Annotated in this window: 48 protein-coding genes (1 of these 48 running past the window's edge); 19 read left to right on the top strand and 29 right to left on the bottom strand. The window is 73.9% G+C overall.

Annotated features, from left to right (window positions below):
• The 3 genes in view from ACGF15_RS16185 to ACGF15_RS16175 are tightly spaced (at most 14 nt apart) and all read right to left on the bottom strand, a layout consistent with a single transcriptional unit that may run on beyond the window.
• Positions 1-157: the 5' portion of a teichoic acid transporter gene (locus ACGF15_RS16185; RefSeq protein WP_345616040.1), read on the bottom strand. The gene continues 1208 nt to the left of window position 1, outside the view; only the first 157 of its 1365 coding nucleotides appear in the window; it begins with the start codon at positions 155-157; its stop codon lies off the left edge, out of view.
• 14 nt (positions 158-171) lie between these two features.
• Positions 172-1566, bottom strand: coding sequence for a glycosyltransferase family 2 protein (locus ACGF15_RS16180; protein WP_392799549.1), 1395 nt, complete (start codon positions 1564-1566; stop codon positions 172-174).
• Complete coding sequence (locus ACGF15_RS16175; protein ID WP_345616038.1) at positions 1563-2393, bottom strand: glycosyltransferase family 2 protein; 831 nt, start codon at positions 2391-2393, stop codon at positions 1563-1565. The genes ACGF15_RS16180 and ACGF15_RS16175 overlap by 4 nt, the downstream gene beginning before the upstream one ends.
• A gap of 183 nt (positions 2394-2576) precedes the next feature.
• Here ACGF15_RS16175 and ACGF15_RS16170 point away from each other — a divergent pair, with 183 nt between their 5' ends.
• Positions 2577-3380 carry a TetR family transcriptional regulator gene (locus ACGF15_RS16170; protein WP_392799546.1) on the top strand — a complete coding sequence of 268 codons (804 nt, stop codon included), beginning with the start codon at positions 2577-2579 and terminating at the stop codon, positions 3378-3380.
• Between the two features lie 93 nt (positions 3381-3473).
• On the top strand, positions 3474-4073 hold the full coding sequence (locus ACGF15_RS16165) for a rhomboid family intramembrane serine protease (protein WP_392799543.1): 600 nt from the start codon (positions 3474-3476) through the stop codon (positions 4071-4073).
• 123 nt (positions 4074-4196) lie between these two features.
• On the opposite strand, the gene mqnP is transcribed toward ACGF15_RS16165, so the two are convergent.
• Both mqnP and ACGF15_RS16155 read right to left on the bottom strand, forming a co-directional pair.
• The gene (mqnP, locus tag ACGF15_RS16160) at positions 4197-5099 is read right to left on the bottom strand and encodes a menaquinone biosynthesis prenyltransferase MqnP (protein ID WP_256526806.1); all 903 of its coding nucleotides are present in this window, start codon (positions 5097-5099) and stop codon (positions 4197-4199) included.
• Complete coding sequence (locus tag ACGF15_RS16155; RefSeq protein ID WP_345616035.1) at positions 5096-6550, bottom strand: menaquinone biosynthesis decarboxylase; 1455 nt, start codon at positions 6548-6550, stop codon at positions 5096-5098. Before ACGF15_RS16155 ends, mqnP begins: the two co-directional genes overlap by 4 nt.
• 87 nt (positions 6551-6637) lie before the next feature.
• Between ACGF15_RS16155 and ACGF15_RS16150 the strand changes: the two genes are divergently transcribed.
• The 4 genes from ACGF15_RS16150 (at position 6638) to ACGF15_RS16135 (ending at position 11282) form a co-directional block, all read left to right on the top strand.
• Positions 6638-6988 carry a PLD nuclease N-terminal domain-containing protein gene (locus ACGF15_RS16150; RefSeq protein WP_392799538.1) on the top strand — a complete coding sequence of 117 codons (351 nt, stop codon included), beginning with the start codon at positions 6638-6640 and terminating at the stop codon, positions 6986-6988.
• 46 nt (positions 6989-7034) lie between these two features.
• Positions 7035-7478 carry a nucleoside deaminase gene (locus tag ACGF15_RS16145; protein ID WP_345616032.1) on the top strand — a complete coding sequence of 148 codons (444 nt, stop codon included), beginning with the start codon at positions 7035-7037 and terminating at the stop codon, positions 7476-7478.
• A gap of 259 nt (positions 7479-7737) precedes the next feature.
• A complete protein-coding gene (locus ACGF15_RS16140; protein WP_392799535.1) occupies positions 7738-9780 on the top strand; it encodes a hypothetical protein in 2043 nt (680 codons plus the stop codon).
• A complete protein-coding gene (locus tag ACGF15_RS16135) occupies positions 9777-11282 on the top strand; it encodes a hypothetical protein (RefSeq protein WP_392799532.1) in 1506 nt (501 codons plus the stop codon). Before ACGF15_RS16140 ends, ACGF15_RS16135 begins: the two co-directional genes overlap by 4 nt.
• Positions 11283-11357: 75 nt before the next feature.
• Here the strand turns inward: ACGF15_RS16135 and ACGF15_RS16130 are convergent, their stop codons facing one another.
• From ACGF15_RS16130 to hemL, 8 genes are all read right to left on the bottom strand, one after another.
• The gene (locus ACGF15_RS16130) at positions 11358-11870 is read right to left on the bottom strand and encodes an SRPBCC domain-containing protein (protein ID WP_345616028.1); all 513 of its coding nucleotides are present in this window, start codon (positions 11868-11870) and stop codon (positions 11358-11360) included.
• A gap of 136 nt (positions 11871-12006) precedes the next feature.
• Positions 12007-13098 (bottom strand): c-type cytochrome biogenesis protein CcsB, encoded by a 1092-nt coding sequence (gene ccsB / locus ACGF15_RS16125; RefSeq protein ID WP_345616027.1) that lies wholly within the window; start codon positions 13096-13098, stop codon positions 12007-12009.
• Positions 13095-14852, bottom strand: a complete 1758-nt coding sequence (locus ACGF15_RS16120) for a cytochrome c biogenesis protein ResB (protein ID WP_392799932.1) — start codon at positions 14850-14852, stop codon at positions 13095-13097. Before ACGF15_RS16120 ends, ccsB begins: the two co-directional genes overlap by 4 nt.
• A 19-nt stretch (positions 14853-14871) precedes the next feature.
• Positions 14872-15657, bottom strand: coding sequence for a cytochrome c biogenesis CcdA family protein (locus ACGF15_RS16115; RefSeq protein WP_376427350.1), 786 nt, complete (start codon positions 15655-15657; stop codon positions 14872-14874).
• 4 nt (positions 15658-15661) lie between these two features.
• On the bottom strand, positions 15662-16261 hold the full coding sequence (locus tag ACGF15_RS16110) for a TlpA disulfide reductase family protein (protein WP_362610460.1): 600 nt from the start codon (positions 16259-16261) through the stop codon (positions 15662-15664).
• 67 nt (positions 16262-16328) lie between these two features.
• Positions 16329-17567, bottom strand: coding sequence for a hypothetical protein (locus ACGF15_RS16105; protein ID WP_345616024.1), 1239 nt, complete (start codon positions 17565-17567; stop codon positions 16329-16331).
• A gap of 219 nt (positions 17568-17786) precedes the next feature.
• Positions 17787-18467 (bottom strand): histidine phosphatase family protein, encoded by a 681-nt coding sequence (locus tag ACGF15_RS16100; protein WP_345616023.1) that lies wholly within the window; start codon positions 18465-18467, stop codon positions 17787-17789.
• A complete protein-coding gene (hemL, locus tag ACGF15_RS16095) occupies positions 18464-19780 on the bottom strand; it encodes a glutamate-1-semialdehyde 2,1-aminomutase (RefSeq protein WP_345616022.1) in 1317 nt (438 codons plus the stop codon). The genes ACGF15_RS16100 and hemL overlap by 4 nt, the downstream gene beginning before the upstream one ends.
• 116 nt (positions 19781-19896) lie before the next feature.
• On the opposite strand from hemL, the gene ACGF15_RS16090 reads away from it, so the two are divergent.
• Positions 19897-20451, top strand: a complete 555-nt coding sequence (locus ACGF15_RS16090; protein ID WP_345616084.1) for a hypothetical protein — start codon at positions 19897-19899, stop codon at positions 20449-20451.
• 214 nt (positions 20452-20665) lie between these two features.
• Entirely contained in the window at positions 20666-21091 is a 426-nt protein-coding gene (locus ACGF15_RS16085; protein ID WP_392799524.1) for a hypothetical protein, read from the top strand.
• 18 nt (positions 21092-21109) lie between these two features.
• Here ACGF15_RS16085 and ACGF15_RS16080 read toward each other — a convergent pair whose 3' ends face one another.
• Complete coding sequence (locus ACGF15_RS16080) at positions 21110-21949, bottom strand: glycosyltransferase family 2 protein (RefSeq protein ID WP_376427365.1); 840 nt, start codon at positions 21947-21949, stop codon at positions 21110-21112.
• Positions 21950-22200: 251 nt separating this feature from the next.
• Between ACGF15_RS16080 and ACGF15_RS16075 the strand changes: the two genes are divergently transcribed.
• Positions 22201-22953, top strand: a complete 753-nt coding sequence (locus tag ACGF15_RS16075) for a Mut7-C RNAse domain-containing protein (protein WP_362610449.1) — start codon at positions 22201-22203, stop codon at positions 22951-22953.
• Positions 22954-22990: 37 nt separating this feature from the next.
• Here ACGF15_RS16075 and ACGF15_RS16070 read toward each other — a convergent pair whose 3' ends face one another.
• Positions 22991-23617 carry a hypothetical protein gene (locus ACGF15_RS16070; RefSeq protein WP_345616018.1) on the bottom strand — a complete coding sequence of 209 codons (627 nt, stop codon included), beginning with the start codon at positions 23615-23617 and terminating at the stop codon, positions 22991-22993.
• 180 nt (positions 23618-23797) lie between these two features.
• On the opposite strand from ACGF15_RS16070, the gene ACGF15_RS16065 reads away from it, so the two are divergent.
• The gene (locus tag ACGF15_RS16065; RefSeq protein WP_345616017.1) at positions 23798-24565 is read left to right on the top strand and encodes an SDR family oxidoreductase; all 768 of its coding nucleotides are present in this window, start codon (positions 23798-23800) and stop codon (positions 24563-24565) included.
• Positions 24562-25155: a GNAT family N-acetyltransferase gene (locus ACGF15_RS16060; protein ID WP_392799519.1), complete on the top strand. Its 594-nt coding sequence runs from the start codon at positions 24562-24564 to the stop codon at positions 25153-25155. The genes ACGF15_RS16065 and ACGF15_RS16060 overlap by 4 nt, the downstream gene beginning before the upstream one ends.
• On the opposite strand, the gene ACGF15_RS16055 is transcribed toward ACGF15_RS16060, so the two are convergent.
• Positions 25145-26338, bottom strand: a complete 1194-nt coding sequence (locus tag ACGF15_RS16055) for an RtcB family protein (RefSeq protein WP_345616016.1) — start codon at positions 26336-26338, stop codon at positions 25145-25147. The genes ACGF15_RS16060 and ACGF15_RS16055 overlap by 11 nt on opposite strands.
• Before the next feature lie 183 nt (positions 26339-26521).
• Here ACGF15_RS16055 and ACGF15_RS16050 point away from each other — a divergent pair, with 183 nt between their 5' ends.
• From ACGF15_RS16050 to ACGF15_RS16035, 4 genes are all read left to right on the top strand, one after another.
• The gene (locus ACGF15_RS16050) at positions 26522-27430 is read left to right on the top strand and encodes a DUF3558 domain-containing protein (RefSeq protein ID WP_392799515.1); all 909 of its coding nucleotides are present in this window, start codon (positions 26522-26524) and stop codon (positions 27428-27430) included.
• Between the two features lie 99 nt (positions 27431-27529).
• Complete coding sequence (locus ACGF15_RS16045) at positions 27530-28312, top strand: DUF3558 domain-containing protein (RefSeq protein WP_362610445.1); 783 nt, start codon at positions 27530-27532, stop codon at positions 28310-28312.
• 260 nt (positions 28313-28572) lie between these two features.
• Positions 28573-29382 carry an NshR/TsnR family 23S rRNA methyltransferase gene (gene nshR, locus ACGF15_RS16040; RefSeq protein WP_362610442.1) on the top strand — a complete coding sequence of 270 codons (810 nt, stop codon included), beginning with the start codon at positions 28573-28575 and terminating at the stop codon, positions 29380-29382.
• 106 nt (positions 29383-29488) lie between these two features.
• On the top strand, positions 29489-31204 hold the full coding sequence (locus ACGF15_RS16035; RefSeq protein WP_392799512.1) for a DUF2637 domain-containing protein: 1716 nt from the start codon (positions 29489-29491) through the stop codon (positions 31202-31204).
• Positions 31205-31315: 111 nt separating this feature from the next.
• Here ACGF15_RS16035 and lysS read toward each other — a convergent pair whose 3' ends face one another.
• Positions 31316-33043, bottom strand: a complete 1728-nt coding sequence (gene lysS, locus ACGF15_RS16030) for a lysine--tRNA ligase (RefSeq protein ID WP_345616365.1) — start codon at positions 33041-33043, stop codon at positions 31316-31318.
• Between the two features lie 222 nt (positions 33044-33265).
• On the opposite strand from lysS, the gene argS reads away from it, so the two are divergent.
• Positions 33266-35044 carry an arginine--tRNA ligase gene (gene argS / locus ACGF15_RS16025; protein WP_362610438.1) on the top strand — a complete coding sequence of 593 codons (1779 nt, stop codon included), beginning with the start codon at positions 33266-33268 and terminating at the stop codon, positions 35042-35044.
• 182 nt (positions 35045-35226) lie between these two features.
• On the opposite strand, the gene ACGF15_RS16020 is transcribed toward argS, so the two are convergent.
• The gene (locus ACGF15_RS16020; RefSeq protein WP_345616363.1) at positions 35227-35496 is read right to left on the bottom strand and encodes a DUF1876 domain-containing protein; all 270 of its coding nucleotides are present in this window, start codon (positions 35494-35496) and stop codon (positions 35227-35229) included.
• Between the two features lie 389 nt (positions 35497-35885).
• Here ACGF15_RS16020 and ACGF15_RS16015 point away from each other — a divergent pair, with 389 nt between their 5' ends.
• Both ACGF15_RS16015 and ACGF15_RS16010 read left to right on the top strand, forming a co-directional pair.
• On the top strand, positions 35886-36758 hold the full coding sequence (locus ACGF15_RS16015) for a glycoside hydrolase family 19 protein (protein ID WP_392799929.1): 873 nt from the start codon (positions 35886-35888) through the stop codon (positions 36756-36758).
• Positions 36759-37083: 325 nt separating this feature from the next.
• Entirely contained in the window at positions 37084-39894 is a 2811-nt protein-coding gene (locus tag ACGF15_RS16010) for a hypothetical protein (RefSeq protein WP_392799507.1), read from the top strand.
• Between the two features lie 86 nt (positions 39895-39980).
• Here the strand turns inward: ACGF15_RS16010 and ACGF15_RS16005 are convergent, their stop codons facing one another.
• Both ACGF15_RS16005 and ACGF15_RS16000 read right to left on the bottom strand, forming a co-directional pair.
• Positions 39981-40649, bottom strand: coding sequence for a response regulator transcription factor (locus ACGF15_RS16005; RefSeq protein ID WP_345616360.1), 669 nt, complete (start codon positions 40647-40649; stop codon positions 39981-39983).
• Positions 40639-41907: a sensor histidine kinase gene (locus ACGF15_RS16000; protein WP_392799503.1), complete on the bottom strand. Its 1269-nt coding sequence runs from the start codon at positions 41905-41907 to the stop codon at positions 40639-40641. Before ACGF15_RS16000 ends, ACGF15_RS16005 begins: the two co-directional genes overlap by 11 nt.
• 234 nt (positions 41908-42141) lie before the next feature.
• Between ACGF15_RS16000 and ACGF15_RS15995 the strand changes: the two genes are divergently transcribed.
• The gene (locus tag ACGF15_RS15995; protein ID WP_392799500.1) at positions 42142-43362 is read left to right on the top strand and encodes a DUF418 domain-containing protein; all 1221 of its coding nucleotides are present in this window, start codon (positions 42142-42144) and stop codon (positions 43360-43362) included.
• 80 nt (positions 43363-43442) lie between these two features.
• On the opposite strand, the gene ACGF15_RS15990 is transcribed toward ACGF15_RS15995, so the two are convergent.
• From ACGF15_RS15990 to ACGF15_RS15950, 9 genes are all read right to left on the bottom strand, one after another.
• Positions 43443-45899, bottom strand: a complete 2457-nt coding sequence (locus tag ACGF15_RS15990; RefSeq protein WP_392799497.1) for a penicillin acylase family protein — start codon at positions 45897-45899, stop codon at positions 43443-43445.
• A gap of 96 nt (positions 45900-45995) precedes the next feature.
• Entirely contained in the window at positions 45996-47810 is a 1815-nt protein-coding gene (locus ACGF15_RS15985; RefSeq protein WP_362608749.1) for an ABC transporter ATP-binding protein, read from the bottom strand.
• Positions 47807-49594 (bottom strand): thiamine pyrophosphate-binding protein, encoded by a 1788-nt coding sequence (locus ACGF15_RS15980; RefSeq protein WP_392799494.1) that lies wholly within the window; start codon positions 49592-49594, stop codon positions 47807-47809. The genes ACGF15_RS15985 and ACGF15_RS15980 overlap by 4 nt, the downstream gene beginning before the upstream one ends.
• Positions 49591-50529: a hypothetical protein gene (locus ACGF15_RS15975; RefSeq protein WP_392799491.1), complete on the bottom strand. Its 939-nt coding sequence runs from the start codon at positions 50527-50529 to the stop codon at positions 49591-49593. The genes ACGF15_RS15980 and ACGF15_RS15975 overlap by 4 nt, the downstream gene beginning before the upstream one ends.
• Positions 50530-51108 (bottom strand): isopentenyl-diphosphate Delta-isomerase, encoded by a 579-nt coding sequence (idi, locus tag ACGF15_RS15970; protein ID WP_392799488.1) that lies wholly within the window; start codon positions 51106-51108, stop codon positions 50530-50532.
• Between the two features lie 95 nt (positions 51109-51203).
• A complete protein-coding gene (fabI, locus tag ACGF15_RS15965; protein ID WP_345616368.1) occupies positions 51204-52004 on the bottom strand; it encodes an enoyl-ACP reductase FabI in 801 nt (266 codons plus the stop codon).
• A 19-nt stretch (positions 52005-52023) separates the two neighbouring features.
• The gene (locus ACGF15_RS15960; RefSeq protein WP_362608756.1) at positions 52024-52767 is read right to left on the bottom strand and encodes an SDR family NAD(P)-dependent oxidoreductase; all 744 of its coding nucleotides are present in this window, start codon (positions 52765-52767) and stop codon (positions 52024-52026) included.
• Entirely contained in the window at positions 52761-53990 is a 1230-nt protein-coding gene (locus ACGF15_RS15955; protein ID WP_345616351.1) for a beta-ketoacyl-[acyl-carrier-protein] synthase family protein, read from the bottom strand. Before ACGF15_RS15955 ends, ACGF15_RS15960 begins: the two co-directional genes overlap by 7 nt.
• Before the next feature lie 52 nt (positions 53991-54042).
• Complete coding sequence (locus tag ACGF15_RS15950) at positions 54043-56766, bottom strand: aldehyde dehydrogenase family protein (protein WP_392799483.1); 2724 nt, start codon at positions 56764-56766, stop codon at positions 54043-54045.
• Positions 56767-57160: the final 394 nt, after the last annotated feature.

Below are 57160 nucleotides of genomic sequence, written 5' to 3'. Positions count from 1 at the left end.
AGCTGACGGCGAGGAGATGGCCGTTGCGGAGCAGCGGGTCGCGGGAGAAGAGACCGCGGGCGCCCGCGCGGACCGCCGCGGCGAGCGGCCGCGCGGCGGGGGCGGACCGCCGGGGCCCGGACCGGCCGGTCGGGGGTGCTCCCGGGGTGGCGTACACGGTCCCGGCCCTCCTCAGCCCGTGCCGGGGCGGCGGTGGCCGCGGCGCAGGCGGGGGTCGTCGGCGCCGGGGGCGGCCGCGGCGGGGGGTGTGCGGTGGGCGGCGGGGGCCTGCCGGGGGGCGGCGCGGCGGGAGCGGCGGCGGCTGCGGAGGTAGCCGACGGGTCCGTAGGCCATGCCGCGCAGCTCCCGCAGGGCCAGCCGCCGGGAGGGCCCGCGGTCCGGCCCGGGGTGGCCGCCCGCCCGGGCGAGGGCGTGGCGCAGTCCGCCGGGGACGCGGCGCAGCAGGGCCGGGAGCATCCGCGGCTCGTGGGCCATCGCGGCCGCCAGGTAGGCGCCGAGGCCGGAGCCGTAGCCGAAGGCCTGGGCGGCGAGGGCCTCGGGGGTGCGCCGGTGGCGGTGCCAGACGATCGCGTCGGGGGTGTAGGCGAGGCTGCGTCCGCCGACCAGGACGCGGAAGAAGGCGAGGAGGTCGTCGCCGCCGTGCGCGGGTGTGCCCGTCCCGGTGGCGGGGTCGAACCCGCCCATGTCGCGGAGGAGTTCGGTGCGGAAGGCCATGTTGGTGCCGGAACCGAAGCGTCCGGCGGTGAACGGGAACAGGGGGTCGGCGGGCGGGTCGCGCAGGGACCAGATCCGGGGCGCGAAGCCCTTGCCGAAGGCCCCGTGCCGCTCCAGGGCCGCCTGGGCCGCGGTGCGCAGCTCGGCGGGGACGATCAGGCCGGTGACGCAGCCGGTCTCCGGGTCGGCGCGGAAGGCGGCGGCCAGGGCGGCGGGCCAGCCGGGGTCGACCAGGGTGTCGTCGTCGGTGAAGGCCGCCAGGGGCGTGCGGACCGCGGCCAGGCCGCGGTTGTGCGCACGGGCGAGGCCGGGGACGGGTTCGCGGAGGTAGCGGACGCGGGTGGCGTAGCGGGTGCGCACCAGGCGCTCGGTGCTGTCGTCGGACGGCGCGTTGTCGACCACGATCACCTCGGCGGGCGGCGGGTCGGCGGCCAGGAGCGAGTCCAGGCAGGAGCGCAGGAGTCCGGTGCGGTCGCGGGTGGCGACGACGACGCCGACCTGCGGGCGGGGCTCGCCCGCGCGGGGCGGGACGGGCGCCAGGACGGAGGCGGGGGTGCGGGCGGCTCCGGGCAGTTCGCGGCGGGCGCTGTCGGCGAGCGCCCGCCACAGGTCCCGGGGGCCCTCGGCGGTGGCGGTCACGGTGCCCAGGGGCCTGCCGTGGAGCCGGACGAGGGCGAGGGCGGGGCCGGTGGGGTCGCGGCGCGGGGGGCGGCCGCCGGGGGCGCGGAACTCGCCGGGCCGGGCGAGGTCGATGTCCACGACCGTGACGGCCCGGAAGGCGTCCCCGGCCCGGCCGGCGGGCGGCGCGGGGCGGGCACGGGAGGGGGGACCGGCAGGGGCGGGCGAGGTCACGGGGCGCTCCGGGCGGGGACGCGGGGGTGGGCGCCGGGGCGCTCGGAGAGCAGGGTGCGCAGGATGCGGGTGCCGTCGGAGACGGCGTGGAGGTTGGACGAGCCGCTGCGGCGGGGCAGTTCGAGGCTGGGGACCTCCGCGATCCGCAGTCCGCTGCGCAGCGCGTGCACGATCATCTCCGCCTCGATCTCGAAGCCGACGGCATGCAGGTCGAGTTGGTCGAGGAAGGGGCGCCGGAAGGCGCAGAAGCCGTAGCAGAGGTCGGTGAGCGAGGCGCCGTAGAGCCGGTTGACGACCGACAGCAGGCCGCGGTTGCCGAGCCTGCGGATCCGGGTGAGGTCCAGGGACCCGCCGCCCGCGACGAAGCGCGAGCCCTTGACGAAGTCGTAGCCGTGCTGGAGGAAGTGCAGGAAGTGGGGGATCTCGGCGGGCGACATGCTGCCGTCCGCGTCCATCATCACCACGTACTCCCCGCGTGCCGCGAGGAAGCCGGTGCGCAGGGCGTTGCCCTTGCCGGGGCCGGACTGGGGGAGGAGGCGGACGCCCGGCATGCACTCGGCCGCCATGCGGACGGTCGCGTCGCTGGAGTCCCCGTCGATCAGCAGGACCTCGTCAACGCAGTCGGGGATCTGCTCGAAGACCCAGGGGATGTTGCGCGCCTCGTTCCGCGCCGGGACGACCAGGCTCACCGTGCACGGTGGCGGGGTCCGGTCCTCGGCACGGCGCAGCGGGTGGGGGGCGGGGTCGGTGGATCGGCGCAGCGGGTGGCCGTCGGGGGACGGGGGCGCGTCGGCGGTGGCGGGGAGCCGGGTCGGGCGGGTGGTCATGATCTCTCCGGGATCGCATCGGTGCACGGGGTGTGGTGCCGTGCCACGGAGGTCGTCCGCTGGAGTCCAGGCACTGAGGCTCTGTACGTTTACGCTGTATACATACACTTTCGCCCCGATTGCCCCTAGGGTCAAGAGCTGCTCGTACCGTGACGGATCGGACACCCGATGAAGGCGGCCCCCATGCACCAGGACCCGGCCTCCGGCGCGCCGGAGCACGGCCCGCGCCCGGCGCGCAGACGGAGCGACCGGGGCCGCTACGGCCGCCTCAACCGCGAACGGGTGCTGGGCACCGCCCTGGAGCTGGTGGACCGCGAGGGGCTGTCGGCCCTGAGCATGCGGCGCCTGGGGGCGGAGCTGGGCGTGGAGGCCATGGCGCTGTACCGCTACGCGGAGGGGAAGGAAGGGCTGCTCGACGGCCTGGTGGAGGCCTTCTTCACGGAGCTGCACGCCCGTCTGGACGCGGCGGCGCCCGCCGCGGCGAGGGTCCCGGGGGCCGGCGGGGAGCAGGGCACGGCGCGGGCGGACGGCCCCGGGGACGGCGGGAGACCGCACTGGCGGGCCGAGCTGCACCGGATGGCCGCGGGCACCTACCGCCTGGCCCTGGACCACCCCCAGGTCGTGCCGCTGCTGGCCACCCGGATGCTCGCCGTGCCCCTGGCGCGGCGGCCCGCGGCGGTCCTGGAGCAGCACGAGCGGGTCCTGGCGCTGCTGCGGGAGGCGGGCCTCGACGGGGCGGGCTCGGCCGCGGCCTTCCGCGCCTACTCGGGCTGGGTGCTCGGCTACGTCCTCGTGGAGTTGCGGGCGGTGGTCGACGACCCGGACGAGCCCGATCCGGCGTTCCGCCTCGGCCTGCACCGGATCCCCGCCCGGGAGCTGCCGCTGCTGCGCGCCACCGCGCCGTCCCTCGCGGAGCGGGCGGGCCCCCGGGACCTGGCCGCGGGGCTGGACGCCCTGCTCGACCGGTTCACCCCTGCGGAGAAGTGAACCGGTTCACCCCTTCGAATGACCGAGACGCGGAACCGCGACCCCCCTGCGAACGTTCTTCCGGATATCGGCACAGAGGATCGGGGGGCCGTGATGACGAACGACCGGCCCGCCTGGGGCGGGAGCGACCGCGCCGGAGCGGCGGCCAAGCTCATGCTCGCCTGGGTCGCCCTGTTGTGGGCACTGGAGGCGGTGGACGCGATCACGGGCCACGCCCTGGATCCCTACGGCATCACGCCCCGGCAGAGCTCGGAGCTGGCGGACGTGGTGCCCGCGGCCTTCCTCCACTTCGGCTTCGCCCATGTCGCCGCCAACAGCATCCCGCTGCTGGTGATGGGCTTCCTCGCCGCGCTCGGGGGCATCCGCCGCTTCCTCGCCGTCGCCCTGCTGATCATCGTGGCGGACGGCCTGGCGGTCTGGCTGGTCTCCCCGGCGGGCACCAACACGGCGGGGGCCTCGGGCCTGGTGTTCGGCCTCTTCGGCTACCTCCTCGGGCGCGGCGTCGTGGAGCGCAAGCCCAGGGACATCGCCGTGGCGGTGCTGGTGGGCGCCGTGTGGGGAGGCGCCGTCCTGGCGGGGATATCCCCCACCGACACCCAGGTGAGCTGGCAGGCGCACCTCTTCGGGCTGCTGGCGGGGGTGGCGGCGGCCTTCGCCCTCCGCGACCGGGGGCGGGCGCCCGCGCGGGGCTGAGCGCGCCGGGCCCGGGGCGTCCCGGCGTGCGGGGCCCGTCGCCCGGGCCGGACCCGGGGGCGCCAGGCCCGGGGGTGGCGGGCCGCCCCGGAGGTGGCGGCAGGGCCCGGGGGTGGCGCCCGCTCACACCGTCAGGCCGCGCACCACCAGGTCCAGCAGGGCGCACACGAAGAGCGCGATACCGATGAAGCCGTTCACGGTGAAGAAGGCGCGGTTCAGCCGGGAGAGGTCGTGGGGCCGCACGATGGAGTGCTCGTAGACGAAGGCCGCGGCCACGATCGCCAGCCCCAGCCACAGGAAGGCGCCCGCCCCGGTGGCCAGCGCGTACCAGACGAACAGCCCCATGGTGACGGCGTGGCACCCGCGCGCGCCGTACAGCGCCGCCGGGATGCCGAAGCGGGCGGGCACGGACTGCACGCCGTGGGCGCGGTCCGCCTGGACGTCCTGGCAGGCGAAGATCAGGTCGAAGCCGCCGATCCAGACGCCCACCGCGAGGCCCAGCACGACCGCGTCCCAGGACCACGCCCCGGTGACCGCGATCCAGGCGCCGACCGGCCCCATGGCCTGCGCCAGCCCCAGGATCGCGTGCGGGAAGTCGGTGAACCGCTTGCCGTAGGGGTAGACCACCATCGGCACCACGGCGACCGGGGCGAGCGCCAGGCACAGCGGGTTGAGCAGCGCGGCGGCGCCCAGGAAGACCGCGAGCGCGATCAGTGCACCGGTCCACGCCGAGCGCACCGAGACCGCCCCGGTGACCAGCTCGCGGGAGGCGGTGCGCGGATTGCGGGCGTCGATCTCCCGGTCGATGATCCGGTTGCAGGCCATGGCGAAGGTCCGCAGCCCGACCATCGCCACCGTGACGAGGAGCAGCTCCCCCCAGTGCACGGTGCCGTCCGTCCGGAACATCGCGGTCAGCGCCGCGATGTAGGCGAAGGGCAGCGCGAAGACCGAGTGCTCGATCATCACCAGCCGGAGGAACGCCCGGGTGCGCCCGGGCTGCGGGACGGCCGCTGCGGCAGAGGTCACGAGAGTCCGTACTCCTTCCAGCGGCGGTCCACCAGCGCCGCCGTCGCCGGGTCGGAGACCACCATCTCGGGCCACCCGCCATCGCGGGTGTAGCCCTCCTCGGGGAGCTTGCGGGTCGCGTCGATACCGGCCTTGCCGCCCCAGAACTGCTGGTAGGAGGCGTGGTCCAGATGGTCGACCGGCCCCTCGACGACCGTGAGGTCGCGCGCGTAGTCGGTGTTCCCGAGGGCCCGCCAGGAGACCTCGTGGAGGTCGTGGACGTCGCAGTCCGCGTCCACGACGACGATCAGCTTGGTCAGCGACATCATGTGCGCGCCCCAGATGGCGTGCATCACCTTCTGCGCGTGCTTCGGGTACTTCTTGTCGATCGAGACGATCGCGCAGTTGTGGAAGCCGCCCGACTCCGGCAGGTGGTAGTCCACGATGTCCGGAACGATGATCTTGAGCAGCGGCAGGAAGAAGCGCTCGGTGGCGCGGCCCAGCGGCCCGTCCTCCGTCGGCGGCCGTCCCACCACGATGGACTGGAGCAGCGGCCGCCTGCGCATGGTGACGCAGTCGATGGTCAGCGCGGGGAACGGCTCCTGCGGCGTGTAGAAGCCGGTGTGGTCGCCGAAGGGGCCCTCGGGCAGCATCTTCCCGGGCTCCAGCCAGCCCTCCAGCACGACCTCCGCGTCGGCCGGGACCTGGAGGGGCACGGTCCGGCAGTCCACCATCTCGATCCGCCGGCCCGCGACGAACCCGGCGAACAGGTACTCGTCGATGTCCCCGGGCAGCGGAGCGGTGGAGGCGTAGGTCACGGCGGGCGGGCAGCCGAAGGCGATCGCGACCGGCAGCCGCTCGCCCCGCCGGGCGGCGACCTGGTAGTGGTTCCGGCTGTCCTTGTGGATCTGCCAGTGCATGCCGATGGTGCGCCGGTCGTGCCGCTGGAGGCGGTAGAGGCCCAGGTTGCGGATGCCGGTGCCGGGGTCCTTGGTGTGGGTGAGCCCCAGGTTGAAGAAGGAGCCGCCGTCCTGGGGCCAGGTGAACAGGGCGGGCAGGGCGTCGAGGTCGACGTCCTCGCCCGTGAGGACCACCTCCTGGACCGGCGCGTCCTTCACCTTCTTCGGCGGGACGTGCACCATCGAGCCCAGCTTGCCGAAGGCCTCGCGCACCCCGACGAAGCCGTGCGGCAGCTCGGGCTTGAGCAGCCCGCCGATCTTCTCCCCGATCTCGGCGTAGGAGGACAGGCCCAGGGCCTTCAGCAGGCGCCGGTCGGTACCGAAGACGTTCATCGCCAGCGGCATCGAGGAACCGCGGACGTTCTCGAACAGCAGCGCCGGTCCGCCCGCCTTGTTCACCCGGTCGACGATCTCCCCGACCTCCAGGTACGGATCGACCTCGGCCTTGATGCGCTTGAGGTCCCCCTCGCGCTCCAGGGCGCGGAGCAGGGAGCGAAGATCGTCGTAAGCCATGCCGTCCAGTATCCGGCACGCACTACCCTGGAGCTGTCACGGGGGCCGCCCGGCCGGTCCCGAGCTCTGTTGCGCAGGGGGTCGGCCATGCTTCGGGTCCTGATGTTTCTGGTGCCTCTGGCGCTCAGCATCTACGCCTTCATCGACTGCATCACCACGGACGAGAAGGACGTCAGGTACATCCCCAAGCCCCTGTGGGCCATTCTGGTGCTGCTGTTCCCGCTCGTGGGGTCCGTCTCCTGGCTGATCGTGGGCAAGGACCGCGCGGCGCTCCAGCGCTCCGCGGGCCGCCGCGGCTGGGTCGCCCCGGACGACAACCCCGAGTTCCTGAAGTCCCTGGGCGAGAAGCGCACTGGCGACGAGGAGCAGCCGGAGCCCCCGAAGAACAGGGAGGACGCGGTGGAGGGCGACGACCCGGACAACCGCCCCCGCCCCTGAGCCCGCCGCACCCGACGCCCCGCCACCGCCGACCGCGAGGAACTCCGTGACCCCCTACCGGCAGTGGCTCGCCACCGCGCTCGCCGAGGCCCGCACCGGCCTGGCGGAAGGCGGTCTGCCGATCGGCGCCGCGCTCTACACGGCCGACGGCACCCTGCTGGGCCGCGGCCGCAACCGGCGCGTCCAGGACGGCGACCCCTCGATGCACGCGGAGACCGCCGCCTTCCGCGCGGCGGGGCGGCAGCGCACCTACCGCGGCACCACGATGGTGACCACCCTGTCCCCCTGCTGGTACTGCAGCGGCCTGGTCCGCCAGTTCGGCATCTCCCGCGTCGTGATCGGCGAGGCGCGGACCTTCCACGGCGGCCACGACTGGCTCGCCGAGCACGGCGTGGAGGTGGTCCTCCTCGACGACGCGGAGTGCGCCGCGATGATGGGCGCCTTCGTCGCGGAACACCCCGGGCTCTGGCACGAGGACATCGGGGACTGACCCACCCCCCCTCCCGCGCGCCACGGCCTCCGCCGGACCGGGGACCGGGCGCGCCCCTCTCCGGACCCGCCCCTCCCGCCCGCCTCGGCGGCCGACCCGCCGCCCGGTTCCGCGGCCCCGCCGGAAGACGGCGACGGCGGGTAACGGGACGAACACGAATCCGGCCGGAACATTCGCCCGGACCTGCCCCGGCGCCTACCCTGGACGTCCTGACCATCCATCAGCCCTCCGGCGCCAGTTGACCGACGGGGAGTCGTTCTTGAGGGATCAACTCGCCGCGAGGAGCGACCTGCTCGCGCAGCTCACGTCCCATCTGACCGGCACCGAGGTGGCCGGTCTCCGCCGGCGTCCCTACTGCCGGGCCCTGCCGCCACCCGTGGTGGCCGTCGTCGGCGGACGGGGCACCGGCAAGACCCATGCCTTCGCACGACTGCGCCAGGACTGCGCCCCGGTCACCCCGACCGCCTACCTCGACTGCGCCGACGAGGCCCTGCGCACCGGGGCCGCCGAGTCCCCCCGGTCCCGATCCCTGGTGACCGAGGCCCTGCGGATCCTGGGTGCCGGCTTCACCGCCAGCGGCCCGGCCCGCTCCGGGACCCTGCACACCACGCGCCTGTTCGCCGGGCTGGTCGCCATCGCCTCCGGCACGTGGAACGCCGACGAGGACGAGCGCATCGCGGCCGAACTGCGCCGCCTGGAGCCGGTGTCGCCGGCCCGCGGCGACGGCGCGGTCCGCGACGGGGTGGCGACGCTGACGGCCGCCTACGCGGAGGCGCCCGGCCGCCCCCGCGCCACCGGGTCCCATGTCGAGCTGTCGGTCGAGGTGCTGCTGCGCAGGCTGCTCACGCGGGCCGGCCGCCGGGCCGCCGACTGGTACGGCGCCTACCCGGGGGCGCAGGGCAGCGCCCGCTCGGGACTCGTCCTGCTGGGCCGCCACTTCCTGCTCGGGGGCGACCAGCGGCGCCGCGCCGAGTACTTCCTCGGCCAGGCGCTGCGGGCCGATCTGGAGGAGGCGTACCGCACCACCGGCGGCTGGCTGCTGCGCACCGGGCGTCCGCTGATGCTCCTGGACAACGCCCACGACGAACTCGGCGAGCAGCTGGTGCGGGACTGCCTCACCCACCGCGGCACCGGGCACCAGGACCGGGTGGTGGTGTACGCCGCCTTCCGCCACGAGGACCCGCAGGTGCTGCGCGGCGCACGGCGGCTGCCCTCGCTGACGTCCGCGGTGGGACTGGCCCGGGAGCGGTCCGACGGCCTGTGCCGGAACCCGCTGGTGGTGATCCCCTACCCGCCGTTGCCGCCCGCGGGCCCGGAGACCTCGGACGGGCTGCTGAGCCATGTCGACCCCGATGCGATGCTCCCGCCCGGACTGCCCCGCGCACTGCACCGCTTCACCGGCGGGCGTCCGCTGGCCATGACCCGGATGACCGCGGCCATCGAGGAGTTGCGGTCCCAGGGCCCGCCCCTCGGGAGTCCGGCCCCCTCGCCGCTGGCCGGACTGACGCTGCGGGCCCTGCTCGACCACCGCGGCACCGCGCCCGGCCCCCCGGCGCCGACCGTGGCGGAGTCGCTGCGCGAGGAGCTGGCCCCGGGTGAGGCCGGGGAACTGCTCACCCTGCTGAGCCCCGCGGCCGACGTGCGGGCCGCCGCCCTGCTGCTGCCCGCGGCCGCGGCGATGACCACCACCGAGCTGCGCGCCGCCCTGGACGCCGACGGCTGGCCTCGGTGCGAGGAGCACTTCGTCGCCGACCACTGCCTGCGCACCCTGCTGCTGCACCGGCTGTGGCACCGGGAGCCCGACCACGCCTCCTGGATCGGGGCGCACGAGAGCCTGACCACCCACTACGCCTCCAACCACCCCGCCTCCTGGCAGCAGTACCAGCACGAGCTGGCGAACGGCCGGACCCGCAACGCGGTGGCCTACCTGACCGGTTCACTGGACCGCGCGGACACGGCCGCCTGGCTGGAGGATCTGCTGCGGATCGCCTCGGCCCCGCTGTTCACCGGCCTGCCGGAGCGCCGCGGGACCGCCTTCACCGGCGGTCACCGCGACCTGGGCCGCAGGGTGGAGCGGCTGCTGCACGTCGCCTGGCTGGCGCAGGACCGGCTGGAGCTGCCGGAGTCGCGGCTGGAGACGGCCTCGCACGGCGCCCTGCACGCGCTGCGCGACGACGTCGCCGACGGCTCCGTGCTGACGGACGCGGCCGGGCTGTGGGCGGAGAGCATCAGATCGGGACGGCCGCTCCGGGAGTGCGGATGCACCCGGAGGGGCCCGGCGAACGGGGGGAGTCCGGCGTGAACAACCTGACCAGGATCGCCATCGGTGCGGCCGCGGTCGCCGCTCTGGTCCTCGGGGTGCTCTTCGGCCCCGGTGTGCTGGACCCCGACCGGTCCTGCGCCGCCGGGGTGGAGCGGCCCGAGGGCAGCGAGGAGTGCATCGGCGTCTCGGCGACCGGGTTCGACTTCGGCGTCGGTGAGATCCGGGACGTCGCACGGGCCATCGGCGCCGAGAACGCGCGGGTGGCGAAGGAGGGCGGCCTCGCGGTCTCCGTGGCCGTGATGATGCCGTTCAGCGCCACCGCCCCCGAGCAGCTGACGAAGATGCGCCACGAGCTCCAGGGCGTGTACATCCGGCAGCTGCTCGCCAACCGGGAGGAGGGCAGGCCGCCGAGGATCCGCGTGCTGCTGGCCAACACGGGCAATCTCGGGCTCCACTGGGAGTCGGTCACCGAGCAGCTGGTGGGCATGGCGGACGATCCGGTGCCGCTGCGGGCGGTGACCGGGATAGCGACCAGCAACACCGTCACCAAGCAGTCCGTGGGGCTGCTCTCCCGGCACGGGATCCCGATGGTCGGCTCGACCATCACCGCCGACGACATCACCGACATCCCGGGCCTGGCCCGGGTCTCCCCCACCAACACCGACGAGGCCCGGGCGCTGGTGGCCCACGCCACGTCCGTGGACCGCAACGCGCTGCTCGTCTACGACACCCAGCCGATGGACAACTACGCGCGGACCCTGCGGGAGGCCTTCGACCAGCAGCTGCCCGACCAGGTGTACGACGCGCGCCCGTTCACCTCCAGCGGGGAGCCGGACGACCCGGGCAACCTGGGGAACGTGTTCAACTCCATCGCCCACTACATCTGCGACACGGAGGCCCGCACCGTCTTCTTCGCCGGGCGCCACACCCCGCTGCGGGTCTTCGTCTCGGAACTCGGCCGGTCGGGGTGCGCGGAGCGCGGGTTCACCGTGTTCACCGGGGACGAGGCGTCCTACCTCGGCCAGGACGAGCTGCTCGACCGGGCGGCGCTGGAGCAGCGGCCGGGGGAGAAGCGGCCGCGGGTGGTCCTGAAGTACGCCGCGCTCGCCCACCCGGACTCCTGGGTCGCCTCGTCCGGGCACACCCCTCCGGCGACGGGGGGCTCGGAGGCCGCGTTCCGGCGGCTGGAGTCGGCGCTGTCGGAGGTGCGGCCCGAGATCGGGGAGAACACCCTCCACGACGGCCAGACGATCATCGGCTACGACGCCATGGCGACCGCGGTCCAGGGCATCCGCCGCGCCACCGGCGCCTCGGCGGCGGTGCCCGCGCTGGGGGACGTGACGGCGCAGTGGCCCCACTTCACCGGCTCGCTGCGGGTCGAGGGCGCCAGTGGCTGGATATGCCTGGACACGGAGGGCAACCCGCGGAACAAGGCGGTGCCCATCGTGCGGCTGACGGGTGACGGCTCGCTGGGATTCGAGGGGTTCTCCTGGCCGGACGGCAAGCCGCCCCCCGAGGACTGCGTCTACCGGAAGGACTGAGGGAGCCGCGGCCGACGGCCCGTGCCCGGTTCCGGCCGGGCCGGCACGCCCCGGCCGGTACGCCCCGGGGGACGCTCAGCGGCGGGCGTAGTCCTCCCGCAGCCGGCGCCGGTGGTCGGCGGTCCAGGTGGACCAGTCGGTCGTGGGGTGGCCGTCGAGCGCGGCGGCCAGGCGCTCGATGTGGTCGTGCCAGCACGCCAGGCAGTCGGGCAGGGCCTCGTCCTCGCAGCGGACTTCGTTGGTGAAGCGCAGGACCGTGCCGTCGCCGTGGGGTTCCAGATGGAAGCGGATGCGGCCGTGGACGCCCACCGTGTACTCGGCGACCCGCTCCATGTCCCAGGCGGTGACGCGGCCCTCGGCCGCGGCGCGGCGGCCCTCGGCCTCGGCGGTGAGCCGCCGCAGGACCACCGCGCCGCCGATCCTCGGTTCGAGGAGTTCGGCGGCGCAGAGCCAGGTCGGCAGTCCCTCGGGGGTGGCGACGGCGGCCCACACCCTGATCACCGGGTGGGGCAGGTCGAGCACGAAGCGCACCAGGCGGGTTCCGTCGCTCTGGTCCTCGGTGGTGCCCGGGGTGATCGTCTCGCTCATCGCCCCAGCGTCTCCCGGCGGCCGCCCCGCGGCGAAGGCGCCACGCCCGGGGCGCCCCCGCACGCGGTACGGGCGGGGGGCCGCCTCGGGCCCCGTGCGGCGGCGGGAGCGCGGGGCTCCGGCGCCGTCCGCGGGGTCAGACCCCCGCGTAGGAGTGGAGGCTGTTCACGAACATGTTGACGCCGTAGTAGTTCCACAGGAACGTCAGGAAGGCGATCAGGGCGATGTAGGCGGCCTTGCGGCCCTTCCAGCCCGCGGTCGCCCGGGCGTGCAGATAGGCGGCGTAGGCGACCCAGGTGATGAACGACCAGACCTCCTTGGCGTCCCAGCCCCAGTAGCGGCCCCAGGCGTCGCCCGCCCAGATGGCCCCCGCGATGATCGTGAAGGTCCACAGCGGGAAGACGGCCGCGTTGACCCGGTAGGCGAACTTGTCCAGGGTGGCGGCCGAGGGCAGGCGCTCCAGGACCGAGGTCGCGAAGCGGCCCGGGGTGCCGCCCCCGGCGAGCTTGGCCTCGTAGGAGTCGCGGAAGAGGTAGAGGATGCTGCCGACCGCGCCCAGGTAGAAGACGGCGCCGCAGAAGATCGCGGTGGAGACGTGGATCCACAGCCAGTAGGAGTCCAGCGCCGGGACCAGCTGGTCGCTCTCGGTGTAGAGGACGGTGACGGCGAGCCCGAGGTCCAGCAGCACCGTGGTGACCAGCGGCAGCCCGGCCCAGCGGACGTTCTTCCCCGCGAACAGCAGCACCAGGTAGACGCCGACGACGACGGTCGAGAAGGTCGTCGAGAACTCGTACATGTTGCCCCACGGCGCACGCTGCACCGACAGGGCCCGGGAGGCGACCCCGGCGGCCTCCAGCAGGAAGGCGAGGACGGTGAGGGAGACCGCGATCCGGCCGTAGAGGTCGCCCTTGGCGGTGCCGCCGTGGGCGCCGGGGCCGTCGGGGACGTCCCGGGCGCCGCCGGTGGCCCGGGTGACCACCTTCGGCCTGTCCAGGACGGCGGTCCCCCCGGCGGTGCCGGCGGTGACGGCCGGTGCGGCGGCCCCCCGGCCCTCCTGGCGTCCCTCGCCCGCGGTCAGCGCGGCGGCGGTGCGGGCCACCTTGCTCCGGCTGCCGAAGAGCCATTCCGCCATGTGCGCGAAGAAGGCCAGGGTGTAGACGGCCATCGACGAGTAGATCAGGTAGTTGCTGATCTCCGCCAGGCTCTCGTTGGTTGCGGCGAGGTTCACGTGGTCGCCCCTTCGGCGGTTGCATCCACTGGTTCAGGCGCCGTCGGCGCCTGTGCGTTGAGGGCGAGGGCCAGGTCGCCGAGCTCCTCCGGGAGCTTCGCCGACTCGCTGCGGCCCAGGCCCGCCATCTCCACGACGGTCACCCCGTCCTCACCGCGCACGGCGCGCACCCAGACGCGGCGGCGCTGGACGAACAGGGAGGCCGCGAGGCCGCCGATCGCCGCGATCGCGCCGCTGAGGGCCCAGCCGGTGGCCGGCTGGCGGGTGATCTGGAAGGTCGCCCACTCCCTGACGTCCTTCTCGAAGGTGATGGAGCCGGCGCCGTCGGGCAGCTGCATGGTCTCGCCGGGCAGCAGCCGCTGCTTGAGGACCTCGCCGTTCGCGGCCTTGAACTGCTCCATCTTGCTGGTGTCCAGCTGGTACACGTTCTGCGGCAGCCCGGAGTCCACGCCCAGGCTGCCGTGGTAGCCGGTGAGGGCGAGCACCGGGAACTCCAGTCCGGGGAACTGGGAGAACATGTCGCCCTCGCCCGCTCCGGCGAAGGTCGGGACGAAGAACGCCTGGAAGCCGAGCTGGTCCTTCTCGCCGTCCGGGCCCCGGTAGCCGTCCATGACCTTGATGGCTCCGGTGGAGGTGACGTTGCTGTCGATGGGCAGCAGCGGCACCGGGTCCTGGAAGACGACCTCGCCCCGGGCGTCGCGGACCGTGACCACGGGCGCGTAGCCGTGGCCGTTGAGGTAGACCTTGGTGCCGTCCACCTCCAGCGGCCGGTTCACCTCGATGACCTGCTTGCGATCGGTCCCCCCGGGGGTGGACCAGGTCACGGCCGCCTCGTAGGTGCGCGGGGTGCCGCGCTCGGGGCCGCTCTTCGCGTAGGTGCCGGTGAAGCTGTCCAGCACGAAGCTGAAGGGGGTCAGGTCGTCCGTCCCGAAGAGGGACCCGGAGCGGAAGTCGTCGTACTGGGTGAGCGTGTTGGAGAAGCCGCCGCCCTCGACGACCAGCTTCCCGCCCTCCGACTTGAACAGCTGGCCCCAGGCGAAGGCCACCAGCATCACGATGAGGGAGACGTGGAAGACGAGGTTGCCCGCCTCGCGCAGGTAGCCCTTCTCCGCGGCGACCGCGTCACCGGCCCGGTGGGCGCGGAAGCGGCGGCCGGCCAGCAGCGCCAGGGCCGCCTCGCGCACCTGCTCCGGCTCCGCCGCGGTGCGCCAGGTGGTGGAGGCGGGCAGCCGGTCCAGCCGGCGCGGGGCGCCGGGCGGGCGGCTGCGCAGCTGGCCGACGAACTGCCAGGACCGGGGCACGATGCAGCCGATGAGCGAGACGAACAGCAGCAGGTAGATCGCCGAGAACCAGACCGAGCTGTAGACGTCGAAGAACTGGAGCTTGTCGTAGAGCGGCGCCAGGGTCTCGTGCCGCTCCCGGAAGGCGGCCACCTTGGTCTCGTCGATGCTGTTCTGCGGGATCAGGGAGCCGGGGATGGCGCCGAGGGAGAGCAGGAACAGCAGGATCAGCGCGACCCTCATGGAGGTGAGCTGGCGCCAGAACCAGCGCGCCCAGCCCACCGGGCCGAGGCCCGGGGCCCCGGCGGCGGTCTCGGCGCCCTCGACGGGGGCGGTGGACAGCTGTGCGCCCGCCTCCCCGAGGTCGCGTTCCTCGGCCGTGCGGACCGCGCCCGCGGGGGTGCCGGTGCCCTCGACGGGGCCGCCGGAGCCGTCCCCGCCCTCGCCGGTGCCGCCCTTGCCGCTGCCGTTCATGGAGGTGCTGCCCATCTGCTCAGATCCCCACCGTGAAACCGTTGGACCAGCTCTGCATCGACTGGACCATGCCGTCCCACACTCCGGTGAGGAGCAGCAGGCCGGTACCGATCATCATGATGCCGCCGATCCGCATGACCCAGGCGTAGTGCCGCTTGACCCAGTCGAAGGCACCGAGCGCCCGGCGGAAGGCGATCGCGGCGATCACGAAGGGCAGGCCCAGACCGAGGCAGTAGGCGACCGTCAGCAGCGCCCCGCGGCCCGCGCTGGCCTCGTTCGCCGAGAGGAAGGTGACGGACGAGAGGGTGGGCCCGATGCAGGGCGTCCAGCCGATGCCGAACAGGGCGCCCAGCAGCGGGGCGCCCGCGAGCCCGGAGACCGGCCGCCGGTGGATGCGGAACTCGCGTCCGGTCATCCAGGGCATCAGCCCCATGAAGAACGCTCCGAGCAGGATCATCAGGCCGCCGAGGACCTTGGAGAGGATCTCCCGGTGCTCCTGGAGGGTGGCGCCGAAGTAGCCGAAGAGCGCACCGCCGGAGACGAACACGGCGGTGAAGCCCAGCACGAACAGCGTCGCCCCGACGGCCATCCGGCCGCGGCGGGCCTCCGCCAGGTCGGTGCCGGTGACCCCGGTCACATACGACAGGTAGCCGGGGACGAGGGGGAGCACGCACGGGGAGAAGAAGGAGACGAGTCCCGCGGCGACGGCGATGGGCAGGGCCAGCAGCAGCGCGCCGCCCAGGACCGTCTCGTTGGTCCCGGGCACGGCGGTGACGGCCGCGGAGGCTGCGGCGAGGGCTTCCACGGGATCACTTCTCCGCGATCAGCGGGTCGATCATCCTGCGCAGGTCCTCGTCGTCGAGTGCCCGCAGGGCGCGGGCGGCGATCTTCCCCTCGCGGTCGAGCACGATGGTGGAGGGGATGGCCTGCGGGTTGAGGCTGCCCTTGGGGAACCCGTTGACGATGAGCTTCCCGTGCGGGTCGTAGAGGCTCGGGTAGCCGACGCCGTAGTCCTCCTCGAACCGGAGGGCCGGGCCCTTGCTGCCGTCGCGGGTGTTGATCCCGACGAACGCGACGCCCTGCTCCTCGGTCTCCTCGGCGACCTTGGCGAAGTAGGGGGCCTCCGAGCGGCACGGCGGGCACCAGGAGCCCCACACGTTGAGCACGACGACCTTGCCCCTGAGATCGGCGACGTCGAGCTGCTCGCCCTCCAGGGTCTCGCCCTTCAGCTCGTTCGGCAGCCGGCGCTCGCCCTTGGGGACCGTGGAGACGGCTCCGGTGCCCGCGACGAAGTTGGTGTCGCCGCCGCCCCCGGAGCGCCCGCCGTCCGCGCAGGAGGACAGGGCGAGCGCACCTGCGACGACCAGGGCGGTCGAGAGGGCGGCGCGGGATGCTCGGCTGAAGCTCATGTGAAAAGTTTCGCATGTGCCCGGCGGCGATCTTCCGCGCCCCCCTGCATGCCCGTTAGGCCCGTTGTCAGGACGCCTTAAGGAAAGTGCCCCATCCCCCGGCGGGCGCCTGGCCGACGTCGAGGGAACGGAGTTTCGCCAGGACCCGGGGGTCCTGAACGTCGAGCCAGTCGCAGAACTGGCGGAAGGAAACGAGCCGGACGTCCTTCTTCCCGGCCATCTGCTTCAGCGATTCCTCGACCGCGTCCATGTATATACCGCCGTTCCACTGCTCGAAGTGGTTTCCGATGAACAGCGGGGCGCGATTCGACTCGTAGGCCCGCCGGAACCCCGCGAGATACGCGCCGGTGGCCTGCTCGCGCCAGCCCGGGTACTTGGCGGGGACCCCCTGGGTGGAGTTCTTCGACTGGTTGGCGAGCATGTTGTAGTCCATCGACAGGACCTCGAAGGAGTGGCCGGGGAACGGGACCTGCTGGAGCGGCAGGTCCCACAGTCCCTGGCGCTTGTCCGGCCAGACCTGGCGGCCGCCGGGCGAGGAGGCGTCGTAGCGCCAGCCCAGCCGCCGCGCCGTGGGCAGCAGCTCGTCCTGGCCGAGCAGGCAGGGGGTGCGCCCGCCGACGAGTTCCCTGCGGTAGTCGAAGGGCAGCGGTTCGAGGTCCTTCCAGCCGGAGTTGGTCCGCCATTCGGTGACGAACTTCACAGCCTGGTCGATCTCGCTCCGCCAGTCGGCGGACGACCAGTTGCCCACCGAACCGGAGCCGGCGCAGAAATGCCCGTTGAAGTGGGTGCCTATTTCGTGGCCGTCCAGCCACGCCTGCCGTATGTTCGCCAGGGTGTCCCTGATGTGCTCATCGGTCAGATAACCGATGTCGGAGGCGCCGACACTGTTGTTCGGCGGCCGGTAGAGCGATTTCCTGGATTCGGGCAGCAGGTATATGCCCGAGAGGAAGAACGTCATGGCCGCACCGTGGTTCCGGGCGAGTTCGAGAAAGCGCGGGAACAGCCCGTTCCCGACCTCGCCCGCACCGTCCCAGGAGAAGACCACGAACTGCGGGGGCGTCTGCCCCGGTTCGAGGGGGACCGGGCGCCCGGGCTGGTGCGGCTGCCTGCCCGTGTCGGCGGTGGAGCCGTCGCCGATGAGCCGGACCGCGGGCTTCGAGGGCGAGGCCCCGCCGCCCTCCGGTCCCCGGCCGCCCTTCCCGCCGCTGCCGCCCGCCGCACCGCCGGCACCGCAGCCGGCCAGCGCGGCGGCGGCTGCGGCTCCGATCCCCGCTCCGAGCAGTCCCCTTCGAGTGATGTCGTGCATGACGCCCCCTCACCGCACCCCTCCCGGTCGAGGAGGGGCAGATCCGAACCAGCACAGGGGAAGATGCACGCCGGAACAGTAAGGTTCCTGCCGGAGTGACCGTTTTTTCCCGGCGATCTTCCGACCGCCGGGAGCCGGGGGCGCACACCGGGAGCGCCCCCGGGGCACGGGTCGCTCCCCGAGGAGGCCCCGGAGCGTCCGGGGAGGGCGGCGGCCGCGTCAGGCGCCGAAGGCCTTCGCCTTGCCCTTCACCGGCTTCGCCCCGGCGAGCAGGTGCGGGGGCACCAGGTCCCGGGCGGGCTCGGTGTAGCCGACCGAGACGATCCGGTCGTCCTCGTAGGTGAAGGTGGTCAGCGAGGCGAGCGTGCACTGGCGGCGCCGCGGGTCGTGCCACAGCCTGCGCTTCTCCACGAAGCTGCGCACCACCCAGATCGGGAGCTGGTGGCTCACGCACACCGCCTCGTGCCCGCGCGCCGCGTCGCGGGCCGCGTCCAGCGCGCCCATCATGCGCACCACCTGGTCGACGTAGGGCTCACCCCAGGACGGGCGGAACGGGTTGGTCAGGTGCTTCCAGTTGCCCGGCCTGCGCAGCGCTCCGTCACCGACGCCGAAGGTCTTGCCCTCGAAGACGTTCCCCGCCTCGATCAGGCGGCCGTCGGTCCCCAGCGCCAGCCCGTGGGCCTCCGCGATGGGCTGCGCCGTCTCCTGGGCCCGCTCCAGCGGCGAGGAGACGACATGGGTGACGTCCCGGTCCGCGAGGTGCTCGGCGACCCGGTCGGCCATCCGCCGGCCGAGGTCGGAGAGGTGGTACCCGGGGCGGCGGCCGTAGAGCACACCGTCGGGGTTGTGCACCTCGCCGTGCCGCATCAGGTGGACGACGGTGGTCTCCTTCGCGCTCATGCCGTGGCCTCCGCGGCGGCGCGGGCGGCGGCGGGCAGGGCCGCGGCGATCCGCTCCACGGCCCGCTCGTCGTGCGCGGTGGAGACGAACCAGGACTCGAAGGCCGAGGGCGGCAGGTAGACGCCGTCGGCGAGCATCGAGTGGAAGAAGGCGTTGAAGCGGAACGCCTCCTGCTTCCGGGCCTCCTCGTAGTTCCGCACCTCGTCGGCGGTGAAGAAGACCGAGAACATGTTGCTCGCCGTCTGGACCCGGTGGGCGACCCCCTCCTTGGCGAGGGCGCCCGCCACCAGCTCCCGGATCTCCCGCGACACCGCGTCGACGGCCGCGTAGGCGGCCTCGTCCAGCAGGCGGAGCTGCGCCAGGCCCGCGGCGGTGGCCACCGGGTTCCCGGAGAGCGTGCCGGCCTGGTAGACGGGCCCGGCCGGGGCCAGGTGGGCCATCACGTCGGCCCGCCCGCCGAAGGCCGCGGCGGGGAAGCCGCCGCCCATCACCTTGCCGAAGGTCATCAGGTCGGGGACCACCCCGTCGACGCCGAACCAGCCCGCCCGCGAGGTGCGGAAGCCGGTCATCACCTCGTCCGAGACGAACAGGGCGCCGTCTGCGGCGCAGAGGTCCTTCAGCCCCTGGTTGAAGCCGGGCAGCGGCGGCACGACGCCCATGTTGCCGGGGGACGCCTCGGTGATCACGCAGGCGATCTCCCCGGGGTGGGCGGCGAACGCGGCCCGCACCGCGTCGAGGTCGTTGTAGGGGAGGACGATCGTGTCGCCCGCCTGCGCTCCGGTGACACCGGGCGTGTCGGGCAGCGCGAAGGTCGCCAGCCCGGATCCGGCGGCGGCGAGCAGGGCGTCGACGTGCCCGTGGTAGCAGCCGGCGAACTTCACCACCTTGGCGCGGCCGGTGAAGCCGCGGGCGAGGCGGATCGCGGACATGGTCGCCTCGGTGCCGCTGGAGACCAGGCGCACCTGCTCCACCGGGGCCACCCGGGCCACGATCTCCTCGGCGAGGGCCACCTCGCCCTCGCCCGGCGTGCCGAAGGAGGTGCCGCGGGCCACCGCCGCCTGCACCGCCCCGACCACCTCGGGGTGCGCGTGCCCGAGGATCATCGGCCCCCAGGAGCACACCAGGTCGACGTACTCGCGGCCGTCGGCGTCGGTCAGGTACGGGCCGCTGCCGGAGACCATGAACCGGGGGGTACCGCCCACGGCGCGGAAGGCACGGACGGGAGAGTTCACGCCGCCCGGCGTCACGATGGCCGCGCGGTCGAAAAGCGTCTGCGAAACTGGGGCGTCATAGGGAAAGCTCACGGAAACCATGGTCTCAGAGCCTTCGGCGATCTTGCGGACAGGTGTTTCACCGCACGTTCGTGGGGGAGGTCACTGTCACGATGATCTGGTTGCGCGGCGGGGGCTGCGAGTGGTCGGGTGGAGATATGCATCGCGGTGGCGGACTGGGCGAGGGGACCGACGACCTGGGTCCCGAGCCCGCCCGGCGTGGTAAGCACCGCCGAGGTGAAGCGGAAGGGCCCGTGGGAGGCAGGAGCGGCCGGTTGGGGGTGACGTACAAGTACTTCGGTGCGCCCGACGGGGCCACGGCCGCGCGCGTGCCCATCTCGATGCGCCCGGAGGAGCTCGGCGGCGACGAGCTCGGCATGGGCGGGATGTTCACCAAGATCAAGCCCGAGACCATAGCCGCGATGGTGCTCACCGGGATCCAGGGGATGCCGCTGCACCGGGTCCCCCCTCTGGAACTGGTGGTGCTGCACCCGGACTACGCGGTCGTGAAGCTGCCGATGACGGCGGTGGACCCGCTGCGGGACATCGGCGAGGAGTCCGTGGGCGCGGCGGCGTTCATCTGGTCGACCGTCCCGGACCGGGGCGGACCGAGGGACGCCTTCGACGTCTACCAACTGCTGCACGAATGGCAGGATTTCAGCCATCGTCTGCACGAGGCGGGACACCAGCCGTACTGCCTCGTCTGGCCCTGACCCGGGGGCGGCCGCCTCGGGCCGGGCCCTCGTTCCACGGCTTCGGCCACGGCGGGGGAGCCGGCTCCGGACTGCGCCGGGGCCGCTTGCCCGGGGGCCGGCCGGTGTCCCCCGCCCGGCGGGGGTCACCCGGTCGGACGCCCCCGCTCGCGTCCGCCGCGCCGGGTCCCGAATCCTGGGGGCCGGCGGCAGGCGCCCCGAAGGGACGGCGGGCATGGGACGGCACACGGCACCGGACGCGCACGGCGCACCGGGGGGCTACGCCCGGATGGTGGGGGGACTGCTCTTCGCGGGCGTGCTGATGCTGGGCACCGGCGTGCTCGCCGTGCTCCAGGGGGTCGCGGCGCTCGTCGGCGGCGAGGTGTACACCCGCGTCGACGACGGCTACCTCTACGGCTTCTCGCCTGCCGCCTGGGGCTGGGTGCACATCGCCCTCGGGGCGCTGATCGCCCTGACGGGCTGGGGCGTCCTCGGGGACGCGGCCTGGGCGCGGCTGCCCGGCCTGCTGTTCGCCTCGCTGGGCCTGGTCGCCCAGTTCGCCTATCTCCCCTACCAGCCGGTGTGGTCGGTGGTGCTGATGGCGGCGTACGCCCTCGTCCTGCGGGCGCTGGCCGTGCGGCGGGACACGGCACGCCGCTGAGGCCCGCCGCCGGGCCCGTCAGACGACCGGCGGCCGCCCCAGGCGGGCCATCAGCCAGACGGTGCTCCAGCGCATCGGGCGGCGCCTGCCGCAGGGCGTGCGCACCCCCTCCGCGAAGCCCGCGAACCAGGCGCGCAGGCCGGGCGCCGAGCGGGTGCGGGCCAGCGTGAGCGCCGTCCAGGACCCGAGGTAGAGGGGGACCAGCAGCGCGGGCAGGTTCCGCTTGGCCAGCCAGACCCGGTTGCGGGCGGTCATCCGGTAGTAGACGCCGTGCCGGGTGGGCTCGGTGCGGGGATGCTGGAGCACCAGTTCGGGGGCGTAGAGGATGCGCCAGCCGTCGTCGAGGGCCCGCCAGGCGAGATCGGTCTCCTCGTGGGTGAAGAAGAAGTCGTCCGGCCAGCCGCCGATCCGCTCCAGCATCCGCATCGACAGGGCGTGGCCGCCGCCGAGGAAGGTCGTCACCGGGCCGCCGCGCAGGGGGTCGGTGTTGCCGATGCGGGGCACGTGGCGCCGCTGGGTGAAGCCCGTCTCGTCGGCGATGCGGAAGCTGACGATGCCCAGGCCGGGGTCCTCGCCGTACAGGGCGGCCAGCCGGCTGAAGACGTCGGTACCGACGAGGAGCCCGTCGTCGTCGAGGTCGACCAGCACGTCCACGTCGCCGAAGGCGCGCAGCCGCTCCATGGCGACGTTGCGGCCGCCCGACACCCCGAGGTTCTCGGGCAGTTCGACGCCGGTGACATGCTCGGGGAGCCCGGGCAGCGGCGCGCCGTTGGAGACCACCACGATCCTGGTGGCCGGGTGGTCCTGGGCGTCCACCGAGTCGAGCAGCGCACGCAGCTCGGCCGGGCGGCTGCCCATCGTCAGTACAGCCACGCCGATGCGTGCTCGGGTCACGTCCACTCTCCCTCGATCACCGACCAGGTAACCGGTCCTGACCCGGGAGCTTAACGGGGACCGTCCATCAGGTGTACGAAGGACGTCCCCCGTACGGCGGGCGCGTCACTTCCCCGGTCCGCTCCTCCCGCGCCCCTGGCGGGGAGGGGCCCCGCGGCGGGCCCCGCCCGGGAATGCGCTGGCAGCGGTGTGCCGGGCGGTGGCATCCTGGCGCCGTGAACGGACCGGAGATCACCCTCAGCGTCGCCCCCGAGCTGCGGCTCTTCGTCTCCTCGGACCGGCGGCGCGGGCGGGCGGCCGTGACCACGGACGGCTCCTCGTCCCTCGGCCATGTCGTGGAGTCGCTCGGTGTCCCGCTCACCGAGGCGGGGGTGCTGCTGGCCGACGGGCTCCCGGTGGACGCCTCCCACGTGCCCCGCTCCGGGGAGCACATCGAGGTGCGGGGGGTGGAGCGGCCCCAGCGGGTGCCGGGGGCGCCGCTGCGCTTCCTGCTGGACGTGCACCTCGGGACGCTGGCCCGGCGCCTGCGGCTGCTGGGGGTGGACGCCGCGTACGAGAACGAGGACATCGGGGACCCGGCCCTGGCGGCGCTGTCCGCGGCGGAGCGGCGGGTGCTGCTCTCCCGCGACCGGGGGCTGCTGCGCCGCCGTGAACTCTGGGCGGGCGCCTATGTGTACAGCGACCGGCCGGACGACCAGCTGACCGACGTGCTGCAGCGCTTCGCCCCCGTGCTCGCCCCCTGGACCCGCTGCACGGCGTGCAACGCGCCGCTGGCGGAGGCGGACAAGGACGCCGTGCAGGAGCGGCTGGAGCAGGGCACCCAGCGCAGCTACGACGTCTTCGCCGAGTGCACCTCCTGCGGGCGCGTCTACTGGCGCGGGGCGCACCACGCCCGGCTGGAGGCCATCGTCGCCTCGGCGCTGCGCACGGCCGGGGGCCCGGGCCGGGACACGCCGCAGGCCGTGTGAGGGCGCGCGGCCTCGCGGACGGGGTGCGGCCGGGCCCTCAGAAGACGTACGGGTCGCCCGTGGCGAGCACGAGCACCCGGTGCTCGTCGTTGCCGGGGTTGCGGTCCGTCGCGCCGCCGCTCCATGCCGTCGAGACCCGCACCGTCATCTCGGAGGAGGCAGCGGGGGCGGTGGCCGAGAGCACCGTGGTGCGCCCGGTGCCGTCCGCGTGCAGCGGGCCGACGGCGCAGAGCACGACGCGCTCCGCCTCGCGCAGGCACTGCTCGGGCATCCGCAGCTCCCCGGCCGGCGCCGCCGAGAGCTCCACGCGCAGGGTGACGCCGCGGAGCGAGGACGGGCCGTGGTTGCGGCTCACCACGACGAGGTCGAGCCGGCCGTCGTCCAGGGTGATGCGGCCGTGGTGGGCGATGTCGGCCTCCGGGGCGACGGCGTCCTCCGGCGGGGCACCGGGCTCCGGGTCGGCCGGTCCGGGGGACGCGCCGGGCTCCGGGTCGGCCGCGGGCCGCAGCCACGGTCCGGCCGTGTCGGGCAGCGCCCCGACCGTGTCGTCGAAGGGCCCCGCCGGAGCCGCCGCCCCCGAGGCGGAGCCCGCCGCCAGCGCCACCGCCGCGACCGCTGCCGCGAGTCCCCGGCGGACCGTCCTCGTCGCATACATCAGCGTCATGGGCGAAAGATACCGATCATCCGCCTATAGCCAGGATTGCCCGCGGACTCTCGGCGCGTCCCGCATCGGCGGCGGACCGCCGCCGCACCCGGGGCGGCGGGTCGGCGGCCGCAGCGAAACATCCCGTACACACGGTCGACCTATCCTGGCGACTGTTCGATCACACGCGCGAGGAGCCATATGACCACCGCCGGATCCCCCGTCGCCGTCGTCACCGGCGCGAGCAGCGGCATCGGGGCCGCCACCGCCCGGGCGCTCGCCGCCGCGGGCCACCACGTCGTCCTCACCGCCCGCCGCAAGGACCGCATCGAGGCCCTCGCCGCCGAACTCGCCGGGGCCGGGCACCAGGCCACCGCCCTGGCCCTGGACGTCACCGACCGGGCCGCGGTGGACGCCTTCGCCGCCTCGCTCGACCGCTGCGACGTGCTCGTCAACAACGCCGGCGGCGCGCTGGGGGCCGATCCCGTGGCCTCGGCCGACCCCGAGGACTGGCGCCGGATGTACGAGGTCAACGTGATCGGCACGCTCCACCTCACCCAGGCGCTGCTGCCCGCGCTCACCGCGAGCGGCGACGGCACGGTGGTCGTCCTGTCCTCCACGGCGGGGCTCGCCACCTACGAGGGCGGGGGCGGCTACGTGGCGGCCAAGCACGGCGCCCACGTCCTCGCCGAGACCCTGCGGCTGGAGATCGTCGGCTCCCCGGTGCGGGTCGTCGAGATCGCCCCCGGGATGGTGCGGACCGAGGAGTTCGCGACGACCCGGTTCCGCGGCGACACCGAGAAGGCGGCGGCCGTCTACGCGGGCGTGGCGGCACCGCTCACGGCCGAGGACGTCGCCGACACGATCTGCTGGGCCGTCACCCGGCCGTCCCACGTCAACATCGACCTGCTGGTGGTCCGCCCGCGCGCCCAGGCCTCCAACACCAAGGTCCACCGGGAGTCGCGGTGACCGCTGCGGACGGCGCGGTCCGCGTCGGCCGGCTCACCGCCGCGGAGCTGCCCGGGGCGGCGCCCGGCCTCGGGGCGGTGCTCGCGGACGCCGTCGAGGACGGCGCCTCGGTCGGCTTCCTCGCCCCGCTGGACGCGGCGCGGGCCGCCGCCTGGTGGTCCGGCCTCGGGCCGGACCTCGCCTCGGGCGCCCTCGCCCTGTGGTGCGCCCGCGAGGGGGAGCGGATCGTCGGCACCGTGCAGCTGCGCTGCGAGACCGCCGCCAACGGCTCCCACCGGGGCGAGATCGCCAAGCTGATCGTCCACCGGGACGCCCGCGGCCGGGGCCTCGCCCGCCGCCTGCTCGGCACGGCCGAGGAGCACGCCCGGGCTGCGGGGCGCCGCCTGCTGCTGCTCGACACGCAGACGGGCAGCGCGGCCGAGCGGCTCTACCGCTCCACGGGCTGGACGCCGCTGGGCACCGTCCCCGGCTACGCGGCCGACCCCTCCGGCGCGCTGCGGCCGACGACCTTCTTCCACAAGGACCTGGGCTGCCGCAAGGACCCGGGCCCGGCGCCCGGGTCCCCGGGCGCCGCGCGCCTCAGCCCTTGACGCAGACGACCTGCTTCAGCTTGGCGACCACCTCGACGAGGTCCCGCTGCCGCTCGATGACCTGCTCGATCGGCTTGTACGCGGCCGGGATCTCGTCGACCACGCCGGAGTCCTTGCGGCACTCCACCCCGCGGGTCTGCTCCTCCAGGTCCCGCGCGCTGTAGCGCCGCTTGGCCGCGTTGCGGCTCATCCGGCGGCCCGCCCCGTGCGAGGCCGAGTTGAACGAGGCCTCGTTCCCGAGCCCGCGCACGATGTAGGAGCCGGTCCCCATGGAGCCGGGGATGATGCCGTACTCGCCGGAGCCCGCACGGATGGCGCCCTTGCGGGTCACCAGCAGGTCCATGCCCTCGTAGCGCTCCTCGGCCACGTAGTTGTGATGGCAGCTGATCTCCTGCTCGAAGGTCACCTTCGCCTTCCGGAACTCCCGGCGGACGACCTCCTTGTACAGCCCCATCATGATCGCCCGGTTGTGGCGGGCGTACTCCTGCGCCCAGAAGAGGTCGTTGCGGTAGGCGGCCATCTGGGGCGTGTCGGCGGTGAACACGGCGAGGTCGCGGTCGACCAGCCCCTGGTTGTGCGGGAGCTTCTGCGCCTGGCCGATGTGGTACTCCGCCAGCTCCTTGCCGATGTTGCGGGAGCCGGAGTGCAGCATCAGCCAGACCGCTCCGGCCTCGTCCAGGCAGAACTCGACGAAGTGGTTGCCCGAGCCGAGCGAGCCCATCTGGCGGGCGGCCCGGTCGCGGCGGAACTTCACCGCGTCGGCGACCGTGTCGAAGCGGTCCCAGAAGTCCCCCCAGCCGGAGGTGGGGAGGCCGTACACGCGGCCCGGGTCGACCGCCTCGTCGTGCATGCCGCGGCCCACCGGGATCGCCTGCTCGATCTTCGAGCGCAGCCGGGAGAGGTCACCCGGCAGGTCGTTCGCCGTCAGGGAGGTCCGCACCGCCGACATGCCGCAGCCGATGTCCACACCGACCGCGGCCGGGCAGACGGCCCCGTGCATGGCGATCACCGAGCCCACCGTGGCCCCCTTGCCGAAGTGCACGTCCGGCATCACGGCCAGGCCCTTGATCCACGGCAGGGTGGCGACGTTGTGCAGCTGGCGGAGGGCCACGTCCTCCACCGTTGCCGGGTCCGCCCACATCCGGATGGGGACGCGGGCGCCCGGCATCTCCACGTACGACATCGTTCCTCGATTCCCCCGAAAGTCCATAAAGCGCACATGCCCGGCCATTGTCCGCGAAAGACCTGGCGGACCGGCATCCTGGGCGGCGCGTGCGATAGACATTGTGTCCGTCGCCCCACCGGGGGCGGCAACAGGTTTTCGCCCCGGCGCGGGGCGGCGAACCCCAGGGAAGGAGCTCGGCAGGTGCTTCGGAAGATGTACCTCCCCGGCGCGGCGGCGCTGCTCGTCGCGGCCGTCGCGGCCGGCACCGCGGGCTGCACGTCGGAAGCGGGGCCGGACGGCTCGGCCACCGACGCCAAGGCGGCCGGCGGTGCGCTGCCCGCCGCCCAGCCGGGCCGCTACCGGACCCTGCTGGAGCCCTGCGGCGCCGTCGACCGCGGCGTCCTGAGGGACATGCTGCCCGGGGTGGTGACCCTGCCCAAGGAGCAGCAGCGCCAGGCGCTCCGGGGGACGGCCCAGGTCACCTACGACACCGACCGCCGCGCCGCGTGCAGTTGGAAGGGGAACTCCCCGGGCGGGACGCACCAGCTGCGCGTCGACTTCGAGCGGGTGGTCTCCTACGACCCGGCGGTCAGCGACGAGGCCCGCGCCCAGGAGGTGTTCGCCCGCCGGCAGGCGGCGGCCTCGGTGCCGCTCACGGCCGGCCCCGGGGAGCGGACGGACGCCCCGGGCGACGCCGGGCCCTCCGCCACCCCCGCGCCCTCCGGCTCCGGCCCGGCGCTCGGCACCCGGGCGGGCCCGGCGGCGGTCACCAGCCCCGGCGGCAGTCCGCCCGCCGGCACCGGCACCGGCCCCTCCGGGCAGCCGGGCGGCCCGGCAGGGGAGCCCTCGCCCAGCGGCTCCGCCGCGGCGCTCCAGCCCCGGGTGCTGACGGGCCTCGGCGACGCCGCCTTCCTGGACGACGTGCTCGACCCCGCCGGTTCGGCGGCCCAGCGGCGGACCGTGAGCGTGGTCTTCCGCACATCCAACGTGATCGTGACCCTGGTCTACGCGCAGCGTCCGGCGGCGCCCGCGGCGGTGCCGGACAGCAAGGAACTGCAGGAAAAGACCCAGGCGATGGCCCGCCGCCTGGCGGAGCAGTTCGACGACTAGGCCGCCGGGGCCCGGGAAGCGGGTTCCGTCCGCCGGGCCCCGTCCGGCGGGTCTCGGCGTACCGTGGCCTGGCCGACCGACCGACCGAGTGAAGGAACCATGCACCGTTCAGCCTCGCGACTCACCCGCATACTCGCCTGCGCAGCCGTCCCGGTGATGCTCGTCGTCGCCGGCTGCTCCTCGGACGGCTCCGGCGACTCCGGCGGCGCGCCGGACAAGGCGGGCAGCAGCTCCTCGGGGTCCCCCGAGGCGAAGAAGACGCCCACGGTGGCCCCGGCCCGGTTCGCCGAGCTGCCGGACCCGTGCGACGCGGTGGCGGCCAAGACGATCGGGGACCTCGTCCCCGAGGTGAAGTCGAAGAGCGGCACGGCCGGCAAGTCCACGGACACCGCGAGCCGCGGCAGCTGCTCCTGGAACGGCCTTGAGGACAAGGGCGTCGACGGCTCGCAGTACCGCTGGCTCGACGTGTCCCTGCTGCGCTACGACTCGGACGCCACACTGGCGGTCAGCGGGGAGCAGCGCGCGGAGGACAGCTACGCCAAGGAGGTCGCCAAGGCGAAGGCGACCGAGGGCGCCAAGGGTGTGAAGACCGCGGCCGCGGCCGGTGTGGGCGACGAGGCGACCACGGTCACCTACACGCTGAACAAGACCGACGAGGACTTCGTGTACGCCACGGTCGTGACCCGCACCGAGAACGGCGTGGTCACGCTCACCTACAACGGCACGGGCTACGCGGGAGCGAAGAACCCCTCCGTCACCGACATGGCCAAGGGCGCCGTGCGGGCCGCGAAGGAGGCGGTGGCGGCCGTCGCCGCGGCCAACGAGGAGCCCGCCGCGAAGGAGTCCCCGGAGGCGAGCGCCGAGGCGGCCGCCGGGGAGTAGCCGCGCACCGCGGCGGGGCCGCGCGGGCCCCGGGCGGGGAGGAAGCGGCGCCCGGCGGGGAGGATGCGGGCGCCCGGCGGGAGCTCCGGCTCGATCCCGGCCGCGGCCGGGCCCGCGGGGGCGGTCCCGGCCGGCGGCGCGCCGGACCGGGGCGCCTTGCCGGCGGGCGCGCGTCGTGGCCGGTCCGGTGCCGTGCGGCCCGCCGCCGGCGGCACCGCGGGCCGGGCAGCCCCTCCCCGAGGCCGCACTATGATCGGCGCATGACCGAGCTGGAGACCATCACCTCCCTGTCCGACCCGGCGATCCGGCGCATTGCCGATGTCACCAAGCCGTCCAGGACGAACATCAGGACGGCTCTGGTCGAGGACACCGAGCCGCTGGAGCAGTGCCTGCGCGCGGGGGTGGAGTTCATCGAGGTGTACGCCTCCGACGCCGCGCCGGTCGCCCCCGGGCTGCTGGAGCTGTGCGGGCAGCGCGGCGTCCCGGTGCGGCTCGTCGAGTCCTCGGTCGTCAACCAGCTCTTCAGGGGCGAGCGGAAGGCGAAGACCTTCGGCCTCGCCCGGGTCCCGCGCCCCGCGCGCCTGGGCGACCTCGCGGAACGCGCCGGCGACGTGGTCGTCCTCGACGGCGTGAAGATCGTCGGCAACATCGGCGCGATCGTGCGGACCTCCCTCGCCCTGGGCGCCGCGGGGATCGTCCTGGTGGACAGCGACCTGACGAGCATCGCCGACCGGCGGCTGCTGCGCGCCAGCCGCGGCTACGTCTTCTCGCTCCCCGTCGTCCTGGCCGACCGGCAGGAGGCGGTGGCCTTCGTCCGGGAGAGCGGGATGCGGCTGATGGCCCTGGAGGCCGACGGCGACCTGACCGTCAAGGACCTCGGCTCCCGGGAGGAGCGCCTGGCCCTGCTGTTCGGCAGCGAGAAGGGCGGCCCCTCCGACGCCTTCAAGGAGGCGTCGGCCCTCTCCGTGTCCATCCCCATGATCGACACCACGGAGTCGCTGAACGTCTCGGTCTCGGTCGGTATCGCACTGCACGAGCGCATCCAGAGGAACTTCGCGGCCCGCAGCTGAGCGGCCCGCCCCGCCCCCCGACGCCTTCGGGCGGAGGGCGGAGGGGCGTCCTCCGTCCCGGTGTGCCAGGCTGTGCCCGCACACGGAGCAGGGGAGGGAGAACGCGGTGGCCGCGATGCAGCTGACACGCACACACCGAATACTCATCGGTGTGGTCGTCGCGGGGGCGCTGGTCATCGCCGCGATCGGCTTCGCCGGGTCGTACGCCGCCGTCCGCGAGCTGGCGGAGCGCAAGGGCTTCGGCGACTTCTCCCTGGTCTTCCCCATCGGCATCGACGCGGGCATCTGCGTGCTGCTGGCGCTGGACCTGCTGCTGACCTGGATGCGCATCCCCTTCCCGCTGCTGCGGCAGACGGCGTGGCTGCTGACGGCGGCGACGATCGCGTTCAACGGCGCCGCGGCCTGGCCGGACCCGCTGGGCGTGGGCATGCACGCCGTGATCCCGGTGCTCTTCGTGGTCGCGGTGGAGGCCGCGCGCCATGCGGTGGGCCGGATCGCCGACATCACCGCGGACAAGCACATGGAGGGGGTGCGGCTGACCCGCTGGCTGCTGTCCCCGGTGCCGACCTTCAAGCTGTGGCGGCGGATGAAGCTGTGGGAGCTGCGCAGCTACGAGCAGGTGATCAAGCTGGAGCAGGACCGGCTGATCTACCAGGCCCGTCTGCAGGCCCGGTTCGGCCGGGCGTGGCGCCGCAAGGCACCCGTGGAGTCGCTGATGCCGCTGCGGCTGGCCCGGTACGGCGTGCCGCTGGCCGAGACCGCCCCCGCGGGCCTGGCGGCGGCCGGGATCGAGCCGGTGCTCCTGCCGCCCGCCCCGGAGACCGAGGGCGGCGGGGCCGGGGAGCTGGCGTCCGGCGGGCAGCGCACCGCACGGGAACTGCCCTCCGGTGAGGGGCCGGACGGGACGCGCCGGGACACCCCGCGGCAGGCCGGGGACGGCGGCGCGGCGTCCGGGTCCGCGGCGCGGCGCGAGGTGCAGGACGAGGCGGAGCCGGGACCCGGCTCGCACGAGAGCCCGTGGTTCGCGGCGCAGCACGCGTCCCCGGAGGCGTACGAGGGGGCCTACCGCGGCGGGTACGACCCCGGGCACGAAGGCCCCGGGCACAGCGGGGGGCCGGGGACGATCCCGGTGCCCGCCGGTCCGGGCGGCCGGACCCGGCCGCTGGGCAACGGCCCCCGGGACCCGCAGGCGCAGGACCCGTACCCGCAGGACCCGGGCGTCCAGGACCCGAACGCCCGGGATCCGTACGGGCGGGCCCCGTACGCCCAGGAGCCGAACCCCCAGGACCCGAACGCCCGGGATCCGTACGGGCGGGCCCCGTACGCCCAGGAGCCGAACCCCCAGGACCCCTACGCGCGGGCCCCGTACGCCGCGCGCCCCTACGGCGAGGCCGCCGGGGACCCGGCGGCGGCACAGGGATACGCAGAGCAGCGGTACGCCCGGCAGCACGAGGAGCAGGAACGTTACGCCGGGGAGGCGTCGGCGCGGCAGGCTGCTCAGGTCCCCCAGCAGCACCTCCCGGAGCAGCCCGGGCCCCGGGCGGCGGCCGACCGGCCGGAACCCGGGCCCGCCCCGGAGCAGGGCGAGGCCGCCGGCCCCGCGGACGACGCGGCGGAGCAGGAGTTCGCCGAGGCGGCCTACCCCGTGTTCGTCGCCTATGTGGACGAGCACCAGGACTACCCCAAGCTGGACCTCTTCGACATCCTGCTCGCCGATCGCCACGGGGTGCGCCATCCGCGGAGCGCCGCGCTGCTGAAGCGGCTGCTGCCCGAGTTCCGGCTGCGCCTCCAGGCGGAGCTGGAGGCCGAGCACATCGCCTGACGGCCCGCCCGCGACGACGCGGCGGCCGCCCCGGGGCACGGCACAGGGCCCCACCCCCGGCAGAAGCGGGGGTGGGGCCCTGTCGGCGGCGTCCCGGTTCCGGGGCGGCCCTCAGGCCGCGAGCAGTGTGCGCACCCGGTCCGCGCCGACCGCCAGCAGCAGCGTCGGCAGGCGCGGGCCGGTCTCCCGGCCGACCAGCAGCCGGTAGAGCAGCGCGAAGAACGACCGCTGGGCCACCTTGAGTTCCGGCGTGGGCTTGGCGTCCGGCTCCAGGCCCGCCATGACCTTGGGCACGCCGTACACGAGCGTGGTCAGGCCGTCGAGCGACCAGTGGGTGTCGAGGCCCTCCAGCAGCATCCGCAGCGACCGGCGGCCCTCCTCGTCCAGCGAGGCGAGCAGCTCGTGGTCCGGCTCGGTGCGCACGATGGTGCGCGCGTCCGCCGGGACATGGGTGGAGATCCAGTTCTCCGCGCGGTCCAGCCGCGGGCGGACCTCGTCCAGCGAGGCGACCGGGTTCTGCGGGTCCAGCTCAGCGAGGATCCGCAGCGTCTGCGCCTCGTGGCCGCCGGTGATGTCCGCGACCGAGGCCAGCGTCCGGTACGGCAGCGGGCGGGGCGTACGCGGCAGCTCCCCCGCGGCGGTGCGGGAGGCGCGGGAGTGGGCGGCGGCGTCGGCGGGCAGCACGGAGCCGTCCGCCACCCGGCCCTCCAGCTTGTCCCACTCGTCGTAGAGCCGCTGGATCTCCTGGTCGAAGGCGACCTTGAACGCCTGGTTCGGCTTCCGGCGCGCGTAGAGCCAGCGCAGCAGCTGCGGCTCCATGATCCTCAGCGCGTCCGCGGGCGTGGGCACACCACCGCGCGAGGAGGACATCTTCGCCATGCCCGAGATGCCGACGAAGGCGTACATCGGGCCGATGGGCTGCTCGCCCCCGAAGATGCCGACGATCTGGCCGCCCACCTGGAAGGAGGAGCCCGGCGAGGAGTGGTCGACGCCGGAGGGCTCGAAGACCACGCCCTCGTAGGCCCAGCGCATCGGCCAGTCGACCTTCCACACCAGCTTGCCCCGGTTGAACTCGGACAGCCGCACGGTCTCGGAGAACCCGCACGCCGAGCAGGTGTAGGCCAGCTCGGTGGAGTCGTCGTCGTAGGCCGTGACCGTGGTCAGGTCCTTGTTGCAGCCGCCGCAGTAGGGCTTGTACGGGAAGTACCCGGCCGTGGTGGCACCGTCGTCCTCGGCGGCGGCGCCCGAGCCCTCGGCGGCCTCCAGCTCGGCCTCGTCGACCGGCTTCTGCGACTTCTTGGCGGGGGCCTTCCTGGTGCGGTACTGGGCCAGGATCGCGTCGATGTCGCCCCGGTGGCGCATCGCGTGCAGGATCTGGTCGCGGTAGGCGCCCGAGGTGTACTGCTCGGTCTGGCTGACCGCGTCGTACTCCACGCCCAGCTCCGCCAGCGAGGCGGCCATGGCGGCCTTGAAGTGCTCGGCCCAGTTCGGGTGCGGGGACCCCTTCGGCGCCGGGACCGAGGTCAGCGGGCGGCCGATGTGCTCGGCCCAGGACTCGTCGATCCCCTCGATGCCGCCCGGCACCTTGCGGTAGCGGTCGTAGTCGTCCCACGAGATCAGGTGGCGCACCTCGTAGCCGCGGCGCCGCACCTCGTCCGCGACCAGGTGCGGGGTCATGACCTCGCGGAGGTTGCCCAGGTGGATGGGCCCCGAGGGGGACAGCCCGGAGGCGACGACGACCGGTTTGCCAGGCGCACGTCGCTCCGACTCGGCGATGACCTCGTCCGCGAAACGGGAGACCCAGTCGGTCTCGGTGCTGCTCTGAGCCACGGTCGGCACGTCCTCGGTTCCTAGGGTCGGCAAGATCTTCCGCCGCCCATTCTCCCAGACGGCGCGTCGCCGCCGCACGCCTGGCACCTCGGGGCCGGGCGCCCTCCCGCCCGCCTGCGACGGAGCGGACGGGCCCGGTGCGGCCGACCGGAAATGCCGTTGCCGGACCATGGGACACTTGACAACCGGAACATCCCGGAGAACCCGACCACCGAACAGGAACGGACACCCATGGCCTCGGTCCCTTCTCTCGCTTCGAACGTGCAGCAGCGCCTCGCGGACGCCCTGTCGGCAGCCCTGCCGCAGGCCGCCTCCGCGGACCCGCTGCTCCGACGCAGCGACCGGGCCGACTTCCAGGCCAACGGCATCCTGGCGCTGGCCAAGCGGCTGAAGGGCAACCCCCGCGAGCTGGCGGCGCAGGTCGTGGACGCCGTGGGCGACGACGACGTGCTCGCGGACATCGAGGTGTCCGGCCCCGGCTTCCTGAACATCACCCTCGCCGACCGGGCGATCACCGAGACGCTGGCGGCGCGCGCCGCCGACGACCGGCTCGGCGTGCCGCTCGCGGACGAGCCCGGCCGGACGGTGATCGACTACGCCCAGCCGAACGTCGCGAAGGAGATGCACGTCGGCCATCTGCGGTCCGCGGTGATCGGCGACGCCATGGTGCGCATCCTGGAGTTCACCGGCGAGCAGGTGGTGCGGCGCCACCACATCGGCGACTGGGGCACCCAGTTCGGCATGCTCATCCAGTACCTGACCGAGCACCCGCACGAGCTGGACCACAAGGAGTCCCCGGGCGCGGGCGAGGCGGCCGGTGCCGAGGCGATGTCCAACCTGGGCCGGCTCTACAAGGCGTCCCGGGCGCTCTTCGACTCCGACGAGGAGTTCAAGGCGCGGGCGCGGGACCGGGTGGTGGCGCTCCAGGCGGGCGACGAGGAGACCCTCGCCCTGTGGCAGCGCTTCGTGGACGAGTCGAAGATCTACTTCTACTCGGTCTTCGAGAAGCTCGACATGGAGGTCCGCGACCCGGACGTCGTCGGCGAGTCCGGCTACAACGACATGCTCGACGAGACCTGCCGGATCCTGGAGGAGTCGGGTGTCGCGGTGCGCTCCGAGGGTGCGCTCTGCGTCTTCTTCGACGACGTCAAGGGCCCCGACGGCAACCCGGTCCCGCTGATCGTCCGCAAGTCCAACGGCGGCTACGGCTACGCGGCCACCGACCTGTCGGCGATCCGCGACCGGGTGCAGAACCTGGACGCGACGAGCCTGCTCTACGTGGTGGACGCCCGGCAGTCGCTGCACTTCAAGATGGTCTTCGAGACCGCCCGGCGGGCCGGCTGGCTCAACGACAAGGTCAGGGCCCACCAGCTCGCCTTCGGCACGGTCCTCGGCAAGGACGGCAAGCCCTTCAAGACCCGTGAGGGCGAGACCGTCCGGCTGGTCGACCTGCTCGACGAGGCGATCGACCGGGCCACGGCGGTGGTGCGCGAGAAGGCCGGGAAGGTGGGGCTGAGCGAGGAGGAGATCACCGGGAACGGCCGCCATGTGGGTATCGGCGCGGTGAAGTACGCCGACCTGTCGACGTCCGCCGTGCGCGACTACAAGTTCGACCTCGACCAGATGGTCTCGCTCAACGGCGACACCTCGGTGTACCTCCAGTACGCCTACGCCCGGATCCAGTCGATCAAGCGCAAGGCGGGCGGGCGGAGCCCGGTGGCCCACCCCGAACTCGAACTCGCCCCGGCCGAGCGGGCGCTGGGGCTGCACCTGGACCAGTTCGGCGAGGTGCTGGCCGAGGTCGCGGCCGGGTACGAGCCGCACAAGCTCGCCGCCTACCTGTACCAGCTGGCCTCGCACCTGACGACCTTCTACGACCAGTGCCATGTGCTCAGCGAGGACAACCCGGCCGAGGTCGTGGAGAACCGGCTGTTCCTGGTCGACCTGACCGGGCGCACCCTCCACCAGGGCATGGCGCTGCTGGGCATCCGGACACCCGAACGCCTCTGAGGCCCCGCCGCCCGGGGTGCGCGTCCGCGTGCACCCGGGCGGCCCGCACGCGGCGCACGGCGGGCGCCGCCCCTCCACCAGGGGCGGCGCCCGCCCTCACGTCCGGGCACGGGCGACCGGCGCTGCGCCGGGGCCGGACGTCCGCCCGCTGCCCGGGGGCCGTTGGCTCGGCGTGGAGCGGCTCAGCGGATCGGGCGCGAGGTCCTGCCGGACGCCTCGTCGATCTGCATATGGGCCCGCTCCAGCAACTGGGACGCGAGGTCCATCAGCGCCCGTGCCCCGGCGATCTCCTCGCCCACCATGAGCTGCGGCTGATCGCTGTGGTGGCGGTTGGCGTTGCCGTGCCCGCGGATCTCCGAGCCGTCCCCGAGGCGCACCATGGCGGCGGCCCTGGTCCGGTCGCCGTCCTCGCGGAACTCCATCTCCACGTGCCATCCGACGAGTGTCTGCATGGGGACCACCTCCGCAATCGACCCTTCCAGGGTGCTCCCGCCCGGCCCTGATCGCGACCCGCGCTGCCCTGCTCCGGCCCTGGCGGTCCCGGGCGCTCCGGCCCTGCCGGTCCCGGGGCCAGGGCGCTCCGCCCCTGGCGGTCCCGAGGGCTCCGCGGCGGACCCGCCCCACCGGGACGCGAAGCGCCCGGGCCGCCGGACGCAGAGGGTGTCACCGGCCGTCGAACGGAGCTTGCTCCGAAGTCATATTGGTCTATACCTTGACTCGATCACGTCAATCACGCTTGAGTGTGGGCACTGCCCCCCACCCAGCCGACCCCGGCCCAACTTCCCTGCTGGGCAAGGCTGTTGCACCTCGAAGGAGTGATCGAGTGCTGCGCACACGCCTCATGGCCCTGCTGACGGCGGTCCTGATGGCCGCAGGTCTCGCCGTGGCCCTGACCCCCTCAGCGTCCGCCGCCTCCCCCTGCGACACCGCCCCCGAATGGCGGCAGGGCACCTGGTACACCGCTGGCAACGTTGTCAGGTACAACGGCTCCTACTACATCGCCGAACACGACAACCCGGGCTACTCGCCGACGATCAGCACCTGGTACTGGGACCCGTACGACTGCGGTGGCGGCGGCGGGAACCCGGACCCGTCCGGCTTCGTGGTCAGCGAGGCCCAGTTCAACCGGATGTTCCCGAACAGGAACTCCTTCTACACCTACAGCGGCCTGACCGCCGCCCTCGCCGCCTACCCGGGCTTCGCCAACACCGGCAGCGACACGGTCAGGAAGCAGGAGGCCGCGGCCTTCCTCGCCAACGTCAGCCACGAGACGGGCGGGCTCGTCCACATCGTGGAGCAGAACACGGCCAACTACCCGCACTACTGCGACTGGGGCCGGCCCTACGGCTGCCCGGCCGGCCAGGCCGCCTACTACGGCCGCGGGCCGATCCAGCTCAGCTGGAACTTCAACTACAAGGCCGCCGGCGACGCCCTCGGCATCGACCTGCTGAACAACCCCTGGCGCGTCCAGAACGAGTCGGCCGTCGCCTGGAAGACCGGCCTGTGGTACTGGAACACCCAGTCCGGGCCCGGCACGATGAGCGGCCACACGGCCATGGTGACCGGGGCGGGCTTCGGCCAGACGATCCGCTCCATCAACGGCGCCCTGGAGTGCGACGGCGGGAACCCGGCGCAGGTCCAGAGCCGGGTGACCACGTACCAGCAGTTCGCGCAGGTCCTCGGCGTCCCCGCGGGCGGCAACCTCTACTGCTGACCCCGCCGGGCGCCCCCTCGCGGACGCCCGCCGTCACGGGCCGCGGGTCCGGGGCGCCCCGCCCCGGACCCGCGGCCCGCCAGCCCCCTCCCGGCTCGGGCCCCGGGCCCACGGGCTCCTCCCCGGCGTCCCTTCCACCCCGCAGCCGGCCGCCCAACCGACCGCGGCGCCCTCCCGGTACAGCGCCTTCACGCCACGCCGGCAGGGCGCGCACCGGCCGATCCTCGGCGGCCGGGCAACCCGCGCGCCCCGCGCCCCGTCCTCCGTGATCGAGAGGGCACCCGGGCCCAACCGGGCGCCCGTGAAACGGGGTTGAGGAGAAACGTTGATACGCGCCCGAAGGACATGGGCCACCGCGGTAGCGGTGCTCGCCGTGGCGGCGGGGGTGGTACCGGCCGCGCACGCCGCACCGCAGCCGCCAGGCCCCCTCTCCGCTCCCACCGCGGCGGAGACCGGTACCGGCACGGAGGAGCTTCCGCCCGGCTGGCGGATCACCACCGCCGACAACGGCGACAGCGCCCTGGAGTGGCGCTCCCCGCGACCGGTCCCGGCCGGGGACGCCCGTGTCGAGTTCCACGCGAACGGCACACTCGTCGGCGTACCGGAGCCGGGGCAGGACGGACTGACCTTCCGCCTGCCCCTGGACGAGGCCGCGACCACCGCCCCCTCCGATCTCGCCGACCTCCGGGTGGTGGCCGCGGGGCAGCGGCTGGACGCCGCGGGGGAGCGGGAGGCCCGCGACCGGCGGTCCGCCGGCCCGTCCGCCCCCGCCCTGCCCGCCCGGCTCCCGGCCGGCACGGTGGACCCCGGCAGGCCGGGCCGCTACGCCACCACCACCGGCGAGTACGCCCTCGCCCCGCTCCGCCTGCCCGGCCTGGCCGCACCGGTGGAGATGCGCGGCGTGGTCGTCGCACCGAAGGGAGCGCCCGGCAGGCGGCCGCTCGCCCTCTTCCTGCACGGCCGCCACGCCACCTGCTACGTGCCCGGCAAGGGCGAGGAGGAGGTGACCATCGACTGGCCCTGCGCCAAGGGCGCCCAGCCGATCCCCAGCCACCGCGGCTACCTCCGCGACCAGAAGCTGCTCGCCTCCCAGGGCTACGTCACGGTCTCCATCGCCGCGAACGGCATCAACAGCCAGGACTGGGCCGCCGAGGACGGCGGCGCCCAGGCGCGCTCCTCCCTGGTCCGCTCCCACCTCGCGCGCTGGGCCGCCTGGGCCGCCGCGCCCGCCACCGCGCCCGCGGCCGTGCGCAAGGGCCCGCGGGCCGATCTGTCGAAGGTCCTCCTCGTCGGGCACTCGCGCGGCGGCGAGGGAGTCAACCGGGCGGCCATGGACACCCTCTACCCGCCGCCGAAGGCCGAGGACGGCGCCCGTGGCAGGGCCCGCTGGACGGTCCGCGGCACCGTTCTGATCGGGCCCACCCTCTTCGGCCAGAACCCGGTGCCCGACGTGCCGTCGCTGACGCTCCTGCCGGGCTGCGACGGGGACGTCGCCGACCTCCAGGGCCAGGTGTACGCGGACGGCACCCGCGGTGTGAGCGGCGGGAAGGCCCTGCACAGCGCGGTCCACATCACCGGCGCCAACCACAACTTCTTCAACACCGAATGGACCCCGGGCCAGGCCAAGGCCCCGGCCATGGACGACTTCTGGCACGATCCCGAGCAGCGCGACCCCGTCTGCTCGCCGGGCGCGCCCACCCGTCTCACCGCCGACCAGCAGCACCGCGCGGGCGCCACCTACATCGCCGCCGCGGCCCGGCTGTTCGTGGCCGGTGACGACCGGGTGCGCGAACTGGTCGACGGCACCGGCCGCCGCGCCCCCTCCGCCGACCCGGCACGGGTGCTCACCCACGCCGTCGGCGGGAACCGCGGCGCGGCCCTGCTGCCCGACGGGCGGCTGAACGTGACCGGCGCCCGGCTCTGCGACGCCGTCTCCCCCGGGCGCGGCGCCTGCCTGGGCGGGAACACGGCGGGCTCCTCCCCGCACTTCGCCTCTTGGCGGCCGGAGCACGAGGCCGGACGCCGGGCCGTGGCGCTCAGCTGGTCGAAGCCCGGGGCACCGGCCCGGATGACGCCCGGCGCACCGGTCTCCCTGCGCGGCGCGCGCAGCCTCGCCCTGCGCCTGTTCGTGCCGCCGAACACCACCGGGACGCGGTTCGACGTGGTCCTCCGGGACGCGGCGGGCAAGCGGGCGGACCTCGGGCGGATCCGCGTCGACGGGCTGCCCGGCAGCGACCGCACCGCCTCCTACTGGGCGCAGGAGCTGCGGGTCCCGCTCGCGAAGGCCGCGAAGGCCCGGCTGGACCTGCGCCGCATCGCCTCCCTGGAGCTGGTGCCGCGCAGCCGCTCCGGGAAGGCCTGGCTGATGGACGCCTGGGCCTGGAGCCCGGGCACCCCGGCGGTGCGGCCCGCGCCGCTGACCCGCGTCGACCTCGGCCGCCTCACCGTCAAGGAGGGTGACTCCGGAGTCCGCACCTACCGGGTGCCGGTCCGCACCACCGGCAAGGCGGCCGGCACGGTCCGGCTGTACGTCGTCGACCCGGACACCGGCAGGACGAAGAGCCGCCTGGTCCGGGTGGGCCCGGGCACGGCGGGGATCGACGTCTCGGTGCGGGTGCGCGGCAACCGGCGCTACGGCTGGGACACGACGCACGACATCCTGGTCAAGGCGGTGCGGGGCACGGTCGTCGGGGCCGACTCCGGCGGTGTGACGGCCGAGAACGACGACCCGATGCCGACGGTGAGCATCGCGCCGGTGGCCGCCGACGTGGTCGAGGGCAAGCCGCTGACCTGGCGCGTCTCGCTCTCCGAGCCCGCGGACATCGAGATCCCCGCCCTGGCCGAGCTGGTCCCGGTGCCGGAGGGGCGGCCCGAGCTGTCCACGGCGGACGTCGACAAGGAGTGGCTGCTGAACTTCGTGGACGAGCTCCCCGACCCGGCGGTCCCGCTCTCACGGCTGGACTACCGGACGCTGTGGACCTGGGTCCCTGCGGGTGAGCGCTCCGCGGACCTGACCGTCCCGACCGTCCGCGACCTGCTGAAGGAGCCGGCCGAGTACGTCCGGATCCAGCCGGTGGACGAGGAGGGCGGCCCGCTGGGCCCGCCGCTGGAGGGCACGGTCCGCGACGCCTCCTGAGGTGCGGTGCGGTGCGCGGTCGTCGCCCCGCCGGGCGGCCGCGCACCGCACCACCGTGCCGGGCCCGGGCGGGGCGGGCCGCGGCACTACGGTGCGGGACGGCCGCCGTGGCCGCGTTCCTGGACGAGGATGGCGGCCTGGACGCGGGAGCGCAGGCCCAGCTTGGCCAGGATGTGCGAGACATGGGACTTCACGGTGGTCTCGCTGATGTAGAGCCGTTTGGCGATCTGCTGGTTGGACAGGCCCTCGCCCAGGCAGTCGAAGACGTCCCGCTCGCGCTCGGTGAGTTGCTCCAACCCCTTGGGCGGGGCCTGCGGCCGGGGCTCCACGGCGGTCGCGGTACCGGCGAACTGCGAGATCACCCGACGGGTCACCTGGGGTGCGAGAACGCCGTCCCCCTGCGCCACCAGCCGGACCGCCTCCACCAGTTGCAGCGCCTCGACGGACTTGATCAAAAAGCCCGCGGCCCCGGCGCGCAGGGCGGCGTAGACGTACTCGTCCAGGTCGAAGGTCGTCAGGATGAGGACCTGGCAGACGTTCTCCTCGACGAGGACCCGGGTGGCCTCGATGCCGCCGCCGGGCATGCGGATGTCCATCAGCACCACGTCGGGCCGGAGCCGCCGCGCCAGTCTCACCGCGCTGCCGCCGTCCGTGGCCTCGCCGACCACCTCGATGTCCGCCGCCCGGTCCAGTACGAGCACCAGCCCGGCCCGCACCGCTGCGTGGTCGTCGGCGACGAGAACCCTAATACTCATGCTCCCTCTCCTCTCCCAGCGGGAGTACTGCGTGGACCCGCCAGCGGTCGCCGACCGGCCGTGCCGAAACCGTCCCCCCGATGGCGGCCGCCCGCTCACGCATGTTGAGCAGACCGATACCGGCACCGGGCAGGGCGGGTGCCCCGCCTCCGGTCAGCTCGTTGAGGACCTCGACGTGGAGGTCGCCGTCCTCGGGGCACACCGTGACCCAGGCGCGCGCTCCGGTGGCGTGCTTGACGGCGTTGGTCAGCGCCTCCTGAACGATCCGGTAGGCCGCCAGGTCGACGGAGGCCGGCAGCCCGGCAGGCAGGCGGATGGTCCCGGCGGCGCCGGCCCCGCCCCCGGTGCCGGGGCGGGGGGCGTCCTCCCGCCCGTCGGCGGGTTCCGGACGGTCCGGCCCCGCGGTCCGGGCCGCTCCCGCGGCGCCCCCGGTCACGGCGACGTCCAGTCCGGCGGCGCGTGCCGAGTCGAGCAGGAGGTCGAGTTCGGCCAGCCGGGCGGGGGCGGTGTAGGAGACCTGCTCCCCGTCCCCGTTCTGGCCGCGGAGCAGTTCGATCATGGCGCGCATCTCCCTGAGGGCGTCGACGCTGATCTGCCTGATGGTGCGCAGGACGTCGTCGACGGCCGCCCGGTCGTCGCGGAGGGAACCCGCCGCGTCCGACTGGATGGCTATGGCGGACAGGTGCCCGGCGATCACGTCGTGCAGTTCCCTGGCCATCCGTGCCCGTTCCTCGGCCACGGCCGTGCGGCGGTCGAGTTCGGCGATCCGGGCCTGCTGCTCGGCACGCAACCGCTCCGCCTCCGCCGTGTCCCGCTCCTGACGCACCGTCATGGCCCACCACACCGGCACGAACAGGATGGTGATCATCACCATGATCAGCAGAACGGTGACCTGCCAGTCGCCCGTGACCGTGAAGAGCACCGTCGTGATCGCGACCAGCAGTGCGATGACGGTGTAGATCAGCAGGCGGCTGGCGCGCCGGGAGGCATGGAGGGTGGCGCTGTAGAGCAGCTCCGACACCACCAGGAGCATGGAGATGCTGAAACCCATCAGCACGTCGATCGTGGCGAAGAACAGACCGGCGGCCAGGGCGTACATCGGCAGGGTCCTGCGCACCAGAACGGCGAGGCAGGCACCGGTGAGTGGGATCAGCCGCCAGGCGAGGGGGACCTGCCAGGGCGCGAGCGTGTGCACCTCGCGGAAGAAGGGGTACCAGCCGGCACCGTAGAGCACCGAGCCCAGCACGAACAGCCCCACGGCCGGCAGGACGTCCTTCCGGTGGAAGCGAAAGGATCGCTTCCGTAAACCCCCGAGTTCCAGCATCTGGTCATGAAAGCACAGGCGGTGGGGACATTCGGGACGGATGCGACTGCCCCGAAGGCATCTCCTCCGAAGGTCGGAGGGTGCGGTCGTGCGCTTCCCCGAAGTGATGACGTGCGCCCCTTCCAACCGACGACGACACCGCGACCTGCCTCCGGCCACGCTGTGACCATGAACCCGACCAGCAGGCATGCCCCCGCCCCGCCCGCGCAGGAGCAGGGCCCGCCCCCGCCGCAGTCCGGGGCCGCGGGCCGGCGTATCGACGTCCTGGACATCCTCCGGGGCGTCGCGATCATCGGGACTCTCGGTACCAACATCTGGCTGTTCACCCATCCGCTGGGCCCGCCGAGCATCTTCTTCCGGTTACCCGAGGCCGACAGCGCGGGCGGTGCCGTGGAGGTCGTGCTGCGCTGGCTGGCCAACGGCAAGTTCCTGGCCCTGCTCACCATCCTGTTCGGTGTCGGGCTGGAGCTGCAGTACCGGTCCGCCCGGCGCCGGGGAAGGCCCTGGCCCGGCTGGTACCTGTGGCGGACGGCGCTGCTCTTCCTCGAAGGGGCACTCCACTTCGTGCTCGTCTTCGAGTTCGACGCCCTCATCGGCTACGCGTTCACCTCCCTGATCGTCGTCTGGCTGGTCGGGCGCAGCGACCGCTGCGTGCGCGCCTGGATCATCGCCATGGGCGCGCTCCACCTGGCCCTGGTCGGTGCCCTGACGGCCGCCCTGGTCGCCACGGGGACCGGGTCCGACGCCACGCTCGGGCATCCGGACGTCTACGCGGTGGGCACCTACGCGGACCAGGTGGGACTGCGGCTGAGCCGCTTCCTGCTCTACCGCATCGAAGCGGTCTTCGTGATCCCGATGGGCGTCGTGCTCTTCCTCCTCGGCTCACGCCTCCTGCGGGCCGGCGTCTTCGAGAAGAGCGAGCGCGGGGCCCGGATCCGGGGCCGGCTGATGGTCGTCGGGCTGGGTGTCGGGGCCCCGCTGAACCTGGTGACCGCCTTCGCCGGCCCGGGCTGGTTCCTCGTGGACCGCTATCTGCTGCCGCCGCTGGTCGCCTTCGGCCTGCTGGGGCTGGTCACCACGCTGGCGCACCGGGCGACCGGCGAGCACGGCCTGCTCAGGCGCGGGGTGACGGCGGTCGGCCGCAGCGCCCTGTCCTGCTACGTGTTCCAGAACCTGGCGGCCTCGGCGCTCTGCTACGGCTGGGGGCTGGGGCTGGCCGCGGAGTTCGACTGGGCGCGGCCGTGGTGGCCGGTGCTCGCCTGGGCGGCGATCGTCTCCTCGTTCCTGGTGCTGTCGCCGCTGTGGTTGCGGAAGTTCAGCAGGGGTCCGGTCGAACTCGTATGGCACTGGGCCTACCTGGCGCCGCAGCGCCTGGGCCGGGGATCATGACCCCGGGCACCCGGCGGCCCGGGGGAGCCGCCCCCGGGCGCCTCGGTGGGGCCCGCCGAGGCGGGCCCCACCGGCCGGGGTCAGGACATCCGCAGCTCCACGGTGCGCAGTTGCGGGGAGGCCTCGATCTCGCTCTCGCAGAAGCGGCCCTTGACCATGCGGCCCTCGGCGTACAGCTCCGTCTGGTCCGCGTAGTACGGCGAGGTCCGGTCGCCGGACTGCGAAGAGGCGAGCAGCCGCGCGACGTCGGGGCATGCGCCGTCGGTGAAGGAGACGACCTGGACGAAGCTGGGACCGTACACGACCTTCCCATAGCCCTTGGCCGCGTCCCAGCTGTGGATCTGGACGTTGATCGGGCCGAGCAGCGACGGTCCGCCGTGGGTCGGCAGCTTCCTGTCGCCCCGGACCACGTACTGGTGCTCGCCCAGCGGCGCGTCCGGGGCGATGCCGAGCCGGTTCAGCTCCTCGACGGCATCGCCGAAGGCCGTGGGCACGCCGGGGTTGCCGGTGTCCAGGTCCCTCGGCGTGTTCACCGGGTCGGCCGGGTCGAACGGGGTGCGCCAGGACGGTCCGCCGCGCTCCGCCAGCTTCGTCCAGAACCGGGTGAACAGGAGTGCTCCCCGGCTGGTCGTCAGGAAGCGCTCGTCCCAGTGCGACAGCGCACGGCAGGCGGGCCCGGCGTCGACCGGTTCTCCGCCGGACGTGGGGGCCCGGCCGCCGGGCAGGGCGGCGCACATCCGCGCGGTGTCGTCCGCGGCAAGCTCCGCGATCTTGCTCCGGTTGGCGAAGAGGAGGTCCTGCATGGTCTGTCGGCTGAAGCCGCGCCCGGGCAGCCCGTCCGTCCCGGCCATCCGCTCCTGGAGCGCGGTGAGGCTCATCCGGGTACGCGGGGTGCGCTCCGTGCCGGTGCTGCCGACGATCCGCGGGTAGCCGGTCAGCGGCCGGTCGGGGTGGGTCAGCCACGCGCTGTCGTTGGAGTTCGCCACGTAGTCCCCGCGGCGCAGCACGGGCAGCTCACCCGGTCCGAGCAGTCCGGGCACCACCGCGTCGGCGCTGCTGCCCCAGGCGCAGTCCTTCCTGGAACCGTCCAGGATCGCGAGTCCGGTGCCCGGGAAGATCGACGCGCCGAGCGGGGTGCTGCAGCGCTTCGCCAGTTCGTCGGTGATGTGCGGGACGGCGTGGACGCCGGAGAACAGCGTCCGGCCTGCCTTGTCGGCCGCCACCGTGTTCACCCAGGGCATGCCCTGGGTACGGACGAGGGCGTCCTGGACCTCCTCGGTGCTCTGCGCGCGGTTCAGGTCGAACCAGGTGTTCAGTCCGCGCAGATTGCCCTCGTTGGCGTCCCGCAGGGCGTACGCGGTCCTCGCGGTCCACTCCGTGGGAAGGCCGAACGCGGCACCCAGTACCGGGCCGTACCGGCTGGAGTACAGGGTCCGCTCCACGGTGGTGGCGGCTCCGTCGGCGCCGCGCACCGGGACCCGCACCGTGCGCTGCGTCATCCGTTCCGGCACGCCGTCGACGAGGTAGGTCCTCGGGTCGCCGGAGGCGAGGTCGAGTTCGTAGAGGCCCAGCGGGACGGCGGCGGAGACGGTGTGGCCCCAGGCCACGTTCCGGGTGTGGCCGGAGCGGATCAGGGGGATGCCCAGCGGTGCCGCGCCGGACACGTTCATCCGCCCCGGTACCGTCAGTTGGGCCTCCCACAGCCGCATGGGGCCGGTCCACGGGAAGTGCGGGTTGTTCAGCAGCAGCCCGCGCCCGTTCTGCGACTGCTCGGCCCCCACCGCGAACGCGTTGCTGCCCATGCCCTCCGTCCGGTGGAGGACCTCGTTCACCGATGCCGCGGCCGCCTTCGCGTCACTGCGCGGCGTGGCCCGCTCCGCTCGGCTCGCCGGTCCGGGTGCGGGCGGCCGGGCGGACACGATCGCGTCGATCACCCTGCCGCTGCCGCCGGAGATGCCGAGCGCGTGGAACTGGCGGTAGACGTCGATCTCGGTGATGGGCCGCAGCCAGTCCGCGCCCCGGCACTCCGGGTCGGTGACGCCGTCTCCCCCGGTCTGCCGCAGATAGCGGTTGTAGCCGCTGACGTATCCGCGCACGATGTCCCGCACCTCGGACCGCGGGCCGATCGGGGCGGGCTCGGCCAGGGTGTTCTCCACCACCTGGGAGTCGATGACCTGCTGGTGGAAGAGATCGCTGTCGAGGTTCGAGCCCGCGGGGCCGTAGGCGCCTGCGGGACCGTCGGGCCCGAGGTACAGCGAGCGCCGGGCGCCCACCGTGAGGTAGATGTCCGCCAGCAGGCACAGATTGTCCTGTGCCGCCGCGTATCCGATGCCGTGGCCGAGCCCGGTGTAGTCGTCCGCCTTGATGTGCGGGACTCCGTGCTCGGTGTAGCGGATCGTCACCGACGGCCCCCCGGAGACCCTCGCTTCCGCGGCCCGGACCTGCGCCGTGGCGGGCAGTGCGCTCGTCACGAGCCCCCATACGGTCGCCAGGACCGCCGTTCGCCCGAGCCGGCGCCGCCACGTCGTCCGTTTCATTGCTTCCCCCATGTCCATGCGACACGGCTCGTCCCGCGTCGTGTGGCGGAGCGAGCCCGGTCGCGTGCGTGTGCGTGTGCCGCGAGGTGCGGCTTCCTATCCGGTGAGGCCCGGTGTGGCCAGGTCCTCGACGTCCACGAGTCCCTGATGGGCGGCGAGCACGCGGTAGAGCGGGCTGTCGCGCAGCAGCGACGCGTGGGTTCCTTCGGCCGTCACCGTCCCACCGGCCAGAACGATGATCCGGTCGCAGTCCACGAGGGGCGCGAGACGGTGCGCGACCATGACCGTGGTGTGTCCGGCGGCCCTGCGGGACCGCAGGAGCCGCTGGAGCCTGGACTCGGTCTCCGAGTCCAGGCTCGACGTGGGTTCGTCGAGCAGCAGCAGCTCGTGGTCGTGGAGCAGGGCCCGGGCCCACGCCAGACGCTGCCGCTGCCCGCCGGACAGCACGATGCCCGCGTCGCCCAGGTCCCGGTCCAGGCCGTCCGGATGGTCGAGCAGTTCGCCCAGCTCGACGTCCCCGAGTACGGAGCGCAGTTCCTCGTCGGAGGCGCCGGGCGCCCCGAGCCGCAGGTTCTCCCGGAGGGACCCCGCGAACACCGGGGCGCCCTGCTCGACCATCGACAGACGCGAGCGCACCGCTTCGTGCGACAGCTCCCTGACGTCCCGGCCGTCCACCCGGATGGTGCCGGACCCGTGCTCGTAGAAGCGGGCGATGAGCGCCAGGACCGTCGACTTGCCGCCTCCGGAGGGCCCCACGACGGCCGTGCAGGAGCCGCGGGCCACCGTGAACGTGGCCCCGCTGAGCACGGGTGGACCACCGTCGTAGCGGAAGCCGACGTCACGGAACTCGACCATGTGCGGCGTGACCGCCGGCTCGCCCCCGCCACCGGCCGGAGCGGGACCGCCCCGCTCCCGGCCCGCGCCCGCGCGCTCCTGCTCCGTCGGGATCTCCAGCACCTCCCCCGCACGATCGGCCGCCGCCAGCCCGACCTGGACCGTGGTGAGCGCCCGGGTCGCCTGGTTGAGGGGGAGCACGATGCTGAACAGGTAGAGCAGGAAGGCGACCAGGTCCCCGAGGGGCATGCTGCCCGAGGAGACCCGGTACCCGCCGACGAGGAGCACCATGAACACGGCTATCTGGATGGCGGTGGTGACGGCGGGCTGTACGACGGCCTCCCGGCGCGACAGCCTGAGCCCGGCCCGGTAGGCGTCACCGGCCCGGCGCGCGACCCGCTCGTACTCCCGCTCGGTGGCGTCGAACACGCGGATGGTGCGCACTCCTTGGAGCGCCCGCTCGAACTCGGCCGTCATCCGCCCGACGTGCTCCTGGGCGGTGCGGCTGATCCCCCGCAGCGAGGCCATCAGGGTCCACAGGGCGACGGCCGCGAGCAGTACCGAGGACAGGGTGATGGCCAGGAGCAGCGGGTCGATCAGCGCCAGCACGGTGATCGACCCGATGCCCAGCAGCACGGCGGAGACGATGTCGAAGACGCCGTTGCTGATCACGGAGCGCAGCAGGGAGGTGTCGGTGCTCAGCCGGGAGATCAGATCGCCGAGGCGGCGTCGGTCGTACTCGACGATGGGCAGCCGCAGCAGCCGACGCACGAGGGCCAGCCGGGTGTCGACGACGACGCCTTCGGCCAGCCGCTTGAGCAGGTACACCTGCGCCCCGGTGAGCACGGCCTCGGCGAGGGTGACGGCGGCGAGCAGGACCACGGGCGCGAGCAGCGCCCGCTGCTGCTCGGCGCCGGAGACGATGTCCCGCACGATCAGGGGCTGGAGCAGCGGGACCACCGGGGCGAGCAGGGAGGCCGCACAGCCCAGGAGGACCAGGTGCCGGCGGCCGTTGTCGCGGTCCCAGGCCAGTCGCCGGAGGGTGCGCAGCCCGGAGGCGGGCCGCTCGCGCCTCATGTGTGCTCCCCCGGCCCCGCGCCGGTACCGCTGCCGCTCGCGTTCGCATTCGCATTCGCGGCGGGAGCCTGCCGCAGACTGGCGTGGATCTCCGCTTCCGAGGCCGCCCCGGCCACCGGCGGCCAGTCGTCCGCCGCGCACGGCACGCGCACCACCGCCACCCGGCCCTCCCGGGCCGCCGCCAGGGCGGCGGCGATCGACCCGGCCGTGTCGGCGGGCTCGGTGACCACCCAGGTGGCCACACCGTGCTCCGGGTCGGGCCGCACGGGAGCGGTGGCCGCGAAGAGGTGCGGCCGGCCGCCGAGGTTGTCCACCATCCGCTGCAGCCACCCGTAGCCGCCGTTGTCCAGGACCACGTAGGTGACGGCGATCCCCTCCCGGACCAGGGTCGGCAGTTCGACCCGCAGGAAGTCGAAGGCGCCGTCCCCGACGATCGCCACGACGGGTGCGTCGGGAGCCGCCAGCTTGGCTCCGGCAGCCGCGGCGGCGCCGTAGCCGAGGGTGGTCTGCTCGGAGGGGACCACGCTGCGTGCGCCCTCGGGGAGGGTCAGGACCGGGTACAGGTACGACCAGATGTCCATGAGCCCGTTCTCGTGCACGACCACGCTGCCGGGCTGGAGGACCCGGGAGAGTTCCCGCACGACGGACTTCACGCGGACCCGGTCCGCGGGCAGTTCGGGGTGGGCGGGTGACGCGGCCCAGGACCTCAGGCGCTCGCGGGAGGCCGCGATCCGGGACAGCCACCCGGCGTCGGCCTCCCGGTGTCCGAGGGCTGCCGCCCACTGCTCCGCCGTGGCCGACGCCTCGCCGAGGACGAGTGGTCCGGGCCGGTCGTAGGAGAACTCCCCCGCCTCGATGTTGACCTGGCAGACCGGCACCCCGTCGGGCAGGCCCTCGGCGGCGGTCTCCTCCAGCCGGGACCCCAGCGCCACCACGACGTCGCAGTCGCCGAGGAGCTCCCGTACCGGCGGCAGGGCGTAGAGTCCGGCGAGTCCGCAGTACAGCGGATGGGACTCGGCCACGCCGCCCCGGCCGCTCGCCGTGACCAGCAGGGCGGCACCCAGCGCCTCGGCGAGCCGCTCGGCCGCGCCCGCCGTACCCAGCCCGCCGCCGGCGACGACCACGGGCCGCCGGGCCCGCGCCACCTCGGCCGGGAGGTCCGGCGCCGTGTACCGGCCGGGCACCGGCGGCTCGCCGTCCAGCAGGGCCTGCGGCACGGAGACCGGCTCCGCCAGGAAGCCGTCGGGTATCTCCAGGAAGACCGGCCCCCGGGGCGCCTGCGCGACGAGCGCGGCGGCTCTGCGCAGCGCGGGCAGCAGCCGGCCGGTGTGGGTGACCCGTCCCGCCCACTTGGTCACCGGGGCGGCGAGCGCGAGCTGGGGCGCCTCCTGGAAGGCCCGGGCGCCGTCGGACTCGATCGCGGTGCCGCCCGCCAGCAGCAGCACGGGACTGCAGCCGCTCGCCGCCTCCAGCAGCCCCCCGACCGCGTTCGCGACAGCGGGGCCCTTGCCCACCACGCACACGCCGATGCGGCCCGAGGTCAGGGCGTACCCGGAGGCCATGTGCACGGCCATGCGCTGGTCCCGGCACCACACCAGACGGATGCCCGCGCGTTCGAAGGCGGCCACGACGAGCACGTCGTCTCCGGGCAGCCCGAACACGGTGTCCACACCGCGGCGGGCGAGGAAGGCGGCCACGAGGTCCCAGGCCCCGTCGAAGGCGGCGGAGGCGTGGGCGGGCGTGCCGGAGGAGGCGGGGCGGGCGGGCGGGCGCTGCTCGTTCATGTGGTGTCGCCAGGGGTGTCGAGGAGCCGCCAGTACGGCTCGAACGGAGTGGGGGTCCCGTGCAGCAGCCTGCTGTGCAGGCCGCCCAGGAGAGTGCGGCGGGGCAGGTGCGCCGCCAGCTTCAGCCGGCGTGCTTCGGCGTCCGAGGCGGGCCGCCCGAGGAGCACCCGTGCGGCCCGGAGGGTGCGCGGGGACACGCGGGAGAGCGCGGCCGCCGTCTCGTGCAGCAGCTCGCTGCCGGTCCGGTCGAGCCAGCGCCTCCCGTCGGCCTCGCCCCAGCGCCGCACGGCCAGGCCGTAGGTGTTGAAGGTGCCCGCGGCGGCGTCCTCCCGGATGCTCCCGAGGTCGTCCTCCAGGTCGACGAACGCCATCAGCGGTCCGGTGAGCGCGCCGAGTTCACGCGCCCACGGCCTGTCCGTGAGCGCGGCCGCCACGGTGACGAAGGCCCTGATGTCGGAGCAGCGGAGCCGGACCGCCCGGGCCAGGTCCTCCTCGTCGAAGGAGTCGGCCGTGGCGAGCAGGCGGGTTTCGAGCGCGAAGTACTCCTCCAGGCGCACCAGGTGCCCCTCGACGGTCGCGTCGAGCAGGCCCAGGGTCCCGAGGACCGTCCGGAAGTGCGCCGACCACCAGGGGTCGGGCCGCTCGGCGCCGGCGAGCTGGTGGGCCTCGTAGGCCCAGTCCGCTTCGTAGACCACGGCCCAGAGGTGGTGGAACAGCGGTGACACCAGGGCCCGGTCGGCGTCGTCGTAGCCCAGCGCGCGGAACACCGGGGCGAGCGAGCGGTAGACCTTGGCGCCCTTGATGTCGGCGGCCAGTGAGGTGCGCGGCGTCAGCCAGGCGGGACCGGTGGCGTCCTCGGAGGTGCCGTGCACGACATGGGCCAGTGCGGGCACCCGGGCGGGTGCGGGCAGCCCGCCGAGCAGCCGGGGCGGCATCTAGGCGCTCCCCTTCCGCAGCCGGCAGGTCGCCTCCACGACCTGCCGCAGCCACGGCGTGTACGAGGCCGAGCCCGACCCGTCGAGGTCCCGCAGGATCTCGGCCGGAGACCGCCAGGCGACCTCCGAGGCCTCGTCGGGGTCGACGGCCGGGGCATCGCCCTCGAAGCGGCCCACCAGCACATGGTCGTACTCGTGCTCGACATAGCCGCTGCCCGGGTCCTCGGCGCGGTAGACGAAGGTGCCCGCCGGGGACAGGGCACCCGCCCTGATGCCGAGTTCCTCGGCCAGCCGGGCCCGGGCGGCGTCGGCCGGAGCCTCACCCGGGGCGGGGTGCCCGCAGCAGGTGTTGGACCACAGGCCGGGGAACCGCCGTTTGGTGCCGGCCCGGCGCTGGAGCAGCGCCTCGCCGCGGTCGTTGACGAGCATGACGGAGAACGCGCGGTGCAGGAGCCCGCCGTCCCGGGTGTGCGCCTCGTGCACCGTCGCCGTGAGGCCGGTCGCCCGCCCCTGTGTGTCGACGCGTTCGACCCGCAGCCGTTCCCGGCTCTCCTGGCTGTTCCTGGCTGAGCTGAGCATGCGTGCTCCTCGTGTCGTGCGTGTCCGTGGGGCCCGGGGGCGGGCGCCGGGGCCCGGGTGCCGGCGGTCGGCGCCGGCGGTGTCGTGCGCCGGTGTCAGGGCCCGGCGATGTGGTAGCCGCCGTCCGCCCACACGACGGAGCCGCTCGTCACGGGCATCCAGTCCGACAGGACGGCGCAGCAGGTCCTGGCGACCGCGGCCACGTCCCGGTCGTCCCAGCCCAGCGGCGCGTGCTCGGCCCAGTGGGCCGAGTCGAAGCCGGGGATGGAGGTGGCGGCGACCGTCCTCAGCGGCCCGGCGGCGACCAGGTTCACCCGGATCCGCTCCGGCCCCAGTTGCCGGGCGAGATAGCGCGCGACCGACTCCAGCGCCGCCTTGGACACGCCCATCCAGTTGTAGCCCTCCCAGGCGCGCTGGCCGTCGAAGTCGAGCCCGACGATCGAGGCGCCCTCGGCGAGCAGGCCCCGGCAGGCGTGGGTCAGCGACGCCAGCGAGTACGCCGACACCTCCAGTGAACGCGCCACGTCCGGCCAGGGCGCGGCCGCGAAGTCCTCGTCGAAGCAGGCGGGGGAGCCGTGGGCGACGGAGTGCACGATGCCGTCCAGGCCGTCCATGTGCTCCCCCACCGCGGCGGCGAGCCGGTCCCGGTGCGCCGTGTCGGTGACGTCCAGCTCGATCACCGGTACGGGCTCGGGCAGCCGGGCGCAGACGCGCCGGACCAGCGAGAGGCGCCCGAAGGCGGTGGCGACGACCCGGGCGCCGGCGCGCTGCGCCTGCTCGGCGACGTGGTAGGCGATCGAGTTGGGGGTGAGGATCCCCGTGACCAGCAGCCGCTTTCCGGCCAGGAGCCCCGGACCGCTCGCGGTCGCGTCCACCGCGGGGAACACCTCGGGCATGTCGTTCACCTCGGATATCTCAGACACCCATGCTCACCCCGCCGTCGACGGGAATGACGGCCCCGGTGATGTACCGGGCTTCGTCACTGGCCAGATACGTGATCAGGGAGGCGACCTCCGCCACCGTCCCCGCGCGCCGCAGCGGCACGGACGCGAGGAACTCCTGCCGCACCTTCTCGGGGAAGTCGCGCCCCATGTCGGTGTCGATGAGCCCGGGCATGATGACGTTCACCGTCGTCTTCCCGCGGGCCAGTTCACGCGCGAGCGTCCGGGCCAGGCCGATCAGTCCCGACTTGCTCGCCGCGTAGTTGCCCTGGCCGACCCCGCCCAGCAGCGCGGCGGTGCTGGAGCAGAAGACGACCCGGCCGCGGGTGGAGCGCAGCAGGGAGCGGATGCCCGCCCGTACCGGGTAGAAGGCGCCCATGAGGTTCGCCTGGACGACGGTGGTGAACTCCTCGGCCGTCATCCGTGCCATCAGGTTGTCCCGGACGATCCCGGCGTTCACCACCAGGACGTCCAGTCCGCCCAGTTCCCCGACGGCCCGCGCCATCGCCTCTTCCACCGCCGCGTGCTCACCGACGTCGCAGGCCAGCGAGAGGGCCCCCTCGACGGGTGCGCCGGACCTGCTCAGCGAGACCACCGAGTCGCCCGCGGCGGCGAACCGGTCCACCACCTCGCGTCCGATGCCCCGTGTCCCGCCGGTGACGACCACCTTCCGTGCGGGGCCCGCTTCCGGCGCGCGGGTGCCGCCGGGGCTCAGCATGCCGCCACCACCAGGACGGCGTTGTGGCCTCCGAAGCCGAAGGAGTTGGACATGGCCACCCGCAGCGGATGCTCCTGTGCCGTGTGCGCGACGTAGTTCATCTCCGGGAACTCCGGGTCGTCGCAGTTGACGGTCGGCGGCACCAGGCCGGTCTCCAGCGCCTTGACGCAGGCGATCAGCTCGACGGCCCCTGCGGCGCCGATCATGTGGCCGGTGGTCGACTTGGTCGAGCTGACGGGGATCTCCCGGGCCCGCCCGCCCAGTTCGGCCTGGATCGCCAGCGTCTCGGTGCGGTCGTTGAGCTGTGTGCTGGTGCCGTGCGCGTTGACGTAGTCGATCCCGCTCGGGTCCGTCCGCGCCGCGGCCAGTGCGCGCCGCATGGCGAACCGGGCCCCCAGCCCCTCGGGATGCGGTGCCGTGATGTGGTGGGCGTCGCTCGCCGCTCCGTAGCCGAGGATGCGGGCCAGCGGTGTGCTCCCGCGCCGGCGGACGCTGTCCTCGGACTCGAGCACCACCGCTCCCGCGCCCGAGGAGAGCACGAAGCCGTCCCGGGCCCGGTCGAAGGGGCGGCTGGCCGCCGCGGGGTCGTCGTTGTGCGTGCTGGTGAGTGCCCGGGTGGCGGCGGTGAGCGCCAGGTCCTTGCCGCTCATCGAGTCCTCGGCGCCGATCGCCACGACGATGTCCGCGTCACCCCGCTCGATGAGGCGGTGCGCCTCGCCGATGACCACCGTCCCCGACGCGCAGGCGGCCGACACCGCGAAGGACTCGCCCATCGCGCCGAGTTCCATCGAGAGGTAGGCGGTCACGATGTCGATCGCGGCGTAGGCCGACAGATAGGGCCTCACCGCCCGTGCGCCCTTGGCGTCGAAGACGCGGACCGCGTCGGCGTCGAGCTTCGTGGTGCCGTATCCCGAGCCCACGAGGATGGAGATGCGCTCCGGCGGGCAGACCCCCGGGGCGACGCCCGCCTGCCGGAGGGCCTCGTGGGCGGCGGCGACCGCGTACCGGGCGTAGGGGTCCATCCTGCGCACCTCGGTCCGGGGCATGTGCGCGGCGGGCTCGAAACCCCGTATCTCACCGCCGATCGTGACGGGGCAGTCGCCGGTGTCGAAGCTCGTGATGGAGCTGATCCCGCTGCGGCCGGCCACCATGGCGTCCCAGGTCCCGGACACCGAGTTGCCCAGCGGGGTCAGCGCCCCGAGCCCGGTCACGTACGAACCCATTACTCACTCCCAACCCGACGGCGGCGGAGCCGCCGATCCATGAACGTCTGTGCTACTGCGCGGCCGCTGCGACCAGTTGCCCCCCGCCGCGGGCACCGGAGCGGAGCCGGCTCCAGTACTCGGCCACGGCCTTCGAGATGAGCAGGGGCTGCGGGTGGCGCTGTCCGCGCAGGGCCGCATAGCCCGCCCTCACACCGCGCCCCCCGAAGGGCTTGTTGCCGTTCTCGATCTCGATGAGCGTCGCGTCGACGCTCACCATGTGCCGCTCGCGCAGGAAGTCCACGAGAGCGTCGTCGGCGCCGTAGACCGAGGCGCCGAACGCGCGCTCCGTGAAGGGAAGGGTGTCGAGCACACGCCGGAGCGTGCTCTCGTCGTCGTAGACGACCAGGTTGAAGACGGGTGCGAACTGCTCGGACACGTCCAGGGGCTCGGTGGCGTCCCAGGCGAGGACGGTGGGCAGCACATGGGACTCGGCGACGTCGACCGCTCCTCCGTGGCGGATGCGGTGCCGGTTCGCGATCAGGTAGCGCGTGACCTGCTGGAGCACGGCCGGGTCCTGGATGCTGCCGTAGTCCCGCGTGGGGTCGGCGGCCGGTCCGAAGGTCAGCGCCCCGACGTGCCGGGCCAGCTGCTCGCGGAACTCCTCCGCCACCGGGCGGTGGACGAAGTAGATGTCCGGGGCGAGGCAGTCCTGACCGGAGTTGAGCATCCTGATCCGGACGCCGTCGGCGGCGGCCCGTGGGATGTCGGCCCGTCCGGTGATGATGAACGGGTTGACGCCCTGGCCGAAGAACAGGAGGAGCTGCTCGCTCCCCAGAGCGACCCTGAGTTCCTCGGCGTTCTCGTAGCGGCCGGTGAAGACGACCGTACCCGGGTTGCCGCGGATGGAGTCGGTGTAGGCGCCCTGGGTGCCGGTGAACGCCGTGATGTCCAGCCCGTGCACCGGCGCCAGCAGTTCGTGCAGCCGCAGGGTGACCTCCCGGATCCGCGAGGAGGGCCGGAAGCTGATCCGGGTGGTGAAGCACGCCGGGACGAGCAGGTAGAGGGCGTACGAGTAGAGCACCATGTTGGACGGCATGAAGACCCAGGAGGCGGGCACCGTCGGCGGCTGGTGGAGCGCGTACTCCGCGGCCGCCCCGCGCAGCGTGGCGACGAACCCGTCGATCTCGACCTCGGCGGCCTTGCGGTCGGTGATCTGCGTGAGCACCTCGACGAAGCGGTCCCGCTCGCTCTGCACATGGTCGGCGGTACGGGAGAGCGCGGCGAGGGTGTCCGCCAGCCGGGCATCGGCGCGGAAACGTTCCATCAGAACCGTGGCCGTCCCGAGCCGCTGCGCGGTGGCCGCCTCCGCGAAGGCCTCGACACGGGCGAGGTCCACCTTGCCGAACGCGTTCTGCGGCAGCTCGTCCACGACGAACACGTGGTCGGGCGCCTCGTAGGACGCCAGATGCGTGCTGATCTCCCGCCTCCAGTGGGCGTGCGACCGCCGGCCGGGGTCGGCGACGACGGTGACCAGCCGCTCGCCGCGCTCGGTGTCCTTGACCACCGCGCAGGCCGTCACGACACCCGCCTCGGCCAGTCGGCGCTGCACCTCGGCCGGGTACACGGTGAATCCGCTCCGGGAGAGTGCCGAGCGCCGGCCCAGCACGGTCAGATGTCCGTCGGAGGCGACCGAGGCGATGTCGCCGGTGTTCTGCCAGCCGCGCTCCACGGGAACCGTCCGGCCGTCCTCGCCGAGCTGCCCCTGGTACTGGTCGGGCGACCGGACGAGGAGCTCGCCGACCCGTCCGGCGGGCACCTCGGCGCCGGCGGCGTCCACGACCTTCAGGTCCACGCCCGTCAGGGCCCTGACCAGGCCGGGGGCCTCCGGCAGGGCGTGCGCCACGTTGCCCAGCTCGGTCGAGCCGTAGCCGTCGAGCAGGTGGTGGCCGGTGGCGTGGTGGAAGCGTTCGGCGAGTCGCCCCTCGAGCGGACCGCCGCCCACGCACCACAGCCGTACCGAGGACAGGTCCTCCAGGAGCCCGGGGCTGCGCGCGGCGAGGTTCAGCACGGCCTGGTAGGTCCGCGGCGGCGCGTCGACGACCGTGGCACGGTGCCGCTTGCCCAGGCGCAGGGCCTCGGACAGGTGGGCGGGAGGCACCACGACCAGCCGCGTGCCGGTCATCCAACCGAGCAGGGCGACCGAGAGTCCGTACTGGTGGGTCATCGGCAGCAGCGGCAGCAGGACGTCGTCCGGCCGGTACCGGACCCTCTCCGCGGTGCGCAGGCAGTTGTCGAGGAAGGAGCCGCCGGACTTCACGACGGCGTGCGGCTCGCCGGTCGTGCCGGACGACCGCAGGATCAGCCCGTCCTCGCGGCGCCGCCAGGCGACGGTGCCGGGGTCGGGCAGGTCGGCCGCGCCGCCGACGTCCGCCGCGCGCACCTCCCCCGCACCGTAGTCCCACAGCTCGCGCAGGGCGACGGAGCCGGGGGTCCTTCTCGCCCTGTCCCCCTGCAGGACCGCGTGCTGCGCGTGAACCGCCGCCAGGGGGTCCGGCATGCGCGTCAGCTGCTCCTCGTCGAGGACGACGATGGACACGTCCGAGGCGATGAGGCTCAGCAGGGCCGTGTAGAACTCGATGGTGTTGTCGCCGCTCAGGACGACACGGTCCCCTGCGCGCACCCCGCGCTCGTACAGCGCGCGCCTCATGGTCTCGACCCCGTGGCCCAGGGCGTGCCGGCTCACGGACGCCCTTCTGGCGACCACGGCCGGTTTCTCCTCCGGAACGGAGGGCATGCTGATCTCCCCGTTGTACATCAGACGTGCGGTCTACATTGGTGAATCGGGCGAGGGGCGCGACGCACGGCCCGCGCCGCGCCCCTCCTTCCGGAGCCTCACCGAGGCCCCTGTGACACCGTCAGCGCCTTCAGCAGCTGTTGCTGATGGTGCTGCCCAGCGCCTCGGCGGTCTCCGCCGGGACCTCAAGGCCCTGCAGCTCGATGATCGACATGGTGTGCACCTCCTTCCGTTGCGGCTCGTGGGGCGACGTCCGCGCCACCCGTGTGTCGGGGCGGCGGCCTCTGCCGCCGCGTCAGGTCAGCGCCTTCAGCAGCTGTTGCTGATGGTGCTGCCCAGCGCCTCGGCGGTCTCCGCCGGGACCTCAAGGCCCTGCAGCTCGATGATCGACATG

This window comes from Streptomyces sp. NPDC048001, from assembly GCF_043203115.1.
Lineage (GTDB): Bacteria > Actinomycetota > Actinomycetes > Streptomycetales > Streptomycetaceae > Streptomyces > Streptomyces sanyensis.
Note: the sequence above shows the minus strand (reverse complement) of the source record. Positions and strands in the feature narration are given on the sequence as shown.

Coding starts and splice junctions, on each gene's coding strand:
- ACGF15_RS16175 (WP_345616038.1), bottom strand. CDS start 2,393: ATGACCACCCGCCCGACCCGGCTCCCCGCCACCGCCGACGCGCCCCCG.
- ACGF15_RS16170 (WP_392799546.1), top strand. CDS start 2,577: ATGCACCAGGACCCGGCCTCCGGCGCGCCGGAGCACGGCCCGCGCCCG.
- ACGF15_RS16165 (WP_392799543.1), top strand. CDS start 3,474: ATGACGAACGACCGGCCCGCCTGGGGCGGGAGCGACCGCGCCGGAGCG.
- ACGF15_RS16155 (WP_345616035.1), bottom strand. CDS start 6,550: ATGGCTTACGACGATCTTCGCTCCCTGCTCCGCGCCCTGGAGCGCGAG.
- ACGF15_RS16150 (WP_392799538.1), top strand. CDS start 6,638: ATGCTTCGGGTCCTGATGTTTCTGGTGCCTCTGGCGCTCAGCATCTAC.
- ACGF15_RS16130 (WP_345616028.1), bottom strand. CDS start 11,870: ATGAGCGAGACGATCACCCCGGGCACCACCGAGGACCAGAGCGACGGA.
- ACGF15_RS16120 (WP_392799932.1), bottom strand. CDS start 14,852: ATGAACGGCAGCGGCAAGGGCGGCACCGGCGAGGGCGGGGACGGCTCC.
- ACGF15_RS16110 (WP_362610460.1), bottom strand. CDS start 16,261: ATGAGCTTCAGCCGAGCATCCCGCGCCGCCCTCTCGACCGCCCTGGTC.
- ACGF15_RS16105 (WP_345616024.1), bottom strand. CDS start 17,567: ATGCACGACATCACTCGAAGGGGACTGCTCGGAGCGGGGATCGGAGCC.
- ACGF15_RS16100 (WP_345616023.1), bottom strand. CDS start 18,467: ATGAGCGCGAAGGAGACCACCGTCGTCCACCTGATGCGGCACGGCGAG.
- hemL (WP_345616022.1), bottom strand. CDS start 19,780: ATGGTTTCCGTGAGCTTTCCCTATGACGCCCCAGTTTCGCAGACGCTT.
- ACGF15_RS16090 (WP_345616084.1), top strand. CDS start 19,897: ATGCATCGCGGTGGCGGACTGGGCGAGGGGACCGACGACCTGGGTCCC.
- ACGF15_RS16085 (WP_392799524.1), top strand. CDS start 20,666: ATGGGACGGCACACGGCACCGGACGCGCACGGCGCACCGGGGGGCTAC.
- ACGF15_RS16080 (WP_376427365.1), bottom strand. CDS start 21,949: ATGGGCAGCCGCCCGGCCGAGCTGCGTGCGCTGCTCGACTCGGTGGAC.
- ACGF15_RS16070 (WP_345616018.1), bottom strand. CDS start 23,617: ATGACGCTGATGTATGCGACGAGGACGGTCCGCCGGGGACTCGCGGCA.
- ACGF15_RS16065 (WP_345616017.1), top strand. CDS start 23,798: ATGACCACCGCCGGATCCCCCGTCGCCGTCGTCACCGGCGCGAGCAGC.
- ACGF15_RS16055 (WP_345616016.1), bottom strand. CDS start 26,338: ATGTCGTACGTGGAGATGCCGGGCGCCCGCGTCCCCATCCGGATGTGG.
- ACGF15_RS16045 (WP_362610445.1), top strand. CDS start 27,530: ATGCACCGTTCAGCCTCGCGACTCACCCGCATACTCGCCTGCGCAGCC.
- nshR (WP_362610442.1), top strand. CDS start 28,573: ATGACCGAGCTGGAGACCATCACCTCCCTGTCCGACCCGGCGATCCGG.
- argS (WP_362610438.1), top strand. CDS start 33,266: ATGGCCTCGGTCCCTTCTCTCGCTTCGAACGTGCAGCAGCGCCTCGCG.
- ACGF15_RS16020 (WP_345616363.1), bottom strand. CDS start 35,496: ATGCAGACACTCGTCGGATGGCACGTGGAGATGGAGTTCCGCGAGGAC.
- ACGF15_RS16015 (WP_392799929.1), top strand. CDS start 35,886: ATGGCCCTGCTGACGGCGGTCCTGATGGCCGCAGGTCTCGCCGTGGCC.
- ACGF15_RS16005 (WP_345616360.1), bottom strand. CDS start 40,649: ATGAGTATTAGGGTTCTCGTCGCCGACGACCACGCAGCGGTGCGGGCC.
- ACGF15_RS15995 (WP_392799500.1), top strand. CDS start 42,142: ATGAACCCGACCAGCAGGCATGCCCCCGCCCCGCCCGCGCAGGAGCAG.
- ACGF15_RS15990 (WP_392799497.1), bottom strand. CDS start 45,899: ATGAAACGGACGACGTGGCGGCGCCGGCTCGGGCGAACGGCGGTCCTG.
- ACGF15_RS15985 (WP_362608749.1), bottom strand. CDS start 47,810: ATGAGGCGCGAGCGGCCCGCCTCCGGGCTGCGCACCCTCCGGCGACTG.
- ACGF15_RS15980 (WP_392799494.1), bottom strand. CDS start 49,594: ATGAACGAGCAGCGCCCGCCCGCCCGCCCCGCCTCCTCCGGCACGCCC.
- ACGF15_RS15975 (WP_392799491.1), bottom strand. CDS start 50,529: ATGCCGCCCCGGCTGCTCGGCGGGCTGCCCGCACCCGCCCGGGTGCCC.
- idi (WP_392799488.1), bottom strand. CDS start 51,108: ATGCTCAGCTCAGCCAGGAACAGCCAGGAGAGCCGGGAACGGCTGCGG.
- fabI (WP_345616368.1), bottom strand. CDS start 52,004: ATGCCCGAGGTGTTCCCCGCGGTGGACGCGACCGCGAGCGGTCCGGGG.
- ACGF15_RS15960 (WP_362608756.1), bottom strand. CDS start 52,767: ATGCTGAGCCCCGGCGGCACCCGCGCGCCGGAAGCGGGCCCCGCACGG.
- ACGF15_RS15955 (WP_345616351.1), bottom strand. CDS start 53,990: ATGGGTTCGTACGTGACCGGGCTCGGGGCGCTGACCCCGCTGGGCAAC.
- ACGF15_RS15950 (WP_392799483.1), bottom strand. CDS start 56,766: ATGCCCTCCGTTCCGGAGGAGAAACCGGCCGTGGTCGCCAGAAGGGCG.